At 39.9% G+C, this 44,966-nt stretch carries 40 protein-coding genes, 1 other RNA gene and 2 pseudogenes; 17 read left to right on the top strand and 26 right to left on the bottom strand.

Annotated features, from left to right (window positions below; genetic code table 11):
- Nucleotides 1–221: 221 nt before the first annotated feature.
- Nucleotides 222–483 (bottom strand): annotated as a pseudogene (locus BKL51_RS12355) (hypothetical protein); the annotation flags it as partial.
- Nucleotides 484–565: 82 nt separating this feature from the next.
- On the opposite strand from BKL51_RS12355, the pseudogene BKL51_RS07945 reads away from it, so the two are divergent.
- Nucleotides 566–1,029: pseudogene (locus BKL51_RS07945) on the top strand (hypothetical protein).
- Nucleotides 1,030–1,098: 69 nt separating this feature from the next.
- On the opposite strand, the gene BKL51_RS07940 reads toward BKL51_RS07945, so the two are convergent.
- The 4 genes from BKL51_RS07940 to BKL51_RS07925 are packed head-to-tail and all read right to left on the bottom strand — an operon-like array spanning nt 1,099 to nt 4,212.
- Entirely contained in the window at nt 1,099–1,836 is a 738-nt protein-coding gene (locus BKL51_RS07940; protein ID WP_077466175.1) for an ABC transporter ATP-binding protein, read from the bottom strand.
- Nucleotides 1,829–2,803 (bottom strand): iron ABC transporter permease, encoded by a 975-nt coding sequence (locus BKL51_RS07935; RefSeq protein WP_077466174.1) that lies wholly within the window; start codon nt 2,801–2,803, stop codon nt 1,829–1,831. Before BKL51_RS07935 ends, BKL51_RS07940 begins: the two co-directional genes overlap by 8 nt.
- A gap of 27 nt (nt 2,804–2,830) precedes the next feature.
- Nucleotides 2,831–3,406, bottom strand: a complete 576-nt coding sequence (locus BKL51_RS07930) for a murein L,D-transpeptidase family protein (protein ID WP_077466173.1) — start codon at nt 3,404–3,406, stop codon at nt 2,831–2,833.
- Nucleotides 3,407–3,417: 11 nt separating this feature from the next.
- On the bottom strand, nt 3,418–4,212 hold the full coding sequence (locus BKL51_RS07925; RefSeq protein ID WP_077466177.1) for a helical backbone metal receptor: 795 nt from the start codon (nt 4,210–4,212) through the stop codon (nt 3,418–3,420).
- 186 nt (nt 4,213–4,398) lie between these two features.
- Between BKL51_RS07925 and BKL51_RS07920 the strand changes: the two genes are divergently transcribed.
- The gene (locus BKL51_RS07920) at nt 4,399–4,737 is read left to right on the top strand and encodes a helix-hairpin-helix domain-containing protein (RefSeq protein WP_077466172.1); all 339 of its coding nucleotides are present in this window, start codon (nt 4,399–4,401) and stop codon (nt 4,735–4,737) included.
- 53 nt (nt 4,738–4,790) lie between these two features.
- On the opposite strand, the gene BKL51_RS07915 is transcribed toward BKL51_RS07920, so the two are convergent.
- The 13 genes from BKL51_RS07915 to tatA all read right to left on the bottom strand — a co-directional run bounded on the left by BKL51_RS07915 (nt 4,791) and on the right by tatA (nt 15,982).
- On the bottom strand, nt 4,791–5,258 hold the full coding sequence (locus tag BKL51_RS07915; RefSeq protein ID WP_077466171.1) for a surface-adhesin E family protein: 468 nt from the start codon (nt 5,256–5,258) through the stop codon (nt 4,791–4,793).
- A 35-nt stretch (nt 5,259–5,293) separates the two neighbouring features.
- Nucleotides 5,294–6,034 carry a pyruvate formate lyase 1-activating protein gene (gene pflA / locus BKL51_RS07910; RefSeq protein ID WP_077466170.1) on the bottom strand — a complete coding sequence of 247 codons (741 nt, stop codon included), beginning with the start codon at nt 6,032–6,034 and terminating at the stop codon, nt 5,294–5,296.
- A 126-nt stretch (nt 6,035–6,160) separates the two neighbouring features.
- On the bottom strand, nt 6,161–8,473 hold the full coding sequence (pflB, locus tag BKL51_RS07905) for a formate C-acetyltransferase (protein WP_077466169.1): 2,313 nt from the start codon (nt 8,471–8,473) through the stop codon (nt 6,161–6,163).
- Nucleotides 8,474–8,505: 32 nt separating this feature from the next.
- Complete coding sequence (gene focA / locus BKL51_RS07900) at nt 8,506–9,357, bottom strand: formate transporter FocA (protein ID WP_077466168.1); 852 nt, start codon at nt 9,355–9,357, stop codon at nt 8,506–8,508.
- Between the two features lie 185 nt (nt 9,358–9,542).
- Nucleotides 9,543–9,893 carry a 50S ribosomal protein L19 gene (rplS, locus tag BKL51_RS07895; protein WP_077466167.1) on the bottom strand — a complete coding sequence of 117 codons (351 nt, stop codon included), beginning with the start codon at nt 9,891–9,893 and terminating at the stop codon, nt 9,543–9,545.
- Nucleotides 9,894–9,917: 24 nt separating this feature from the next.
- Entirely contained in the window at nt 9,918–10,667 is a 750-nt protein-coding gene (gene trmD, locus BKL51_RS07890; protein ID WP_077466166.1) for a tRNA (guanosine(37)-N1)-methyltransferase TrmD, read from the bottom strand.
- 57 nt (nt 10,668–10,724) lie between these two features.
- Nucleotides 10,725–11,252: a ribosome maturation factor RimM gene (rimM, locus tag BKL51_RS07885; RefSeq protein WP_077466165.1), complete on the bottom strand. Its 528-nt coding sequence runs from the start codon at nt 11,250–11,252 to the stop codon at nt 10,725–10,727.
- Nucleotides 11,253–11,290: 38 nt separating this feature from the next.
- Complete coding sequence (gene rpsP, locus BKL51_RS07880; RefSeq protein WP_005540791.1) at nt 11,291–11,539, bottom strand: 30S ribosomal protein S16; 249 nt, start codon at nt 11,537–11,539, stop codon at nt 11,291–11,293.
- Nucleotides 11,540–11,770: 231 nt separating this feature from the next.
- Nucleotides 11,771–13,120 (bottom strand): NADP-specific glutamate dehydrogenase, encoded by a 1,350-nt coding sequence (gdhA, locus tag BKL51_RS07875; RefSeq protein ID WP_077466164.1) that lies wholly within the window; start codon nt 13,118–13,120, stop codon nt 11,771–11,773.
- A 224-nt stretch (nt 13,121–13,344) separates the two neighbouring features.
- Nucleotides 13,345–14,367, bottom strand: a complete 1,023-nt coding sequence (gene hemB / locus BKL51_RS07870; protein WP_077466163.1) for a porphobilinogen synthase — start codon at nt 14,365–14,367, stop codon at nt 13,345–13,347.
- Between the two features lie 58 nt (nt 14,368–14,425).
- Nucleotides 14,426–15,187 carry a twin-arginine translocase subunit TatC gene (gene tatC / locus BKL51_RS07865; protein WP_077466162.1) on the bottom strand — a complete coding sequence of 254 codons (762 nt, stop codon included), beginning with the start codon at nt 15,185–15,187 and terminating at the stop codon, nt 14,426–14,428.
- Between the two features lie 9 nt (nt 15,188–15,196).
- Nucleotides 15,197–15,748 carry a Sec-independent protein translocase protein TatB gene (gene tatB, locus BKL51_RS07860; RefSeq protein WP_077466161.1) on the bottom strand — a complete coding sequence of 184 codons (552 nt, stop codon included), beginning with the start codon at nt 15,746–15,748 and terminating at the stop codon, nt 15,197–15,199.
- 3 nt (nt 15,749–15,751) lie between these two features.
- Nucleotides 15,752–15,982, bottom strand: a complete 231-nt coding sequence (gene tatA, locus BKL51_RS07855) for a twin-arginine translocase TatA/TatE family subunit (protein WP_077466160.1) — start codon at nt 15,980–15,982, stop codon at nt 15,752–15,754.
- A 190-nt stretch (nt 15,983–16,172) separates the two neighbouring features.
- On the opposite strand from tatA, the gene asd reads away from it, so the two are divergent.
- Complete coding sequence (gene asd / locus BKL51_RS07850; RefSeq protein ID WP_077466159.1) at nt 16,173–17,042, top strand: archaetidylserine decarboxylase; 870 nt, start codon at nt 16,173–16,175, stop codon at nt 17,040–17,042.
- Nucleotides 17,043–17,062: 20 nt separating this feature from the next.
- A complete protein-coding gene (locus BKL51_RS07845) occupies nt 17,063–17,686 on the top strand; it encodes an FKBP-type peptidyl-prolyl cis-trans isomerase (RefSeq protein ID WP_077466158.1) in 624 nt (207 codons plus the stop codon).
- Nucleotides 17,687–17,751: 65 nt separating this feature from the next.
- On the opposite strand, the gene BKL51_RS07840 is transcribed toward BKL51_RS07845, so the two are convergent.
- The 3 genes from BKL51_RS07840 to proB form a co-directional block, all read right to left on the bottom strand.
- Nucleotides 17,752–18,048: a hypothetical protein gene (locus BKL51_RS07840; protein WP_143530568.1), complete on the bottom strand. Its 297-nt coding sequence runs from the start codon at nt 18,046–18,048 to the stop codon at nt 17,752–17,754.
- 94 nt (nt 18,049–18,142) lie between these two features.
- The gene (locus BKL51_RS07835) at nt 18,143–18,490 is read right to left on the bottom strand and encodes a hypothetical protein (RefSeq protein WP_077466156.1); all 348 of its coding nucleotides are present in this window, start codon (nt 18,488–18,490) and stop codon (nt 18,143–18,145) included.
- An 11-nt stretch (nt 18,491–18,501) separates the two neighbouring features.
- Nucleotides 18,502–19,602 carry a glutamate 5-kinase gene (gene proB / locus BKL51_RS07830; RefSeq protein ID WP_077466155.1) on the bottom strand — a complete coding sequence of 367 codons (1,101 nt, stop codon included), beginning with the start codon at nt 19,600–19,602 and terminating at the stop codon, nt 18,502–18,504.
- Nucleotides 19,603–19,719: 117 nt separating this feature from the next.
- Here proB and folA point away from each other — a divergent pair, with 117 nt between their 5' ends.
- From folA to BKL51_RS07805, 5 genes are all read left to right on the top strand, one after another.
- Entirely contained in the window at nt 19,720–20,202 is a 483-nt protein-coding gene (gene folA, locus BKL51_RS07825) for a type 3 dihydrofolate reductase (RefSeq protein WP_077466154.1), read from the top strand.
- 24 nt (nt 20,203–20,226) lie between these two features.
- Nucleotides 20,227–22,584 (top strand): class I SAM-dependent DNA methyltransferase, encoded by a 2,358-nt coding sequence (locus tag BKL51_RS07820; RefSeq protein ID WP_077466153.1) that lies wholly within the window; start codon nt 20,227–20,229, stop codon nt 22,582–22,584.
- 328 nt (nt 22,585–22,912) lie between these two features.
- Entirely contained in the window at nt 22,913–24,373 is a 1,461-nt protein-coding gene (locus BKL51_RS07815) for an ATP-binding protein (protein ID WP_077466152.1), read from the top strand.
- Between the two features lie 158 nt (nt 24,374–24,531).
- On the top strand, nt 24,532–25,800 hold the full coding sequence (locus BKL51_RS07810; RefSeq protein ID WP_077466151.1) for a restriction endonuclease subunit S: 1,269 nt from the start codon (nt 24,532–24,534) through the stop codon (nt 25,798–25,800).
- Between the two features lie 143 nt (nt 25,801–25,943).
- Nucleotides 25,944–28,961, top strand: coding sequence for a type I restriction endonuclease subunit R (locus tag BKL51_RS07805; protein WP_077466150.1), 3,018 nt, complete (start codon nt 25,944–25,946; stop codon nt 28,959–28,961).
- A 57-nt stretch (nt 28,962–29,018) separates the two neighbouring features.
- On the opposite strand, the gene clpB is transcribed toward BKL51_RS07805, so the two are convergent.
- The 4 genes from clpB to BKL51_RS07785 all read right to left on the bottom strand — a co-directional run bounded on the left by clpB (nt 29,019) and on the right by BKL51_RS07785 (nt 32,887).
- Nucleotides 29,019–31,589: an ATP-dependent chaperone ClpB gene (gene clpB / locus BKL51_RS07800; protein WP_077466149.1), complete on the bottom strand. Its 2,571-nt coding sequence runs from the start codon at nt 31,587–31,589 to the stop codon at nt 29,019–29,021.
- Between the two features lie 139 nt (nt 31,590–31,728).
- Nucleotides 31,729–32,295: a 5-formyltetrahydrofolate cyclo-ligase gene (locus BKL51_RS07795; RefSeq protein WP_077466176.1), complete on the bottom strand. Its 567-nt coding sequence runs from the start codon at nt 32,293–32,295 to the stop codon at nt 31,729–31,731.
- 12 nt (nt 32,296–32,307) lie between these two features.
- Nucleotides 32,308–32,514: non-coding RNA, 6S RNA (gene ssrS, locus BKL51_RS07790), on the bottom strand.
- A gap of 76 nt (nt 32,515–32,590) precedes the next feature.
- Nucleotides 32,591–32,887, bottom strand: coding sequence for a cell division protein ZapA (locus BKL51_RS07785; protein WP_077466148.1), 297 nt, complete (start codon nt 32,885–32,887; stop codon nt 32,591–32,593).
- A 160-nt stretch (nt 32,888–33,047) separates the two neighbouring features.
- On the opposite strand from BKL51_RS07785, the gene polA reads away from it, so the two are divergent.
- From polA to BKL51_RS07745, 8 genes are all read left to right on the top strand, one after another.
- Nucleotides 33,048–35,846 (top strand): DNA polymerase I, encoded by a 2,799-nt coding sequence (polA, locus tag BKL51_RS07780; RefSeq protein WP_077466147.1) that lies wholly within the window; start codon nt 33,048–33,050, stop codon nt 35,844–35,846.
- Nucleotides 35,847–35,862: 16 nt separating this feature from the next.
- Nucleotides 35,863–36,180, top strand: coding sequence for a cupin (locus tag BKL51_RS07775; protein ID WP_077466146.1), 318 nt, complete (start codon nt 35,863–35,865; stop codon nt 36,178–36,180).
- Nucleotides 36,181–36,362: 182 nt separating this feature from the next.
- On the top strand, nt 36,363–37,034 hold the full coding sequence (locus BKL51_RS07770; RefSeq protein WP_077466145.1) for a transcriptional regulator: 672 nt from the start codon (nt 36,363–36,365) through the stop codon (nt 37,032–37,034).
- Nucleotides 37,035–37,106: 72 nt separating this feature from the next.
- Complete coding sequence (locus BKL51_RS07765) at nt 37,107–38,378, top strand: aromatic amino acid transport family protein (protein WP_077466144.1); 1,272 nt, start codon at nt 37,107–37,109, stop codon at nt 38,376–38,378.
- Between the two features lie 9 nt (nt 38,379–38,387).
- On the top strand, nt 38,388–39,704 hold the full coding sequence (locus BKL51_RS07760; protein ID WP_077466143.1) for a serine dehydratase subunit alpha family protein: 1,317 nt from the start codon (nt 38,388–38,390) through the stop codon (nt 39,702–39,704).
- Nucleotides 39,705–39,967: 263 nt separating this feature from the next.
- On the top strand, nt 39,968–40,531 hold the full coding sequence (locus BKL51_RS07755; RefSeq protein WP_158074923.1) for a DUF1868 domain-containing protein: 564 nt from the start codon (nt 39,968–39,970) through the stop codon (nt 40,529–40,531).
- A gap of 541 nt (nt 40,532–41,072) precedes the next feature.
- Nucleotides 41,073–42,113: a YeeE/YedE family protein gene (locus BKL51_RS07750; RefSeq protein ID WP_077466141.1), complete on the top strand. Its 1,041-nt coding sequence runs from the start codon at nt 41,073–41,075 to the stop codon at nt 42,111–42,113.
- A 15-nt stretch (nt 42,114–42,128) separates the two neighbouring features.
- Nucleotides 42,129–42,350 (top strand): sulfurtransferase TusA family protein, encoded by a 222-nt coding sequence (locus BKL51_RS07745; RefSeq protein ID WP_077466140.1) that lies wholly within the window; start codon nt 42,129–42,131, stop codon nt 42,348–42,350.
- A gap of 192 nt (nt 42,351–42,542) precedes the next feature.
- Here the strand turns inward: BKL51_RS07745 and BKL51_RS07740 are convergent, their stop codons facing one another.
- Nucleotides 42,543–44,822 (bottom strand): hypothetical protein, encoded by a 2,280-nt coding sequence (locus tag BKL51_RS07740; RefSeq protein WP_077466139.1) that lies wholly within the window; start codon nt 44,820–44,822, stop codon nt 42,543–42,545.
- Between the last annotated feature and the right edge of the window lie 144 nt (nt 44,823–44,966).

Below are 44,966 nucleotides of genomic sequence, written 5' to 3'. Positions count from 1 at the left end.
GGGTTCATACAATATAGTTCTTTATATCAAACTATGTACTATAGAGTGGGGATCTACATCTATAATTTCAATACTTACATTGAACTATTTTTTCCCAAAAAGAATTATTCATACTTAGCAGCATGTATCTAGCTTCAACAAGATAACCCTATGCCAACACTTTTGATTATTTGGGTACATTAGGAAAAATGTACCAGATAACTGTAGTTTACCATCTGTATCTAGCTGCTTAACCAATCCATCACATAAACCACTTCAATTCCATTCAATATCTGTATGTTCACAGTATTCTCCTGTAATTAAGATCTTTTTATAGTTATCCTTAATATACAAAAGATTATCGATTTCGTGGGTGTTTTCGGGGATTTAAAAGGCAACTTGAATATATAAAATTTCATCAGACTTGCTAGCAATAAAGTCAGTTTCTTTGCTATCAAGTCTACCGACATCAACTGTGTACTCTCATTTTAGCAATTCAATGAAAAAACCGTCTGTTTTCTCAAACTTGCACTCTCTCCGTTTTCCGCTATCATACGCCATCTGATTTCCTATTTATTGTTTGACGATGAATAAACTTAAACAACTTTTCCTTTTTGCTACGCTCTTCGTTCTCTTTGCCTGTACCACACAACCGCTGAAGAAGCCCGTTAAAACCCGTTCCTTAAAAGAAAATATCACCCAAGCGGAGCTAAATAATCCCACCGCTTATAAACGCTATTACTATACTTGTAAAAATGCCGAAACCCAGTCCACTTCTTATTTAACAACCTATTTCCCGCTTTCGAGAGAGAGCCGTTTGAAAGAGAATTTTGGGATTTATTTTCAGTTAGATGGGGGTAAGGCAGTGTCGTTTGATCATATTGAGAGCCACGCGTTAAATACTCGTGGTTCGAGATTTGAGGTGATTTACCGTTTCTATCAGCAATTGAGAGGAGTGTTGTGGATTTAGTCGCACGCTAGCATAGTTCGACCTATTACAAACACTATCAAGGCACACAGGTGCGTTGGCTGAGTTGTAAAGAAGGTTAATCGGTCGTGTGGTTGATTTTTAAATCGGAAATCAACTTCAATTCCCCTAAAAAAACCAAGAAGTTGGCATTAGCTTTCCAACTTCTCTACACAAAATATTTCTTTTCGCACTACATCAAATTTGGCACGCACGCCAAAGGCTTTTGCAAGATTTTCAGCATTTAGCACCGCTTGCGTTTCGCCATAGGCTAATACTTTGCCTTGATCAAGCAAAATCACTTCATCGCAAAATTTATATGCCAGTGATAAATGATGGATTGCTACCACGCACGTTTGTTTAGGTGTGAGGGATTTAAGCTGTTCCATAATGTCGATTTGATAATAAGGATCGAGCGGGGCGATCGGCTCATCGGCAAGCAGTAATGGTGCCTCTTTAATGCAGCAACGTGCCAGTTGTACACGGGCTTTTTCACCGCCTGACAGTTGCTGAAAGGGCTTATCCAATAAGGCAGAAACAGAAAATCGATCTGAAACTGACCGCACTTTTTCTTTCTCTTTAGCTGGGGGAAGCGGGTAAGGTAAGCCGAGGGCGATCACGTCATAAACACAGAGATCCCAGTAAATTGCTGTATTTTGTGCCAAATAGGCAAGAGATTGGCTTTTTTCGATGGGTAGCATTTCGCTTAATTTGCAAGAGTTGAGCCAGATTTGACCGCTTGCAAGGGGTAAGATACCTGCAATGCTTTTCAATAGCGTGGATTTGCCTGCGCCGTTTGCCCCCATTATGCCGACTAATTTGCCTTGTGGGATATGGCAGCTTACATTGGTTAAGCCGTAGGGCTGGCTGACATTTTCAACCTTAATCACGGGCAAGCCTCCGTTGTTGCGTGAGCAAAATCCAAATCAACACGGGGGCGCCAATAATGGCGGTGAGCGTACCGATATAAATATGCGAGAAAAATGGAATATATTGCACACATAAATCCGCAATAAGTAGCGTTAATGCACCAATTAAGCCACTAGTTAAATAAAGCTGAGATGGTCGTTTTTTCAATAAAATACGAGCAAAATGGGGGGCAATTAAGCCGATAAACCCAATTGTGCCTGTTTGCGGAATGGTCGCGCCAACGAGCAATGCAACCCCTAGTGCGGTGAGGAAAAAGCTCCGTTTGGGGTTGATGCCCATTGTGGCGGCGGTTTCTTCGCCAAAGGTGAGAAAATCCACATAGCGGCGTTGCTGAAACAGGCAAAAAATGCCGAGTAATAGGATCGGGAGCGACCATAATAACGTCTCCGTTTTTGCCCAGACTAGCGAGCCTTGCAGCCAGCGATAGAGTTCCGCCAATGCCCAAGGGCTTTGTGCGTTGGAAAGTAGTAGCGCGATGGCTGACCCCAATAGCATATTAACCGCGACACCGCTTAAAATCATCACCGTTGAGCTTTGTTTGTGGGCGATGAAATAGACCAATGTAAAACTGGCTAATGCCCCTATCACACCGCCGAGCAACAGCAAGGTGGTGGGGAGCGAAAAATAATAAAGCAGAAAAACACTGGCGGTGGTTGAGCCGTTGGCGCTACCGAGCAAGCCGGGGCTGGCAAGGGGATTTTGAAACACGCCCTGCATTGCGTTGCCGGCTAATGCCAAACTTGCCCCGGTGATGACCGCCAGTAAAATGCGCGGCAGGCGAATGTCCCATATCACCAAGGGGCGCATATCGTTGATAATGCCTTCGGCATTGCGTAGTGCACTGAAATGATGAAGTTGGTAATTGAGAGCCAACACCACAATCAATATTAAAAGTATAAACAATAATGGGTTGAGATATTTTTTCATTTAAAGTGCGGTTATTTTTATTTACGTTTATGGGCGAATATCAATTTCAGCATTGTGTATCACTGCGTCAAATAATTCATCGATTTCCTCATTAGTTACCGCAATACACCCGTCCGTCCAGTCTTTGCGTAAATGCTGGCGACCAATATCAAAGAATTTATTTGGTAAGCCGTGAATTTTTATCAATCCGCCGGGCGATTTTCCTTGATATTGAGCATAGGCTTTATCGGCGGAATTGGGGTATGAAATACCTAAATTTTTGTGATAATGACTATTTGCATTACGTTCGTTAATACGATAAACACCTTCCGGTGTTTTTTTATCCCCTTCAAATTGTTTATGCCCCACCGGCGATTTACCAAGAGAAATCGGGTAAATTTTCACAAGCTTATCTTGATGATATGCCCACATTTGACGTTCACTTTTCATCACCACCAACCGAGTGATAGGCGTATTTTCAGGTAATGGTTGCGTATTTAAAACCTGTGGATTCGCTTCTTTTTCGCCTTTTAAAATATGCTCGGGCATCGGCTTCAGCATTGAAAAAGCCAAACCACCAATAATCACAACGAACAACAGTACAACGGAGATTATTTTCTTCATTTTCACTATCCTTAATATAAGGTTTTATGTTGGTTATAAATCAGTTCCGCCCCCTGCCACACGCCGTGATCGAAACAATAGGTGTATTTCATTGGAATACGAAAGTGCGGTCGGTTTTGAAAAAGTTTTTGTAAAATCGGATGATTAAGTAACTCTGCTTGTTGGTTATAACTTTGTTTATCTGAGATTTCAATCAGTACATTCGGTTGGGAAAACAACACTTTTTCGAGTGAAAAATTTTGTGCAGTGAACGGCGTTGTCAGTGGAGTTAACCCAAGCAAACTAAGTAAAGTAGAATATTGTGGAAAATCGCTCTCCGCTACGCCTGTATCCGAAAGCATTAAGGTATCAGTAAGAGATTGATTTAACTTAAAATTCTTTAATTGCAATGTTTTTACTAAATGTTCTGCGCGAATTTCGTTACCGGTGATTTTGCCAAGTTTCAATATCAACGCGAAAAGTTCATCAGGTGTTTGCGGGGTATTGTTAAGGGGGATAACATTTGCTCCCAGTTTTTTCAAATCATGTACAAGCTGAGGATAAAATGTTTCGTTGATAAGTATAGTTTTGTCTAAATAAGGTAATAAAGCGGCGAGCTGCGGCTCAAGGGCGGGCTTATCGGTATTAACTTTGTCTAACATCATCAACGGTTTTTTGGAGTAGGCGGACATCGCTGCGATTTGCTCCAGGCGGGCAATTTCGATTAATAAACGGTCGCTACATAGATTCAACGAAACAAATTGTTCCGCCCGTACTGTTGCCATCATCAAAAAAAGTGCGATTGAACAAACAAAAAATTTAAACATAGCATACCAATTTTGATACCAAATCAACTGCAACATTATTCATAAACAGCCGTTTTTATTTCATAAAACGTGAATTTTTCGAGCAGAATCGCAAAAGTGCGGTTGATTTCTTGTTTATTTTCATAGAAATAGAAAAAATATTGGCGTTGATTTTATCAACATTTTCATCATTAACAAGGAAACACTATGAAATTAATTAAAACCTTAATCAGCTCAATCCTTTTAGGAAGTACATTATTTAGTGCAAGCTCATTTGCAGAAGAAAAAGCTGTGGAGCCTATGGCTACACAAACCGAGATTACCGAAAATGCGCCCTCAAAAAATGTAGGTGATAAGCTCAATATCAATACGGCAACAGCAAGTGAAATTCAAAAATCCTTAACCGGTATTGGTGCGAAAAAAGCGGAAGCAATAGTACAATATCGTGAAAAACACGGAAATTTCACCACTGCCGAGCAACTGCTTGAAGTTCAGGGAATTGGCAAAGCAACTCTTGAAAAAAATCGTGATCGCTTAACTTTTTAAATCTTGAAATATTCAAAGGTCGCAGATGAGCGACCTTTTACTATCTAAATAGATTATTTACTGTAATTTACACAAATAATCTGCGCTGCATTATAAAGCGTGGTTTTGGGTGTTAAACGAATACTATATTTCTCTTGTTTTTTCGGTGCGGCACGTAGTCCCTCTCCCCAAAACTCATCATAGAAATCGGTGCGTACTTGTGTTAGGCGATAATTTTTACAATTCAAAATTTTGTATTGGCGAACAGAACGCGCATAGCGTTTCGATTCTTTTGGATAAACATATAAACCTTGGTCTAAATTAATTACTGCATCAAAATGTACTTCTTTAGGTTCTTCGTTATCAACCCAAATAGAATCCGTATCTATATAATAATTCACATCTTTCACCAACCGCACATATCCCTGACGATCTTGCGTAGGCGGCATCAGCTTAACATCCTGAAGCGCTGAGTTTTGTTGCGAGTGAATAGAACAAGCGGCCAATAACAGAATAGGAAAGGTCAAAATCAGTTTTTTCATCATTTACTCCTTAGCTTTAATGAGTTGATCTTTAATTAGAATTTAACAGTATGTCCGTAGCCCTCTAAAATTGATTTAATATGTTCCAAAGATTCACGTGTCGGCGGCATTACATCTTCAAGCTCATAATCAAAGCCGAGTGTTTTCCATTTATGCGCCCCAAGACGGTGATAAGGCAGTAGCTCAACCTTTTCAATATTTTCCATTCCCTCAATAAATTGTCCAAGTAGATGGACATCATGATCACTATCGGTGTAACCCGGAACTACCACATAGCGAATCCATGTTCTTTGCTTACGTTTTTGTAAATATTTAGCAAATTCAAGAGTTCGTTTGTTAGGTACACCGATCAAATTTTGATGAACTTGATCATTTAATTCCTTCAAATCAAGTAAAACAAGATCGGTAACATCCAATAGTTCATCAATAATGAGATTATAATGACGAACAAAACCATTGGTATCAAGACAAGTATTAATCCCCTTTTTTTTACAAGCACGAAACCAATCCCGTACAAATTCCGCCTGAAGAATCGCCTCGCCACCCGATGCCGTCACTCCGCCCCCCGTTGCATTCATAAAATGACGATAACTCACCACTTCTTTCATTAGCTCGTCAACACTGATTTCTCTACCGCCATCCAAATCCCAAGTATCTCGGTTGTGACAATATTTGCAACGCATAAGACAACCTTGCATAAATAAAATAAAACGAATGCCCGGACCGTCTACCGTACCACAAGACTCAAATGAATGAATTCTTCCTAAAACAGACATAATAAACTCACAATTAAAAATGTAGCTAAATTTTATCAGAATATACAATAATAAAAAATGAGCCCGATTTCACTCAGGCTCATTATTTCGATATTTCCGCTAAAGTGCGGTCAATTTTTTTTAATTTTACATTGTTTCCGTAAACGTACGGGTAATCACGTCTTGTTGTTGCTCTTTAGTCAAAGAGTTAAAACGCACTGCATAGCCGGACACACGAATGGTTAATTGTGGGTATTTATCCGGGTTTTCCATTGCATCCAGCAACATTTCACGGTTTAACACGTTGACATTTAAGTGTTGACCGCCTTCAACTGTTGCTTCGTGATGGAAATAACCATCCATTAAGCCCGCAAGGTTACGACGTTGTGCTTCCGCATCTTTACCTAACGCATTTGGTACGATTGAGAAAGTATAAGAAATACCATCTTTCGCATAAGCAAACGGAAGTTTAGCCACGGATGTTAATGATGCTACCGCACCTTTTTGGTCACGACCGTGCATTGGATTTGCGCCAGGTCCGAACGGTGCACCGGCACGACGACCATCAGGCGTATTACCTGTTTTCTTACCATACACCACGTTGGAGGTGATAGTAAGTACAGATTGAGTAGGTACTGCATTGCGATAAGTTTTGAGTTTTTGAATTTTCTTCATAAAACGTTCAACTAAATCACACGCAATATCATCCACACGGTTATCGTTATTACCATATTGTGGATATTCACCTTCGATTTCAAAGTCGACGGCTACGTTAGAAGCAACAACATTGCCTTCTTTATCTTTAATATCGCCACGAATTGGTTTCACTTTAGCATATTTGATTGCAGAAAGTGAGTCTGCTGCAACGGAAAGGCCGGCAATACCACACGCCATAGTGCGGAACACATCACGATCATGTAATGCCATTAATGCCGCTTCGTACGAATATTTATCATGCATATAGTGAATGATATTTAGGGCGGTTACATATTGTTTTGCTAACCAATCCATAAAACTATCCATTCGGGTCATTACAGTGTCAAAATCTAATACCTCATCTGTAATTGGTGCAGTTTTAGGACCTACTTGCATACCTAATTTTTCATCAATACCACCATTGATTGCGTATAACAAGGTTTTCGCTAGGTTAGCACGTGCACCGAAGAATTGCATTTGTTTACCGACAATCATCGGTGATACACAGCATGCAATTGCATAGTCATCGTTATTGAAGTCAGGACGCATTAAATCATCGTTTTCATACTGAACGGACGAAGTATCAATAGAAACTTTTGCACAGAAACGTTTAAAGTTTTCCGGTAATTGCTCTGACCAAAGAATAGTAAGATTCGGTTCCGGAGAAGTGCCCATGTTATAAAGGGTGTGCAAAATACGGAAGGTATTTTTGGTTACTAATGTACGACCGTCCAATCCCATACCTGCAATGGTTTCCGTTGCCCACATCGGGTCACCGGAGAATAATTGATCGTACTCAGGCGTACGTAAGAAACGTACCATACGTAGTTTCATCACTAAGTGATCAACTAATTCTTGAGCTTCCACTTCAGTGATTTTACCTGCTTTTAAGTCACGTTCGATATAAATATCGATAAAAGTAGCAGTACGACCAAATGACATTGCCGCACCATTTTGTGATTTGATCGCCGCTAAATAAGCGAAGTACATCCATTGGATCGCTTCTTGTGCGTTAGTTGCAGGATTAGAAATATCATAACCATAGCTTGCCGCCATTTGTTTCATTTGAGCAAGTGCACGATGTTGTTCTGCGATTTCTTCACGTAAGCGAATAGTTGCTTCAAGATCGACACCATTTTCAAGATTTTCTTGTAAAGATGAAAATTGAGCATATTTATCTTTCATTAAGAAATCAACACCGTAAAGTGCAACACGGCGGTAGTCACCGATAATACGACCGCGACCGTAAGCATCCGGTAAACCGGTCAACACACCCGATTTACGGCAGCGTAAAATATCCGGAGTATAAACATCAAACACACCTTGGTTGTGGGTTTTACGATATTCGGTAAAGATTTTTTTCACTTCCGGATCAAGTTCGCGACCATAAACTTTACATGAACCTTCCACCATTTTGATACCACCAAATGGCATAATTGCACGTTTTAAAGGCGCATCGGTTTGAAGACCAACGATTTTTTCTAAATCTTTGTTGATATACCCCGGTGCATGAGAAATAATCGTTGATGGTGTATGCTCATCAAAGTCTAATGGCGCATGTGTACGGTTTTCAATTTTAATCCCTTCCATAACCGTTTCCCAAAGCTTAGTTGTCGCTTCGGTCGGACCGGCTAAGAAAGAATCATCACCCTCATATGGTGTATAGTTTTTTTGAATAAAATCACGAACATTGACATTCTCTTGCCAATCACCGCCTGTAAAACCAGCCCAAGCAACTTTTTGTGCATCATTAAGTTCTGACATAGTCATTTCCTTTGTTAATTAAAAATACGATTTTAGTGGGCTTTGGTTAAAAAACGTTGAAATAAACCAATACAAAGCCCGCCCCCAATAATATTTCCCAGCGTAACCGGAATTAAATTTTTGAAGATAAATGAAGATAAAGTTAAATCCGCATAAACCACTTGTTCGATCCCTAATTGTTGCCAAAATTCAACGGAACTAAATTGCGCTGTTATAATCCCTAACGGAATCATAAACATATTCGCAACACAGTGCTCAAAACCGGAAGCAACAAATAACCCGATCGGTAAAATCATAATAAAGGCTTTGTCGGTAACGGTTTTGCCGGAATAAGACATCCATACGGCAACGCACACCATAATGTTACAGAGTATTCCCAAGTTAAAAGCTTCAAACCAAGTATGATGAATTTTATGTTGTGCGGTGTTTAAAATGGTTAAACCCCATTGACTATTTGCCGCCATCGTTTGACCGCCAAACCAAATTAATGCAACAATAATCAAACTACCTGCAAAATTACCAAAATACACGGCAACCCAATTTCGCAACATTTGTGCGGTTGAAATTTTTTTGCCTGCACGAGCAATGATCGTCAGTGTTGAAGAAGTAAATAATTCCGAACCGAGAATCACGACCATAATCACACCAATGGAAAAAACAAGGCCGCCGACTAATTTACTTAATCCCCAAGCAACGGAAGATGTGCCGGTTTGAGTCGTGGTATAAAATACAAAAGCGAGGGCAATGCAAGCACCGGCGCTAATACCAGACATAAAAGAAAGAAAAGTTTTTTTTTGCGCTTTATATGCCGCTGCATTTTCTGCAACGATAGTTGCTTCCGCAGAGCTTAACGCAACAGAAGAGGATTGATTTTCTGATGCCACTGAGTATTATCCAAATATATTTTTCGTTATCTTTGTTTGCGGCGCATTTTACTCTCTTGAATAAACTTTGCAACCGCACGACTTTACTATTTCAAAAAAATTTGATTTTTTACAAAATTTGTTAAATTTTTAGTGATTTTTTGTAACAAAAAAGGCTTGGAAATCCAAGCCTTTTCTTTGCGATATTATTCGCCCAAACGCTCTTTAATACGAGCTGATTTACCTGAACGTTCACGTAAGTAGTAAAGTTTCGCTTTACGTACTGCACCTTTACGTTTAACGGTGATTGAATCTACCGCTGGTGAGTGAGTTTGGAATACACGCTCAACACCTACGCCATTAGATACTTTGCGTAAAGTGAACGCAGAGTGCAAGCCACGGTTACGAATTGCAATAACCACGCCTTCGAATGCCTGTAAACGGCGTTTGCTACCTTCAACAACCCATACTTTAACTTCTAAAGTATCACCCGGGCGGAAACTAGGTACGTTTTGTTTTAATTGTTCTTGTTCAAGTTGTTTGATAATGTTAGACATTTTTAATCCTTTGTTATCCTAGAATTAACTGATTTTACTGTTATATTCGGCTTTCACCTGTTTTAACAGCCTACATTGTTCGTCAGTCAGAGCTAGGCTTTCTAAGAGCTCAGGGCGGCGGAGCCATGTTCGTTTTAGTGATTGTTTTAATCGCCACTTACGAATTTCTTCATGATGCCCCGACATCAGCACTGGAGGTACGGTTAGGCCTTCTAACACTTCCGGACGGGTGTAGTGTGGACAATCCAACAATCCTTCGACAAAAGAATCTTCTTCCGCCGAAGCCTGTTTGCCTAATACACCGGGAATAAAACGAGCAATTGCATCAATTAATGTCATTGCCGGTAATTCTCCGCCGGTTAAGACGTAATCCCCGACTGACCATTCCTCATCAATTTCAGACTCAATCAATCGTTCATCAATGCCTTCATAACGACCACAGACCAAAATTAATTTTCGGTTTTGCGCTAATGTCGTTACGCCGCTTTGATCAAGTTTACGTCCTTGCGGTGAAAGATAAATTACCTTCGCTCCTTCTCCCGCAACCGCTTTTGCCGCATGAATGGCATCCCGTAAAGGTTGTACCATCATCAGCATTCCCGGACCGCCACCATAAGGTCTGTCATCAACGGTTTTATGCTTATCATACGTGAAATCACGAGGATTCCAGCATTGCACCTGCAAGAGATTGTGTTTTACAGCTTTGCCGGTTACCCCAAATTCCGTAATTGCCTTAAACATTTCGGGGAATAAACTAATTATGCCAATCCACATGATTTGACCCTACTTTAGTTTAAAAACATACGGCATTACGTTTATGCATACTTGAGATTAGAAACCAGCGTCCCAATCCACTTCAATAGTTTTCGTGGTGAGATCGACTCTTTTAACTACTTGTTCATACAAAAACGGAATTAACCGCTCTTGTTTTCCGAAAGCATCTTTTGTATTTGCTTTAACCACCAAAACATCATTAGAACCGGTTTCCATCATCTCCGTTACCGTTCCCATAGTATAACCTTGAAGATTTACGACGGAACAGCCGATTAAATCATGCCAGTAATAATCGCCTTCTTCAAGCTCGGGGAAAACGGATAAATCCACACCGATTTCAATATTTGCTAAAGTCTGTGCGGACTCACGATCATCCACATCCTTCAATTTAACAATAAGTTCGTGGTTATGATGACGCCAATTTTCAAGTTTTGTTGGTTGCCACTCACCCTTAATTTTTAAAAACCAAGGCTGATAGTCAAAAATGCTTTCAGCATATTCGGTTGATGAATAAATACGCAACCACCCACGAATACCGTAAGTTGAGCCTAATTTGCCCACAACTTCAATACGTTGTTGTTCCATATTTTTCACCTATCTTTCGTTTAAAAGCGAATTACGAATTAAGCCGCTTTTTGAACTTCTTTTACCAAGCTCGCAACACGATCAGATAATGATGCGCCTTGACCTACCCAGTGGTTTACACGGTCTAAATCAATGCGAACACGTTCTGCTTTACCTTGTGCGATAGGGTTAAAGAAACCTACACGCTCAATAAAACGACCGTCACGCGGTGAACGGCTGTCAGCTACTACGATTTGATAAAATGGGCGTTTTTTAGCTCCGCCACGAGATAAACGAATGGTTACCATAACCTTCCTCTAAATGTTTGATTACTAAAAGAATATTTTCAAGTTCGAAAGCCACTTAAAAATATAACTTACTTTTTTCTCTGTATATATAGACAAAAAGCCCGAAGATTTTACACTTTTTGAGCAAAAAGGCAAGTTAAAACAACGATGGGAAAACGTAAATTCTATAAACAAAATGACCGCACTTTTAAGCGTCAAAGTGTGGTCATTTTTGTTAAACATTTTTAGAAGTTAATAAACCCCTTGTGCCAACATAGCGTCAGCCACTTTTACAAAGCCGGCAACATTTGCGCCGACAACATAATTGATGTTTTCTTGATCTTTTACCATGCCGTATTTTTTACAGTTCGCATGAATATCCAACATAATGCGGTGCAACTTGGCGTCCACTTCTTCTGCTGTCCAATATAAACGTTGAGAACTTTGTGCCATTTCCAAACCGGAGGTTGCTACTCCCCCTGCATTCGCCGCCTTACCCGGGCCGAATAATACACCTGCTTCTAAAAATGCATCTGTTGCTTCGATAGAAGTCGGCATATTCGCACCTTCCGCCACCAATTTCACGCCGTTTGCAATTAATGTTTTTGCATCGGCAATTTCAAGTTCATTTTGTGTTGCACAAGGAAGCGCAATATCCGCTTTAATTTCCCAAGGACGTTTGCCTTCCACATATTGTAAGCCGAATTGTTCCGCATAATCTTTCACTCGACCACGTTTAACATTTTTGATGTCTAAAAGTGCGGCTAATTTTTCAGCTGTAAAGCCTTCCGGATCATAGACATAACCGGATGAATCCGAGCAAGTGACAACTTTTGCACCTAACGACAAAGCTTTTTCAATAGCATATTGCGCCACATTTCCCGAGCCTGAAACGGATACCACTTTCCCTGCAAAACTATCTCCTTTTTCCGCTAACATCGCTTGAGCAAAATAAACCAAGCCGTAGCCGGTTGCTTCAGGACGAATTAAGCTGCCTCCGAACGATAAACCTCGACCGGTAAATACGCAAGCAGCCTGATTAGATAATTTTTTCATATAACCTGCAAGGTATCCCACTTCGCGAGCACCCACACCAATATCCCCGGCAGGAACATCCGTATCCGCACCGATATGGCGATACAATTCCGATATCAACGCTTGACAAAAACGCATCACTTCCGCATCAGATTTACCTTTGGGATCAAAATCCGAACCGCCTTTAGCGCCCCCCATTGGTAATGTTGTCAAAGCGTTTTTGAAAATTTGTTCAAACCCTAAAAATTTTAAGATTGAGAGATTAACGGAAGGATGGAAACGCATACCGCCTTTGTAAGGGCCGATTGCGCTATTAAATTGTACACGGAATGCACGATTTACTTGAACTTGACCTTTATCATCCGTCCATGCCACACGAAACTGAAAAGCTCGTTCCGGTTCAACCAAACGCTCTAATAATGCCTCGGAACAATACTTTGGATTGGCTTCCAAAAACGGCCAAATGGACGTAAAAACTTCATGAACCGCTTGCAAAAACTCCGGTTGGTGACCATCACGCTGTGCAACCTTCGCTAAAAACTCGTCTAAAGATGTGATTGTTGACATACTCGTTTCCCTCTTAACGTATTAATGTTGTGTTTGTTTTTTATTATTTACCACCGTTCGATGACGGAGCGAGAAATAATATGCAATGACTTATTTAATATTGCAATTATTTTTTTAAGCAAAAAATGATAAAAAAAGAAAAAATGAGAAAATATTCAATATTTTCTCATTTTTATTAAATTTCATCTAATTTCAGCAATAAAAATCACATTTTACCTAAAAGGTTATTTATCCTTTCTTTCCAAATACAACCATTCAGCTACTTGTTTGGCGAAATAAGTCAAAATGCCATCCGCCCCGGCGCGTTTAAAACAAAGTAGAGATTCCATAATGCATTCTTTTTCTTTTAACCAGCCATTTTGAATTGCCGCCATATGCATTGCATATTCACCGGACACCTGATAAGCAAAAGTCGGCACACCGAAATATTCTTTTACGCGATAAACCATATCCAAATACGGCATACCCGGTTTCACCATCACCATATCCGCGCCTTCCTGTAAATCAAAGGCGACCTCTTGCAAACCTTCATCACCGTTTGCCGGATCCAGTTGATAAGTTTTCTTATCACCGCCTTTCAGATTACCCGATGATCCGACCGCATCACGGAAAGGTCCGTAATAATTAGAGGCATATTTTGCGGAATACGCCATAATTTGCGTATTAACAAAACCGTTTTCTTCCAATGCTTGACGAATTCGCCCAATACGTCCGTCCATCATATCGCTTGGTGCAACAATATCCGCCCCGGCTTCGGCATGAGAGAGGGCTTGTTTAACTAAAACATCCGTTGTAGTATCGTTTAGCACATAGCCTTCTTCATCAATAATACCGTCTTGCCCGTGAATCGTGTAAGGATCAAGCGCCACATCCGTCAGCACACCTAATTCGGGATAAGTCGATTTTAATGCTCTTACCGCACGTTGAACCAAACCATTCGGATTGTAGGCTTCTTCTGTCATGAGGGATTTTTTGCCCGCCTCAATGACCGGAAAAAGGGAAATAACCGGCACGCCATACTTCACCAAAAGTCCGGCTTCAACTAATAATTGATCAATGGTTAAACGTTCCACACCCGGCATAGAAGGCACAGGTTCGCGGTAATTTTCGCCTTCTAAAATAAACACAGGGTAAATTAAATCATCCGCCGTCAATTTGTTTTCGGCCACTAAACGACGGCTAAAATCCTGTTTACGCAAACGGCGTAGGCGACGGGCAGGGAATCCGGTAAAAATTTGTTGGGTCATATTTCATCCTTAATTATCTGGCTGCTTAATTACAATAAGGGGGCCATGCCCCTATTCATTATTCCGATTTTTCAACCGCACTTTTTTCTTCATCATTGTCTTTCGGTTGATAAAAACGCGCCACTAATAAGCCGAGTTCAAACAATAAACACATCGGCACGGCAAGTAAGGTTTGTGAAAATATATCGGGCGGTGTCAAAATCATCCCAATAAAAAATGCCCCAACGATAACATAAGGGCGCTTTTCAGAAAGGGATTTCACCGAAGTAACGCCTGTCCAGCAAAGCAAAATAATGGCAACCGGCACTTCAAAACATATACCGAAAGCAAGGAATAATGCTAAGGCAAAATCAAGATAGCTACTAATATCCGTAGCGATAGCAACCCCTTCCGGTGCAGTTTGGGTAAAAAAACCAAATACGAACGGAAACACCACGTAGTAGGCAAATGCCACCCCACAATAGAATAGAATAGTGCTGGAAAACAGTAATGGGTAAATCATCCGTTTTTCATGCTGATATAACGCAGGGGCAACAAACGCCCAAATTTGATAAAGCAAATAAGGAACGGAAATAAACACCGCCACAATTGCAGTTAATTTAATCGGTGTGAAAAACGGTGTTTGAATATTTGTCGCAATCATTGTTGCACCTTTCGGCATAACGGCTGTTAGAGGAGCAGCGACAAAATGATAAATATCGTTTGAAAAATACACCAAAGAAAGAAATACCAAAACAACGCAAATTACACTACGTAGCAAGCGGTTTCTTAATTCGACAAGGTGGGTAATGAGGGGTTGGGATTCATCCACGTGACTCATAAAAACTCTCTATGATTGGGATTTTAACTTTGTTGGCGGCGCAACATCCATATCATCCGGCGGATAATAATCGGATAAGCGTTCGGTTAATTCCGCTTGCTCGTGCGGCTCAAGTGCGGTCAAATTCGACGCCGTTTTTTCATCCTCTTGGCTTTCCACAGGCACTTCCTCAGGGGTAGGCGACTCCGTAAATTTATCCCTATTTTCAGCCGCACTTTTAATTTCTTTAATTTGCTCTTCTACCGTTGTACCGGCCTCTGCCGCTTTACTTTCCAGTTCGGCACGCATTTTATCCGCTTGCGCTTTTAACTCTTCAACGGTTTTACTTAGCTCGGGAGAAAGCGTTTGCAAATTCAAAGCCTCCGCCTTCTTAATACTATCCTGCAATTCTTGTAATTTCAGTTCTTGTTTTAATTCATTTTGAACATTGGCGGCTAATCCGCGAATGGTTTTTACCCAGCCCATAACGGTTCTGATCGCCACAGGCAAACGCTTAGGCCCCAGCACGACCAGCCCCACGATCATTAATAAAACAAGTTCGGAAAAACCAACATCAAACACGGCTTATACCTGTTCTTTTTCTTTTACTGTCTCAGTTTTTGCTGCTGCAGTATTGTTATCAATAGACTTAAACTCTGCATCCTTGTTTTTTGGCTCATCATCTTGCATCGCTTTTTTAAAACCTTTTACCGCAGCACCAAGATCAGAACCTGCATTTCTTAATTTTTTCGTACCGAAAACCAACAAAATCACCACTAATAAAATGATCATTTGTGCAGGGGATAAACCAAACATAATAAAACTCCGTTCTAAAAATGAAAATTTGGGGCTGAATATACTCTTTTTGATTTCGTTGAACAATAGCTAAGGGGGATTATTTTCTGATCTAACGCAAAGTGCGGTAGTTTTTTTCTATAAATTTAAAAGTTGGAAGAACGGCAAAAGTTGCTATAATCACCCCTCATTTTTTATGAGGAAAACAAGTATGAACTCAATTTCTTACTGGCAACGCCTGAAAATCGCTTTTCAATATGTAATGCCTCAACTTTATTTAACTCAATTTGCCGGTTGGTTTGCAAAGCAAAAATGGGGAGCCGTGACACATCTTGCCGTTAAAGCTTTTGCCAAAAAATACAACATTGATATGAGTATTGCGCAAAAGGAGCAATTTAATGAGTACAACAGTTTCAACGAATTTTTTACTCGTCCCTTAAAAGATAACGCTCGCCCAATTAACCAAAATCCGACCGCACTTTGCCTACCGGCAGACGGCCGTATTAGCGAATGCGGTCGTATTGACGACAACCGTTTATTACAGGCAAAAGGTCATTTTTTCAGTTTAGAAGATCTCTTAGCAGAGGATAAAGAATTGGTCGAAACCTTTAAAAACGGGGAGTTTGCCACCACTTACCTCTCACCTCGTGATTATCACCGTGTACACATGCCCTGTGATGCGACGCTTCGTAAAATGATTTACGTGCCGGGCGATTTATTTTCGGTGAATCCGTTTTTAGCCCGACACGTACCAAATTTATTCGCCCGTAACGAGCGTCTTATTTGTGTCTTTGATACGGCATTCGGCACGATGGTACAAATTCTTGTGGGCGCAACCATTACCGCCAGTATCGGCACAACTTGGGCGGGAATAATTAATCCGCCGCGCCATAATGACGTGAAAACTTGGACTTATGAGGGTGAAAGTGCGGTTAAATTTACCAAAGGTCAAGAAATGGGCTGGTTTCAACTCGGCTCGACCGTCATCAATTTATTTCAAGAAAATCAAGTGCGTTTAGCCTCTCACCTCAGTGAAGGTGAACCGGTGCGCATGGGTGAAATTTTGGCATATAAAAATTAATTTTTAACTAAGGAAAACACATGAATTTTGAACAAATTAAATTAGAAAACCTTTCTGAAAAAGGAAGCTACGGTATTGGTTTACAGATCGGCCAGCAATTACTTGAAAGCCAAATGGAGATTACCGTAGGGGCTCTTGCAAAGGGCATTTTCGATGCGTTAAATCACAATCAACCTGCCTTAGACATTAATGATTTAATGCTTTCCGTGCAACAACTTCAGCAACAAGCAGCAGAAGCACAACAAGCTCAATTCAAAGCTATTGAAGAAGAAGGGAAAGCCTTTTTAGCGGAAAATGCAAAAAAATCCAGTGTAACCGTCACCGACAGCGGACTTCAATATGAAATCATCACCGAAGGTACGGGTGCAAAACCATCGGCAACCGATAAAGTTCGCGTTCACTATACCGGTACGTTACCAAACGGAACCGTGTTTGATAGTTCGGTATCACGCGGTCAACCGGCGGAATTTCCGGTAAACGGTGTGATTCGCGGCTGGGTCGAAGCATTACAAATGATGCCGGTAGGATCTAAATGGAAACTTACGATTCCACACGAATTAGCCTACGGTGAACGGGGCGCAGGTGCTTCTATCCCACCATTCTCTACCCTTGTATTTGAAGTGGAATTATTGGATATTCTTTAATTCTCAATAACAAAAAGATAAAAAGTGCGGTTGAAATTCAGCGCACTTTTTTATTCTTCGTCTTTTTAACGATATCTGTTGCGTCCCCCATTACCCGAACTAAATCCGTCAAACCATGCGCTACGTTGCGTACTTGTCATCCCGTCACAATATTGAATACGTTGATTTAATTGACTTTGACTGTACTTGGCATAATCCTTTCCCACACGATAGCCATCCAAATACCAATCATCCACATCATGACAAACAATGGTGTTAAGGCGCTTTTCATATTGATTGACTGAAATAAGCGAACGTGTGGAATGTTGCACACAAGCGAATAAAGCTAAAATCATCGACGCAAGCATTAATTTTTTCATCATTTACTTCCTTAAATAAAAACACAAATTGAGGACAACATTTTTAAACAAAAAGTGCGGTCAAAAATTTATGTGATTTTCTGACCGCACTTGAATACTAAACTCGAGCTTGTTTTTTTCGTTTTTTCTTCCCTTGTTTTTTCTGAACCGGTGCACCTTTTTTGTAGCCCTGCATCCATGCTGATTTCAACCCATTAGAAACGCCACCGTACTGTTGGCAGTAACTAATACGCTGCCGCAATAAACTTTGTTGATAGGCGCTGAACGTTTTTCCCACTCTAAAACCGTCTAAATACCAATCATCGGCATCATTACAATCGACTGTATTTAGGCGTTTTGTTGATGCATTCACACTAAAGGGAGAACGTCCCGTCTGACCGCTATCTGCCAACACATTTAACGTAAAAAAACCGCATAATAAACTAAAAATAAAAACTTTTTTCACAACTACATCCTTTATAAAATAATCATATCATCACGGTGAAGCGCAACTGCGCCATATTCATAGCCCAAAATCGCTTCAATATCTTGCGATTTTTTTCCCATAATGAGTAACAAAGCATCATTGTTATAACGTGGCATTCCGAGCGCAATTGCCTTGCCCGCCCGATTGCGAATTTTCACGACTTCGCCACGGGAAAAACGCCCCTCCACAGCAATAATACCCGCCGGTAAAAGTGATTTATTTTGAGCAAGCATCGCTTGTTCCGCACCTTCATCAATGGTGATCGCACCGGCTGAAGGTGCGGCAAACAGCCATTGCTTGCGACTTTCTAAACGATCTGTATGATGGGCGGTAAACTTCGTACCAATATCCTGCTCATGTGCCAAATCCACAATCACATTTGAACGGTTACCCGGTGCAATAATCGTTTCAATGCCGGAGCGTGTTGCTACATCTGCTGCGATGATTTTCGTACTCATCCCCCCGGTGCCAAGATTCGTACCGCTGCCACCGGCAATCGAACGAATATGATCGGTGATTTTATCCACCACCGGAATAAGTTTTGCATTGGGATTTTTGCGCGGATCACTATCAAATAAACCTTGTTGATCCGTTAATAAATAAAGCTGTTCCGCTTGCACCAAAATTGCCACCAATGCAGACAAATTATCATTATCCCCCACTTTAATTTCAGCTGTCGCCACCGCATCGTTTTCGTTAATCACAGGAATGATTCGATTATTCAGTAATGCGTGCAAGGTATCGCGCGCATTAAGAAAACGCTCGCGATCTTCAATATCCGCACGAGTCAGTAAAATTTGACCGATATGAATGTCATAAATCGCAAACAATTTTTCCCATGCTTGAATGAGCTGGCTTTGTCCCACGGCGGCAAGTAATTGTTTCGATGCAATGGTTGGCGGTAATTGCGGGTGGTTCAAATAATGACGACCCGCAGCAATGGCGCCGGAGGTAACAATCACAATACGAAAGCCTTCATGGTGAAGTTGTGCAATTTGTCGCACAATTTCCATCATATGCGGAGAGTTTAATTTGGGTGAACCTTGAGTTAAAGTGCTGGTACCGAACTTCACAACAATGGTTTTATTCATTTTATTAACCCTTTTTAATATCAAAAATGCCGCATACGTTAGCACTAAACTCATCAAAAAGCATTAAATTTATATTGTGCTGTGATATATTGTTCAGCAATTCAACAAGGAGCTTTTATGACATTCAGTTTAATTGTCGCAACAACTCTTAACCATGTAATCGGTAAAGACAACCAAATGCCTTGGCACTTACCAGCCGATTTAGCATGGTTTCGCAGAAATACCACGGGAAAACCTGTCATTATGGGGCGTAAAACCTTCGAGAGCATTGGTCGCCCTCTCCCCAAACGAGTAAATATTGTGCTTTCGCGCAAACCTTTTGAACAGGAGGGCGTCATCTGGAAAAACAGCCTTGAAAGTGCGGTTGATTTTGTCAGAGATTCTGAGGAAATTATGCTAATTGGCGGCGGTGAACTGTTTAAGCAATATTTATCCCAAGCGGATAAACTCTATTTAACCCAAATTCAAGCAGAAATTGAGGGCGATACCTTTTTCCCTGAATTAAATTGGGATGAATGGAACATTGAATTTGAAGAATATCGAGAAAAAGACGAGAACAATCCTTATAATTGTCGGTTTTTAGTTTTAAACAGAAAATAACAAATAAAATTTAGGATAAATATTATGGATCATTCAGTTCACAACAAACTCGTTTCTTTTATCTGGAGTATTGCCGACGACTGCCTACGTGATGTGTATGTACGCGGAAAATATCGCGATGTGATTTTACCGATGTTTATATTGCGTCGCTTAGATACGCTACTTGAACCAAACAAAGACGCAGTACTAGAAGAAGTACGCTATCAGAAAAAAGAGCTAGGTTTTACCGAACTTGATCATCTACAGCTTGAAAAAACGAGCGGTTATGTGTTTTACAATACCTCAAAATGGACACTCAAAACCCTTTATCAAACCGCAAGCAATACTCCGCAATATATGCTGGCAAATTTTGAAGAATATTTAGATGGTTTCAGTGCCAACGTACAGGAAATCATCAATTGCTTCAAATTACGTGAACAAATCCGCCATATGTCAAACAAAAACGTCTTGTTAGGCGTGCTAGAAAAATTTGTTTCGCCTTATATCAACCTTACGCCAAATCCTCAACAAGATCCCGACGGCAACACACTGCCTGCATTAACCAATCTTGGGATGGGTTATGTGTTTGAAGAATTGATTCGCAAATTTAATGAAGAAAACAATGAAGAAGCGGGCGAACACTTTACTCCACGTGAAGTGATCGAACTTATGACACACCTTGTGTTTGATCCGCTTAAAGGGCAAATTCCAGCAATTATTACCATTTACGATCCGGCATGTGGCAGCGGTGGAATGCTCACTGAATCGCAAAATTTTATTGAAGAGAAATATCCTTTGTCGTCATCACAAGGCGATCGTTCCATCTTGCTGTTTGGCAAAGAAATCAATGATGAAACCTATGCTATTTGCAAATCCGATATGCTCATTAAAGGCGACAACCCTGAAAATATCAAAGTGGGTTCTACGCTTGCCACCGATACTTTCCACGGACATTATTTTGATTTTATGCTTTCCAACCCGCCTTATGGCAAAAGCTGGAGCGGCGATCAAGCCTTTATTAAAGATGGCAACGGTGTAATTGACAGCCGCTTTAAAGTGTCCTTGCCGGATTATTGGGGCAAAGAGGAATCTCTTGATGCTACACCACGTTCAAGCGATGGCCAGTTGCTCTTCCTGATGGAAATGGTGAGCAAAATGAAATCACCGAAAGACAATAAAATTGGTAGTCGCATTGCTTCTGTTCATAATGGCTCAAGCCTTTTTACGGGTGATGCAGGATCAGGAGAAAGTAATATCCGCCGCTTTATTATTGAAAATGACTTGCTTGATGCCATCGTGCAACTCCCGAATAACCTTTTCTACAACACCGGGATCACCACCTATATTTGGTTACTTTCCAACAATAAACCGACACCTCGACAAGGCAAAGTACAACTCATTGATGCCAGTTCGCTGTTTAGGAAGCTGCGCAAAAATCTAGGTGATAAAAACTGTGAGTTTGCGCTGGAACACATCACTGAAATCACAAAAACTTACTTAAATTTCACCGCACTTTCCCGTGGAAATAATGAAGAAGGTTTGGCTTCACAAATTTTTGATAACCAAGATTTCGGTTATTACAAAGTCACTATTGAACGCCCGGAGCGCCGTAGCGCAAAATTCACTGCGGAAAATATTGCCACATTAAGATTTGACAAAGCCTTGTTTGAGCCTATGCAATATCTTTATCAACAATATGGCGAAAATATTTACAATCAAACAACCTTGACAAGTGCAGAACAAGACATCACAGCATGGTGTGAAGCGCAAAGCATTGCATTAAATAACAAGGTAAAAAACAAATTGCTTGATGTAAAAACTTGGGAAAAATCTACCGCACTTTTCAACACGGCGAACAAATTATTCGCTCATTTTGGCGAGCAACAATTTGATGATTTCAACTTGTTTAAACAAACCGTGGAAAAATATCTAAAAGCAGAAAAAATCAGCCTATCCGCCACAGAGAAAAAAGCGATTTTCAATGCTGTCAGTTGGTATAACGAAAATGCTGAAAAAGTGATCGCTAAAACCCTAAAACTTAAACCTCAAGAACTCGAAGCCTTATGTAAACACCTTGACTGCAAGATTGAAGAACTTGCCGATTTCGGCTACTACGCCACAGAAAAAACAGGCGAATTTATCCAATACGAAAGCTCAAGCGAACTACGCGATAATGAATCAATCCCGTTGAAACAATCCATTCATGATTACTTCAAAACCGAAGTACAGCCCCATGCTGCGGAGGCTTGGGTCAATTTAGACAGCGTAAAAATCGGCTACGAAATCAGCTTCAATAAATATTTCTACCGCCACAAACCGCTCCGTGCACTTTCTGACGTCGCGCAAGATATTTTGGCATTAGAAAAACAAACAGAAGGGTTGATTAGTGAAATTTTGGGCTAAAAATTTTTTAACACCTATGTTTAAAAAATACTCATAGAAATTAAATAACCAATAAAAACAAACAGTTAGATAACTTACAGTTATTAAGGATTACTTAATGACTGCTCCAAATGACAAAATATGCTTTTAAGAAAGATTAAGCAAGTTTTCGGCCTTATTAAGCAAGGATAAAAAAGGAAAACCATGTTATTGAAAAACAATAACTTATCTACTTTAAGCAAGTTTTAGAGCAAAATAAGCAAGGATAAAAAAGGAAAACCATGTTATTGAAAAACAATAACTTATCTACTTTAAGCAAGTTTTAGAGCAAAATAAGCAAGGATAAAAAATGACAGAAACCCTCTCCAAGATTAATGGTATTATCACAAGAAAGTATTTAGAAACCCAACCTGAAAATCAATACTTTGAACGAAAAGGATTAGGTGAAAAAGAAATCAAACCAACGAAAATTGCAGAAGAACTTATCGGTATGTTGAATGCTGATGGTGGCGTTCTTGCATTTGGTGTTAGTGATAGTGGTGAAATTCAAGATCTGAATATTATTGCAGATAAACTCGATGATTACAGAAAATTATCTTTCGATTTAATTGCGCCACCTTGCCGTATAGAATTAGAAGAAATCTTTATTGATGAAAAACTCATTTTCTTATTCCATGCAGAACAAGATTTAGAACGAATCTATTGTCGCAAGGATAACGAAAAGGTTTTCTTGCGTGTTGCAGATAGCAACCGAGAACTCAGTAGAGAACAAATCAAAAAACTAGAATATGACAAAAATATCCGTCTATTTGAAGATGAAATAGTGCCCGATTTTGACGAAGAAGATCTAGATCAAGAGTTATTAGAATCCTATAAGAAGAAAGTTAATTTTTTGTCCGGAAACGTATTGGATCTACTTTATAAAAAGAATCTAGTTGCCAAAAAAGAAGGCAAATATCAATTTAAGAAATCAGCAATACTTTTATTTTCTACAATACCTGAACGCTATATCCCTTCTGCGTCCGTTCGCTACATACGCTATAACGGAACAGAAGCGAAATCCGGGAGCGAATACAACGTTATCAAAGATCAACGGTTTGAAGATAATATTCCAAACTTAATCAAGAAATTATCCGATTTCTTAAGAGCTTCACTAAGAGATTATTATTTTTTAGATATGAAAGAAGGTAAATTCAAAAATTTACCGGAATATCCAGAGGATGCTTGGTTAGAAGGAATTGTAAATGCACTTTGCCACCGCTCTTATAATGTTCAAGGAAATGCGATTTATATTAAACATTTTGATGACCGAATTGAAATAAGCAATAGCGGACCTCTACCTGCACAAGTAACCATAGAAAACATAAAAACAGAACGATTTGCCCGCAATCCCCGTATAGCTCGAACTCTAGAAGATTTAGGATATGTACGCCAACTTAACGAAGGCGTTTCCCGCATCTATGAATCAATGGAAAAATCTCTGCTGGCAAAACCGGAATACAAAGAGCAAAACAACAATGTTTACCTCATATTGCGTAATCGTGTTAGCTGCCACGAAAAAACGGTTTCGCTTGCATTAATGGGATACATTGAAAACAATTGGGCTAACTATAATGAAACTCAGCACCTTATCCTAACCTATTTGTTTATGCATGGCGCTACAACATTGCCTGAATTGACAGAATATACAGGAATAAACAAGAACTCTATTCGCTCTTATTTAAATCAATTTATACAACAAGAAATTATCGAGAGACATAGCCAAAAACAAAGAGATACTAATGCAAAATATGCTTTTAAGAAAGATTAAGCAAGTTTTCAACCTTGTTAAGCAAGGATAAAAAAGAAAAACCATATTATTGAAAAACAATAACTTATCTACTTTAAGCAAGTTTTAAAGCCAAATAAGCAAGTTTTTAGACGGGATAAAGACAAAAAGTGCGGTCAGATTTTAAGGAATTTTTACAAATGAAGCGATATGAAAGTTATAAAGATTCGGGTGTGGAATGGTTGGGGGAAGTGCCGGCATCTTGGAACTTAACTATAGGAATGAATGTATTTAAGGAAAATAAGCGTGATAACAAAGGTATGAAAGAGAAAACTGTTCTTTCATTGAGTTATGGGCAAATTATCATAAAACCTGAAGAAAAATTAGTTGGTCTTGTACCTGAGTCATTTGAAACCTATCAAATTGTAGAACCAAACGATATTATTATTCGTTGTACTGACTTACAAAATGATAAAACCAGTTTAAGAACAGGATTGGCAAAAGATAAGGGAATTATCACCAGTGCTTACCTAAATTTAAATGTTATAAATGGTTATTCTGCAAAATTTATGCACTACTACCTTTATGCTTTAGATATTACTAAGATACTTTACAAATTTGGTTCTGGCCTTCGCCAGAATTTAAGTTTTTTAGATTTTAAAAGATTACCTATTATCGATATTTCATTTTCAGAACAACAAAAAATCGCCCACTACCTAGACGCTAAGACCACCAAAATCGAACAAGCGATTTCATTGACTAAAAAACAAATTGAACTATTAAAAGAACACAAACAAATCCTAATTCAAAGTGCGGTCACAAAAGGGCTAGATTCTGATGTAGCAATGAAAGATTCGGGTGTGGAATGGATTGAAGAAGTGCCAAGTCATTGGGAGGTTAGTTCATTGGGAAAAATACTTTTGCCTGTATCAAAAAAAAATCGTCCTGATTTGCCCTTATTATCTATAACAAGAGAATTAGGTGTAATTAAACGTAATGTAGAAGATCTAGAAAGTAATCATAATTTTATTCCTGATGATTTAAGCAATTATAAGGTCTTAAAAAAAGGTCAATTTGGAATGAATAAAATGAAGGCTTGGCAAGGTTCTTATGGCGTATCAAATTTTACTGGTATTGTTAGCCCTGCTTATTATATTTTTGATTTTATTAAATCAGTTAATCCAGTATTTTTTCACTGGGCAATAAGAAGCAAAATTTATGTTTCTTTTTTCGGAATGGCATCGGACGGCGTGAGAATTGGTCAATGGGATTTATCTAAAAGCCGAATGAAATTTATTCCATTTGTAATTCCATCTGATGAAGAACAACAAAAAATCTCCCAATACCTCGACGATAAAACCACAAAAATCGATCAAGCTATTTCATTAAAACAGCAACATATCGAAAAACTCAAAGAATACAAAAGTGTGTTGATTAATGATGTAGTAACGGGGAAAGCAAAAGTGTAAATTGTGGGGAAATTTGGCAGTCGTAAAAACGAAGAGCATAATTGATTCTGAGCAAAAACAGCCAAAAATAATTAATTCTGAATATTCAAAATCAATTTTAAACAAAAACATTATCTTTAAATTGTTTTTAAAAGAGTAAAAACATGGTTTCAGGAACAAAAGAAAAAGATTTAGAAATCGCTATTGAAAAGGCTTTGACCGGTACTTGGCGGGAAAGTGAAGAAAGTCAGATCACTGAACCCGGTGCGTTTTATTCACCAAAACACCATGGCTTCTTATTGGCGTTTTCGCAAGATTTCGATGCACAATTTGCTATCGATCGCCGCTTATTTTGGCAATTTCTGCAAAACAGCCAAAGAAAAGAATTGGCGCGTTTTCGTGAGTTGAATCCTAACGATTGGCAGCGCAAAATTTTAGAGCGCTTAGATCGTCAAATTAAAAAATTGGGCGTGTTGCATGTGTTGAAAAAAGGCTTGGATATTGATAATGCGCATTTTGATTTGCTTTATCCTGTTCCTCTTGCCAGCAGTGGCGAAAAAGTGCGGTCGAATTTTGCACTAAATTTATTTAGCTGTATGCGCCAAGTACCTTATTCAAGCACCACCGGTGAAACGGTTGATATGGTATTATTTATCAATGGGTTACCGATCATTACGATTGAATTGAAAAATCACTGGACAGGGCAAACAGCACGTTTTGATGCGCAAGCACAATATAAAAAACGCGACACAAATCAACCGCTCTTTCAATTTGGGCGTTGTTTAGCGCATTTTGCGCTGGATACCGAAGAAGCCTATATGACAACGAAACTTGCCGGTGCGGATACCTTTTTTCTGCCGTTCAATTTGGGTAATCATTTCGGCAAAGGCAATCCACCCAATCCAAATGGATTTCGCACGGCTTATGTGTGGGAGCAAGTTTTTACCAAACAAAGCCTTGCCAATATTATTCAACATCTTATGCGTCTGGACGGCTCAGCAAAAGATCCATTGGAAAAACGTACGCTCTTTTTCCCACGTTATCATCAATTAGATGTGGTGCGCCGTTTAATCACTGATGTGGGGGAAAATGGTGTGGGCAAGCGTTATTTGATTCAACATTCTGCGGGTTCTGGAAAATCAAATTCCATTACGTGGCTGGCATATCAATTAATTGAAGCTTATCCGCAAAATGATACTGCAGCCAATGCTCGCCCCCTTGATTGCCCGATGTTTGATTCGGTGATTGTGGTGACGGATCGCCGTTTGTTAGATAAACAACTGCGTGACAATATCAAAGATTTTTCCGAGGTAAAAAATATTATTGCGCCGGCATTGAGTTCTACCGAGTTACGCCAATCCCTTGAACAAGGCAAGAAAATCATTATTACCACCATTCAAAAATTCCCTTTTATTGTGGACGGTATTGCCGATTTAAGTGACAAGCAATTTGCCGTAATTATTGATGAAGCACACAGCTCTCAATCAGGCTCAGCTCACGACAATATGAATAAAGCGATGGGGAAAATGACGGATCTTGATGCGGAAGACGTTCAAGATTTAATTTTGCAAACAATGCAATCCCGTAAAATGCGCGGCAATGCTTCATATTTTGCTTTCACAGCAACACCGAAAAATAGCACATTAGAAAAATTTGGCGAAAAGCAACCTGATGGAAAATTCAAACCCTTCCATTTGTATTCAATGAAGCAGGCAATTGAAGAGGGGTTTATTTTAGATGTGATCGCCAACTACACCACTTATCAGAGTTTCTATGAAATCCAAAAATCTATTGAAGACAACCCGGAATTTGACAGTAAAAAAGCACAACGCCGTTTACGTGCCTTTGTAGAACGTTCGAAACAGACCATTGAGACCAAAGCGGAAGTGATATTAGATCACTTTATTGGGCAAGTATTCAACCGTAAGAAATTAAAAGGCAAGGCAAAAGGGATGGTTGTTACGCAAAATATTGAAACAGCAATTCGCTATTTTCAAGCCTTAAACCATTTGCTAACAATGCGTGGTAATCCGCTCAAAATTGCCATTGCTTTTTCTGGTAGTAAAATAGTGGACGGAGTGGAATATACCGAGGCTGAAATGAATGGATTTGCTGAAGGTGAAACCAAAGATTATTTTGATAAAGATGAATACCGTTTGTTGGTCGTAGCGAATAAATATTTGACAGGCTTTGACCAGCCCAAATTGTGTGCGATGTATGTGGATAAAAAGTTATCCGGCGTACTTTGTGTACAAGCCTTGTCACGCCTGAATCGAAGTGCCAATAAACTTGGCAAACGCTCGGAAGATTTGTTTGTACTAGATTTTTTCAATTCCGTTGATGATATTAAAAAGGCCTTCGACCCATTTTATACTTCAACAACCTTATCTGAAGAAACCGACGTCAATGTATTGCACGATTTAAAAACTCAACTTGATGAAACGGGCGTGTATGAACAAGCGGAAGTGAATGCATTTACCGAAGGTTATTTTGCCAATCTCACAACGGAAAAATTAAGTGTGATAATTGATATAGCGGAGCAACGTTTTGATGAAAATCTGGAACAAGCCGATAAAATAGATTTTAAAATTAAAGCGAAGCAGTTCTTAAAGATTTATGGACAAATGGCATCGATCATTAATTTTGAAAATATTGGTTGGGAAAAACTGTACTGGTTCCTCAAATTTCTCGTACCGAAATTAAAAGTGCAAGATCCAAAAGATGAATTTGACGAAATCTTGAATGCGGTAGATTTAAGTACTTATGGTTTGGCTCGCAATCGACTCAATTACACGATTAAATTAGATGATACCGAATCTGAACTTGCGCCACAAAATCCAAATCCGCGAGGAGGATATACCGAAGGTGAAGAAAAAGATCAAATTGATGAGATCATTAAAACCTTTAATGAGCGCTGGTTCCAAGGCTGGAGTGCAACACCGGAAGAACAACGGGTGAAATTCATAAACATCACCGAACGAATCCGTAAGCATAAAGACTTTGAGCAAAAATATAAAAACAACCCCGATATTCACACGCGTGGACTTGCTTTTGAGCAAATTTTGCGTGATGTGATGAGTGAGCGACATCGTGATGAATTAGAACTTTATAAACTCTTCGCCAAAGATCCTGCTTTCAAAATGGCGTGGACGCAAAGTTTACAACGGGCGTTAGGGGGCTAATCAATTTAGAACAAAAAAAGTACGGTCAAAAATGACCGCACTTTTTGCATTTTGAGTTTATTGTTTTGCTACAACCTTACCATCGGCATAATCCACAGTAACAACACTACTTGGCAGCAATTTACCTGAGAGGATTTGTTGTGCCAACGGATTTTCGATCTCCTGCTGAATCGCACGTTTTAACGGACGTGCGCCATAGGTAGGGTCGTAGCCTACTTCACCGATGAAATCAATCAGTGCTTCGCTGAATACAATTTCATAACCACGGCTTTCCATACGTTTTGCCAAGCGTTCTAATTGAATACGGGCAATCGCACGAATATTTTCTTTAGCCAACGGATGGAACACCACTGTTTCATCAATACGGTTGATAAACTCCGGACGGAAATGCTGACTCACTACCGACATTACCCTATTTTTCATTTCGTCATAGCTCTCGCCTTGATGCTCTTGGATTAAATGGGAGCCCAAATTGGATGTCATAATCACTACGGTATTACGGAAATCTACCGTTCTACCTTGCCCATCTGTTAAACGCCCGTCATCCAATACTTGTAACAAGATATTGAATACATCGGCATGCGCTTTCTCGACCTCGTCAAGTAAAATTACAGAATACGGACGACGACGCACAGCCTCAGTTAAATAACCGCCTTCTTCATAGCCTACATAGCCCGGAGGCGCACCGACTAAACGGGAAACACTATGTTTTTCCATAAATTCCGACATATCAATGCGCACCATGGCATCATCACTGTCGAAGAGGAATTTTGCCAAGGTTTTACACAATTCCGTTTTCCCTACACCGGTCGGCCCTAAGAATAAGAAAGAACCAATTGGACGATTCGGATCCGACAACCCTGCTCGGCTACGGCGAATAGCATTGGCTACGGCGTCCACCGCTTCGTTCTGACCAATCACACGTTTGTGCAATTCTTTTTCCATTCGCAACAGTTTTTCTTTTTCACCTTCCATCATTTTGGACACCGGAATACCTGTGGCTTTGGAAAGCACTTCTGCAATTTCTTCATCGGTCACACGATAACGCAATAAACTCATTTCTTTGCCTTCGCTGGTTTCAGCTTGAGCAAGTTGTTTTTCCAATTCAGGAATGCGACCGTATTGTAGTTCCGACATTTTGTTTAAATCAGCGGCACGGCGGGCTTGCTCCATCTCGGTTTTTGCCGCATCAAGTGCTTGCTTAATGTGTTGCGAACCGAAAAGCGTGGCTTTTTCAGATTTCCATACTTCTTCCAATTCCGCATACTCACGTTCTTTATCAGCAAGTTCTTTTTCTAAAGTTTCCAAACGTTTACGGCTCGCCTCGTCCTCTTCTTTTTTCAGTGCTTGTTGCTCCAATTTTAATTGGATAATGCGGCGTTCAAGACGATCGAGAGGTTCCGGTTTTGAATCAATTTCCATACGGATACTGGATGCAGCCTCATCAATTAAATCAATGGCTTTATCCGGCAATTGACGATCGGAAATATAACGATGCGAAAGAGTTGCCGCCGCCACAATCGCCGGATCGGTAATATCTACGTGATGGTGAATTTCATAGCGTTCTTTTAAACCACGCAAAATAGCGATAGTATCTTCCACGCTTGGTTCGTCCACAAACACTTTTTGGAAACGACGTTCCAATGCCGCATCTTTTTCAATATATTGACGATATTCATCTAACGTGGTTGCACCCACACAATGCAATTCACCGCGTGCCAAACTCGGTTTTAACAAGTTCCCCGCATCCATTGCACCATCGGTTTTCCCTGCCCCCACCATGGTGTGAATTTCATCAATAAAGAGAATGACTCTGCCTTCTTCTTTTGCTAATTCATTCAATACCGCTTTCAAGCGTTCTTCAAATTCACCACGATATTTTGCCCCGGCAATCAACGCCCCCATATCTAAAGAAAGGACACGTTTATTTTTCAACCCTTCCGGTACTTCACCGTTTACAATACGCTGTGCCAAACCCTCTACAATCGCGGTTTTCCCCACGCCCGGTTCACCAATTAAGACCGGGTTATTTTTAGTCCGGCGTTGTAAAACTTGAATGGTTCGACGGATTTCTTCATCACGTCCAATCACCGGATCAAGTTTGCCGCTTTCTGCCCGTTTAGTTAAATCAATCGTATATTTTTCAAGAGCTTGTCTGCTTTCTTCTGCATTCTGATCGTTCACACCTTGTCCTCCGCGAATTTGTTGAATCGCTTGCGCAATTTGTTCTTTTTTCGCCCCACATTTGATTAAAATGTCTTTTAACGTACCGCGTTCTTCTAATGCGGCAAGCAAAAACAATTCGCTTGAAATAAATTTATCTTGTCTTTGTTGGGCGAGTTTATCGCATAAATTCAATAAGTTAAGTAATTGACGGGAAATCTGTACACCCCCTCCATTGCCGGAAACTTGCGGCAATTTATTCAGTTCACTATTTAACTCATTACGCAATAAAGCAACATTTACCCCGCTTGAGATTAGAATCGGTGCAACCGAACCGTCTTGTTGGTTTAAAAGTGCGGTCAATAAATGCACCGGTTCGATAAATTGATTATCTTTGCCAAGCGCGATAGATTGTGCCTCGCTCAAGGCTTGTTGGAATTTTGTGGTAAATTTTTCTATATTCATTTTATCTTTTCCCCATTAATTGACATCTAATTCGGCTTTCGCCGTTCACAAAAGGTAAGTAAGATCATTTAAGGGGATTTCAAGGGGAAAAATGAAATATTTTTGGTTTTACCTATCAATTAAATTAAAACGATAGAGTTCACCCAATCAAAATATCAAAAAGCAGTATATCCCAATGTTCAATCGGCAATGCTTCAACTTGCTGACAAGCATGGGCTAAACCAACAGGAATAAAGGCTTTTTGTTGCCAATCTTGCAGAGTACGATCATAAAATCCCCCCCCCATTCCCAATCGGTTTCCTTGTTTATCAAATGCGACCAATGGAGTAAAAAGGATATCCAACTCATTGATTGGTAACACATTCTGAACATTCAATTGCGGCTCCCAAATGCCAAAACGGTTTTGCACCATCGGAGTGTCCGGCAAATAATGTAAAAAAAGTAAATGACTTTTCGCAAAAGGGTGCAAGACGGGTAAAAACACGTTTTTATTTTTTTTCCAAAGGATTTTTATTAGGGCTTGGGTTGAAATTTCACCATCAAAAGAGAGATATAACGCGATATTTTTCGCCTGACGACGTTCTATCAAATTAAGGGCTTGCTGCGTAACGGTTTGTTCTGCCTGCTGTTGTTGAAGTGCGGTTAAATTCGAGCGAATTTTTCGAATCTGACGACGAATTTGTTGGCGTTGTTGCTGAATGTTCATAAAGGTAGAAGGAAAGAACCCGGAATGCCGTTATGGGTGGTAGTCCTTGAACCCGACGGTTCAAGGAAATCGATAAGGTCATTTTCAGGTTTCTTACTTCCTTTATTTTTCATGAGAAGAATAAAGGCAAAGCCTACACACCAATGACGGGAAACCGATTTATAAGATTTTAAGTATCGGCTCAGGGACATAACCCATTGTCGAACATTCCAGGAAATCTCTATATCGTTATACTAGCGAAAAGTAGGTGTTTTTACCAGTCTTTATTTTTAAAATCTGCGATCTTGCTCACAAATTATTCTCTTGCAGAACGAATACTTTCCAAAGAATGATCTAACTGGCGAATCCGTGTTTTCAACACTTCTTCGATTTGTGCATTTTTGTGCTTCTCTTGAGTTAGTTCAAAACTTAAATTTAATGCCACAATAGAAAGCACACGATCAAGCTGAATTAACCCTGTTTTTTCTTTCATCTCAGAAACCAACGCATCTAAATTACGCGCCGCTTGGCGTAAAGCCTCTTCCTGCTCATAAGGCACGTTTAAACGTAATACTTGCCCTAATACGACAATTTCCACCGACTTTAATGACATTGTATTTCCTTTAATTTTCATTTTTGAATGAGACGGCATTATGCCATAAGCAAACTTTTTCGTCATATTTTTTACATCTCGTCAGCCGGCTTTAGCTCTTCGCACCCACTCTGAATTTACGCTATAATGTCGCCATGTTTAGCTTTCAAATGAGATTTTTATGGCACAGATCGCAGCAAATCCATTGGTATTAGTGGATGGTTCTTCTTACTTATATCGAGCATTTCATGCATTTCCCCCCTTAACTAATTCCGCCGGTGAACCGACCGGTGCAATGTATGGCGTATTAAATATGCTTAAAAGCCTGATTTCACAGGTACAGCCAAGTCATATTGCCGTGGTATTTGATGCCAAAGGAAAAACCTTCCGAGACGAACTGTTCGAGCAATACAAATCTCATCGTCCGCCTATGCCGGATGATCTCAGAAAGCAAATTCAACCTTTACACGATATGATTAGCGCCCTCGGCATTCCCCTTTTGGCGGTAGAGGGCGTAGAGGCGGATGATGTTATCGGTACACTAGCCACACAGGCTTCCCACAACGGTAAAAAAGTGCTTATCAGCACCGGCGATAAAGATATGGCGCAACTGGTGGATGACAATATTATGCTTATTAATACAATGAACAATAGTTTATTGGATCGCCAGGGTGTTATTGAAAAATACGGTATTCCGCCGGAACTCATTATTGATTACCTTGCATTGATGGGCGATAGCTCGGATAACATTCCGGGAGTTGCCGGTGTGGGAGAAAAAACCGCACTGGGGCTTTTACAAGGTCTTGGCAATATGGCTGAAATTTATGCCAACCTTGACAAGGTGGCAGAATTACCGATTCGGGGAGCAAAAAAGCTCGGTGAAAAATTAATTGCCGAAAAACAAAATGCGGATTTGTCTTACACCCTTGCGACGATTAAAACCGATGTTGCATTAAACATAACGCCTGACGAATTATTGCTCGGTGAAAGTGATAATGACCGATTGATTGAATATTTTGCCCGCTATGAATTTAAACGTTGGTTAAGCGAAGTAATGAACGGTTCGGATTCCATCACACAGGCTAACGATCAATCGGTTAAAATAAATCCGTATCAAGCCACACAAAGCATTCCATTAGGAAGTGCGGTTGAAAAATTACCGGAAATTCAAATTGATCGTAGTCGCTATGAAACCTTGCTCACCTTAGCAGATCTCGAACGTTGGGTTGACAAGCTGTCAAAAGCCTCCCTATTTGCCTTAGATACAGAAACCGACAGTCTGAATTACATGGCTGCGAATCTTGTCGGGCTTTCTTTTGCTCTTGAAAACGGCGAGGCGGCTTACCTTCCGTTACAACTGGATTATCTCGATGCGCCTCAAACACTCGAAAAAACAACCGCACTTGCCGCACTCAAACCGATTCTCGAAAATGCCGACATCAAAAAAGTGGGACAAAATATCAAATATGATCTGACTATTTTGGCGCGTAACAACATCAATGTGCAAGGCGTTGCTTTTGATACTATGCTAGAATCCTATGTACTGGACAGCACCGGTCGCCACAATATGGATGATCTCGCTAAACGCTATTTAGGACATCAAACCATCAGTTTTGAAGACATTGCCGGTAAAGGTAAAAATCAGCTGACATTCAATCAAATTCCGTTGGAACAAGCTGCTGAATATGCCGCCGAAGATGCGGATGTCACGATGAAACTCCAACAAGTGCTATGGCAGAAATTACAGCAAACGCCAAGTTTGGTCACACTTTTTGAAGAAATAGAATTGCCGTTGTTAAGCATACTTTCCCGTATGGAACGTACCGGCGTATTGATTGACAGTGACGCACTTTTCATGCAATCCAATGAAATTGCAACAAGATTGACCGCACTTGAAGCACGCGCCTACGAACTCGCAGGGCAAATCTTCAATCTTGCCTCCACCAAGCAATTACAAGAAATTTTATTTGATAAACTCGGTTTGCCTGTGTTACAAAAAACCCCGAAAGGCGCACCATCTACGAATGAAGAAGTATTGGAAGAATTGGCATACAGTCACGAATTGCCAAAAGTATTAGTCGAGCATCGGGGCTTGAGTAAATTAAAATCCACCTATACGGATAAATTGCCACAAATGGTAGATCCGAGTACAGGACGTGTTCATACCTCTTACCATCAAGCGGTAACCGCAACAGGGCGTTTGTCCTCTAGTGATCCGAATTTACAAAACATTCCGATCCGTAATGAAGAAGGTCGCCGAATTCGTCAGGCTTTTATAGCTCGTGAAGGTTATTCCGTGGTGGCAGCCGACTATTCCCAAATCGAATTACGTATTATGGCGCATTTGTCTCAGGATCAAGGTTTGATTAATGCCTTTGCGCAAGGTAAAGACATTCACCGCTCCACCGCTGCAGAAATTTTCGGCGTGCCATTGGATGAAGTAACAAGTGAGCAACGTCGCAATGCAAAAGCTATCAATTTTGGTCTGATTTATGGTATGTCTGCCTTTGGGCTTTCCCGCCAACTTAGCATTCCACGTGCCGATGCACAAAAATATATGGATTTATATTTCCAACGTTATCCGGGGGTACAAACCTTTATGCAGGATATTCGCGACAAAGCCAAAGCACAAGGCTATGTGGAAACGCTATTCGGCCGCCGTTTATACTTGCCGGATATTAATGCCGGTAACGCAATGCGCCGAAAAGGAGCGGAACGGGTTGCCATCAACGCACCAATGCAAGGTACGGCAGCAGATATTATTAAACGTGCTATGATTAAACTTGACGAATTCGTTCGCCATGAACCCGATATTGATATGATCATGCAAGTACATGATGAATTAGTGTTTGAAGTGCGGTCGGAAAAAGTCGAATTTTTTAGCAAGCTAATTAAACAAAATATGGAAACCGCGGCTGAACTTGTGGTACCGTTAATTGTGGATATTGGCGTGGGGAAAAATTGGGATGAGGCCCACTAAATTTTAAGGAAACAATATGACATATCAAATTATTTGTAGCAAAGATTTTACAGCAAAACGTTCTTGGGAAGCCCTAGGTATCACTGAAATAAACGGTATCAGTGTACGTTTACATTGGACGAATCAACCTTATAAGTGGCATATCAATGATGGTGAAGAAGTTTTTGCCGTAATGGACGGTACAGTGGAAATGCACTACAAAGAACAGGGCGAAGAAAAAATCGTTTTGCTCAACACTGGTGATATTTTTTATGCCGGTCTCGGCACCGAACACGTCGCACATCCACAAGGGGAAGTGCGGGTTTTGGTGATCGAAAAAGCAAGTTCAGTTTAATTAATCCATAAAATCAATAAAATAGTAGCTAAGATTAAAATCCATTGTGTTTTCACAATGGATTTTTTCTTCTCAACAGTATAAAAAAATTAACCAAAATCACAATTTTAGTTAAATTAATTTGACTATTTTAAATAACTTCATCATACTTTGCGTCAACCATAAAATGGTGAGGAGAAGAAATGAACAATGAGCAACCAACTTTAATTGCACAAGATGTCGATCAACATATACTGCAATCTTATTTTCATTTAGCCGATTCCATCGCCCATTTATTAGGGGAATATTGCGAGGTAGTGGTTCACGAATTAGGCGAACTCAGTTCTTCTGTAGTAAAAATTGTGAATGGCTTTCACACAGGACGTTCCGTGGGTGCGCCGATTACGGATAAAGCCTTAAAAATCCTCAAAAATTATCAAAAAGATCCCAAGCAGTTAGAACAAAGTTATTTTTCCACTACCAATTACGGACATTTAGTCAAATCCACCACGCATATTATTTTAGGCGGAAACGGTAAACCCATTGGGTTATTTTGCATTAATCTGAATTTGTCTTACCCGTTAGATAAAATTATATCAAATTTAATGCCACAACAAAATTTAGCGATTCCACCGAAAGACGAAGCTTTCGTGGCAAACCGTCAGGACATGATGGAATATTCGCTTTCCAAAGCCATTTCCACTGTAGAGCAACATATTACCCCCCATCAAAAAAACTACAAAAAAGCCATTATTGCCTATTTATACGACAACGGTTTTTTTGAATTAAAAGATGCCGTAATGTTTGTGGCAGATAACCTTAGTTTAACGAAATATGCCATTTATAAGCACCTTCGTGAACTCAAAGGTGAATAATTTTTAATTGACGTTTTATTTTCACTCAAGGAAAGCAAATAAAGAAACTTATTTTCTTATTTGGAGAAAACTATGAAAAATGAACTTTCAAAAGCAGAGCTTAAAGCGGTAATGAAATTTGATGCCACCGATTTCGGTTGGGTCATTATGAGTATTGGTATGGCAATTGGTGCGGGCATTGTATTTTTGCCGGTACAGGTGGGCTTAATGGGTATGTGGGTATTTTTGTTGTCTTCCGTTATTGGCTACCCGGCCATGTATTTGTTTCAACGATTATTTATTAACACTCTTGCCGAATCACCAAAATGCCAAGATTATCCGAGTGTAATTTCAGGTTATCTTGGCAAAAACTGGGGGATTTTATTAGGCGCACTTTATTTTGTGATGTTGATTATTTGGATGTTTGTGTATTCCACCGCTATTACAAATGACAGTGCCTCATATTTATACACCTTTGGCATAACCAAGACCTTACTTTCTAAAAATCCATTTTATGGTTTAGTTCTTATCTGCATTTTAGTGGCAATTTCATCTAGAGGTGAAAAACTATTATTTAAACTTTCCAGCTTTATGGTGCTTACTAAATTCTTTGTCGTCGCCGCACTTGGCTTTGCCATGATAGGTATGTGGCATTTATATAACATTGATGCATTTCCTCCAGCCGGATTGTTGATTAAAAACGCAATCATCACCTTACCATTCACCCTAACCTCAATTTTATTTATTCAAACCTTGAGTCCAATGGTAATATCCTACCGCCAAAAAGAAGTGAATCGAGAAATAGCGCGCCGTAAAGCGTTACGCGCCATGAATATCGCATTCCTTATTTTGTTTACTGCGGTATTTTTCTATGCGGTGTCTTTCACCCTTGCCATGGGGCGCGAAGAAGCGGTAAAAGCCTATGAACAAAATATTTCAGCCCTTGCTATCGTCGCACAGTTCTTCCCGGGATCTTGGGCAACCTATGTTGGCATGATTTTAAATATCTTTGCCGTAATGACAGCATTCTTTGGCGTATATCTTGGCTTTCGTGAAGCCACCCAAGGGATTGTAATAAACTTACTTGCGCGCATTATGCCTGAAGATAAAATCAATCAAAATTATGTACAAAAAGGCATTATGATTGCCGCAATTTTACTGGCTTGGGGTGCTATTGTATTAAATGCGCCGGTATTGAGCTTCACTTCAATTTGTAGTCCAATTTTTGGTTTGGTCGGTTGCTTAATTCCTGCGTACTTAGTATATAAAGTGCCAATGTTACATAAATACAAAGGTGTCGCACTTTACATCATTATCATCACTGGTATTTTATTGTGCGTATCTCCTTTCCTTACGTTTTTATAGGAACTCATTATGAATAACAAACTACAACAAATTGGCGATAAACTCATCGCCATCGTTCAAAAAGATGTTGTCCCCGCCCTCGGTTGTACCGAGCCGGTATCCCTTGCCCTTGCATCTGCAACAGCGGCTAAATATTTAGGCAAAAAGCCGGAACGCATTGAAGCCAAAGTTTCACCAAACCTAATGAAAAACGGTTTGGGCGTCGCCGTACCGGGAACAGGCATGGTAGGCTTGCCGATTGCAGCTGCGATTGGGGCATTAGGGGGCGATCCTAAAGGTGGTTTAGAGGTATTAAAACACATCACGTTGGAACAAGTGGCGCAAGCAAAAGCCATGTTGGAACATAAGCAAGTTCATGTGGATATTCAACCGACCGATCATATATTGTATTCCGAGGCATCGTTATTTGCGTCCAATGAGCAAGGCGGAGAGGATTGGGTGAAAGTGGCGATTCAAGATCAACATACCAATATTATTCGTATTGAAAAAAATGGTGAAGTGCTGTTTGAAAAATTGGAGGATGAATGCACCGACTGCGATCCCTATGAGATATTCAAACAAGTCACGGCTCGTGAAATTTTTGAATTTTCCGACGAAATGGAATTAGACAAAATTCGTTTTATCGCCCAAGCTGCGGAATTAAATCGTGCCTTATCTAATGAAGGATTACGCGAAAATTATGGGTTACATATCGGGCGAACTTTACGTAAACAAATGGGGAGGGGTTTAATTTCAGACGATTTACTCAGCAAAATAATGATCGAAACTACCGCCGCCTCCGATGCCCGAATGGGTGGTGCAACCTTGCCTGCGATGAGTAATTCCGGTTCGGGAAATCAAGGAATTGCCGCTACTATGCCTGTCGTAGTGGTGGCTGATTATTTGAAAATCGAGGAAAAAAAACGCCTACGCGCGTTATTTTTATCACACTTAATGGCGATTTATATTCACAGTAAACTGCCGAAATTATCCGCACTTTGTGCGGTAACCACCGCATCCATGGGAAGCTGTGCCGGCATTGCTTATTTATTAACGGGGAAATTTGAAACCGCCAGCATGGGCATTTGCAGTATGATCGGCGATATCAGCGGCATTATTTGCGACGGTGCGGCAAATAGTTGTGCAATGAAAGTCTCCACCAGTGTGGCATCAGGCTACAAATCCGTATTGATGGCAATGGATGGAACTCGTGTTACCGGCAACGAAGGTATTGTTGAACACGATCTCGATCGCACTATCGAAAACCTCTGCGCCATCGCCTCAAAAAGTATGCAGTACATTGATCGTCAAGTGATTGAAATTATGGTGAGTAAGCCTTGTCCTTAATTTTTTGTAAAAAATTCCCCCCAAAGGCTATACAGCCAATTAAGGGGATTTCCCCTATGACGTTTGCAAAACGGTTCAATTTATCTATTAATCCAATTTACAGAGCAACTCTCAAGGATTTATAGCAATTTTTATAATTAAAATAGTTATTTTCTCTTGTAAAAAATTATTTTTTCAAAATGAAATTCACAAATTTGAAATAATTATTTTATATAAAACAAATGCTTTATTGACTTTATCTTTATTAATTAATGGGAGTTTCTATGAATAGAAGATCTTTTTTAAGTAGCACAGCTTTATTAGGTAGCTCAAGTATATTTGTTTCCCCAACGTTCGTCAATGAACAACAAAAAAGTATTTCTCAAAATGAATTTTTACCAACCGTAGGCACCGGCTATAAATTTGACTATAATGGACAGGCACTACGTTATCCAGGAAATTCAGTCGTCAGCCATGTTCCACAGAATACTCAGTTTTACAAAAATTTAGTCGAACTTCAAAATGAGATTAAGCAAAGTGAATTTGGTGCACTACATACTTTCCTCCCTAAAAACAGCTTCCATATTACCCTATTTAACGGTACAAATGAAAATCCGGCACAACGAGAAAAACCTGGTTTTTGGCCACGAGATCTAGAGAAAACTGCCCCAATCGAAGAAGTACATCTACACTATGTACGAAAACTCCAACAATTTAAGCCTGATTTGCCTAAAGTCTTAAAATTTGCATTAACTGAATTATGGGGACCTTTTGATAAAGAAATGATTATTTTGGGAGTGAAATTAGTTGAAGATCGAGAAAAATTATCCAATTTCGTCAGCAGTTAAGCGAATTATTATAAACTACACGTAATCAGCTGGATAGACTCCATTTTCATATCACCCTAGCATATAACTGGAAAAAATATACACCGAAACAATTAGCTCGAGCTGAAACCCAAAGAAAAATTTGGTCCGACACGTTTAAACAACAAAATCCGCTGCTTGAAATAGATACGGTTGAATTTACTATTTTCGACGATATGTTAGCCTATTCTCCATTATTAAAATACCACTTAATACATTAGCCTAAGCGTATTAAGCGATAAAACCCGCCAATAAACAATGGAATAGCGGCACATCATTTCTCTGTACAGTTCAAATAGCTGTCGAATACAGTAAAATCCCGATTGAGTTAAAATTTAATCGGGATTTAATCGTTTTCAGTCGATTAAGTTTTTGTGTAGCTAGCATATACTGCTTTTTCAACCGCACTTTTTATTCCAAAAGCACATATTAATTAACCAAAAATTCTTGGCGCATATAACTTAATTTTATTAAAAATAAAACCGGTCTTACTTACGGGCTATTTTTAATCTAAGGAGGTTTTATGCTTTTGACGGGATTATTTTGCGGTATTTTGCTCGGTTTTGTCATGCAACGCGGACGTTTTTGCATTACCGGTGCATTTCGTGACTTATATGTAACCAAAAACAATAAAATGTTTGTCGCCTTGCTCATTGCCATCACTGTGCAATCTATCGGTTTTTTCATTTTTAAAGAAATCAGCTGGTTGAATATTGACCCTGCTAAAAATTTTGAATTTGTTGCCGTGATCTTAGGGTCCTTTTTGTTTGGCATCGGCATTATTTATGCCGGCGGTTGTGCAACGGGAACCTGGTATCGCGTGGCAGAAGGTTTAATCGGTAGCTGGGTGGCGTTAATAATGTACATGCTATTTAGTGCCATGATGCGAACCGACCCGCTTGGCGAGTTCAATCAAACACTACGTAGCATCAAAATAGACGAACGCAATATTTATGAAAGTATCGGTATATCCGCATGGTGGCTCGTGGCAGTATTAACCATCATCACTGGCTATTACGTGTACAAACATCTTGCGAACACACAGCCAAAAGTTGCCACACTAAAACCTAAAAAAACCGGCATTGCCCACATTTTATTTGAAAAACGCTGGCATCCTTTTGTTTCCGCAGTACTAATCGGCTTGATTGCTCTTGCGGCTTGGCCGTTAAGTGTGGCAACCGGACGAATTGGCGGTTTGGGTATCACCACGCCATCAGCAAATATTATGCAATATCTCATCACCAATGAGACAAAATTCATCAATTGGGGCGTATTCTTAGTATTAGGAATTTTTATCGGTTCATTCATTGCTGCCAAAGGTAGTAACGAATTTCGTCTCCGCCTACCGGATACGCAAATCATGGTACGTAGTGCGTTCGGCGGTTCACTAATGGGCATTGGCGCGAGTTTAGCAGGCGGATGTTCAATCGGTAATACGCTTGTCGCCACGGCTTATTTTTCATGGCAAGGTTGGGTATCCCTTCCGTTAATGGTGCTTGGCACTTGGTTTGCGGCTTATTTCACCATTATTCGCCCACAACAATTAAAAACAGCAATAGCTTAATTTTAGGAGGAAAAAATGATTGTTAAATTACCGACACTTGGCTTAGTTTGCCCTTTTCCATTAGTGGAAGCGAAAGCAGAAATGGCGAAACTCAATAAAGGCGATAGTCTTGAAATTGAATTCGACTGTACTCAAGCCACAGAATCAATCCCAGCTTGGGCAGCCGAAGAAGGTTACGAAGTAAGCAATTTTGAACAAATTGGCGATGCAAAGTGGACAATTACTGTCCTGAAATAACGCTCTGAAGTGCAGTCAAAAACAAGGAAGTTTTTAACCGCACTTTTATTTTTCCTTTCCATAGCAAAAGTAAATATTTCGCAAGGATAAAAAACGGTACGAGCAGCAAGTAAAATTGCCAATCGTACCGTTTTAACTTGGCTTAAAAGTTTACCCTCCTTTCGAGCGGTAAACCTTTCACTCTATCATTGATTAGATAATATTGGTGACTGAGTCATCGATATATACTTTAGCTGCACCATTTGTATAGGCAGTGTAAGTATGTTCCGAACCATCTAATGCCGTTCTTGTCGTTGTTTCAGTCGTTTTACTGAATCCACCTAAACTGCTATTTCCGTCAGATCCGAGATCAATGGTATCAGAGCTATCCCCTGCAATATAAAGTGTACCAGAATTTGCCAATACATCGGCTAATTTCACTTTTACAGTTTGAGCACCACTTGCGGTCATATCAACAGCTTCAAAATCTCTCAGTCCTTCCGGTCTATTTGAACCGCTAGTACCTGAACTCATATCCACTGTTGTACCACTACCGATAATTGATATGGTATCAAAACCTTCACCGCCTTGAATATCAACTTGATTACGATTAGTGTTTATTTCAGCTCCACGATTATTATACTCATGAATACTGTAATCTTGAGTAAATTCAACAACATCATCGCCAGCACCGCCAGTGATCTTATAGTAATGCGTATCTGTAGTATAACCAACATCACCTAAAATAATCTTATCGTTGCCGTTTCCACCATCAATACGTGTATCGCCTACATGAGTATGATAAGTGGTTGTGAATTGAGCTTGGCTTAAATCAATCGTATCATTACCTTCTCCTCCATTGATATACGTCATGCGTAAATCACTAGCCTTAACGATAAGTTCATCATTTCCATCGCCCAAATCAACATTGACCCAGAAAAGATCGCCTTTACCTCTATTTGGCGATAACGTAATCACATCATCTCCGGTACCTGCTTGAATATCTGTATATTGGATATTACCTGCACCTTTTTCACCCATTGATAATTTGTCATTGCCTGCACCTAAATCAATCTTATTCCAGTTTGTCTTAGTTTGATGATCACTCGCAGCAGCATTGTTAAATACAGCCCCACCTGCAACAATCATTGTGTCATCACCATCACCAAGATTCACTTGATTATTTAAGCCGGCCAGCTTACCGCGAATGGTGAGTACATCATCTCCGGTTCCCATTGATAGTGTAGAAGTACGAGAATTACCTCGAATATCCAACTTATCATTATCGGCCCCAGTATCAATTGTGGAACGAATAACATTATTAGTAATTACCACCGTATCATCGCCACCATTAGTTTTGATACTACCAGCAGTGATTGATTGTCTTCCCGAAATATTAGTACTATCCGTACCTCGACCAACGACAACAAGATTCGCAGCCTCATTTCCGTTAATCTGAGCCTTATCATTAATTTGATCAAGTGAATTAGGGTTTTTCTCTTTGATCTTATTAACAACAAATTTACTAGGGTTAGCCGATGGAATTGGACGACCTGTTATAATAACATTCGGATCAAGTTGCGGTGTATCATCGACTTCATTATCATCAGCAGAATCTTTATCTGTCGGATTATCCGAATCCTCACCATCATCTTCCCAAGTGCTTGTATCCGTTTGATCCGGCAATGGATATGGTTCTGCCGTCACATCCGGTACCTGATTGTCAATCGCGTCAACTTTAGCATCTAAACCTGCTTTATCCGCATTGTCCGCCGGTAATGCATCTACCGCCGCTTTCGCGTCGTCTTTCAGTTTATCCGCTTCCGCTTTCTTCGCGTCTAATTCCGCTTTTTCTTCCGGCGTAATTGAACCGTCAGCTTCTTTCGCTTTCACTAAGTCCGCTAACTCTTTCGCTGCTTTCTCCGCCGCGTCCACTGCCGCTTTTGCATCCGCTGCCGGGTCTGTATTATTTGGTTCTTCATTATTAGAACCATTGTTGTTACTTGAACCACTTCCGCTGTTGCTTGCTGCAATAGCGATACCTGCAGCCAATGGAACTAACGCTGCTAACCACCATGGGTTAAATGTCCAAAATGCGCTAGCTAATTCGTCTCCGCCCAGAATCTGTGGTGCTGTGACTTGATCAGCAAGCAAACTTACCGCATCAGCTTTTACACCTGATTCTGGGATATACGCATAGATCTTACCATTATCAGCTTGACCAATTAATAAATTGCTTGTTTCTTTTCCTGTTTCTTCATCATAATAATCTTTGATGACAATATCTTCTTTCATGTCACCGTCTTTTAAAAAGATTTTTAAATCATTACCTTCCCGTTTAGTAATAATATTCTCTGGACCAACGCCCGTTTTATCATCAATAAGTTGATAATTGGCCTCTCCTTTTGCCAATAACGTTAATGTTTCTCCTTGCTTAATTTTGTGCTCAGCAATAACAGTCTTAGCATTTAGCACTTTTAATGTAGTAGACATACATCCCCCCTAAACTTATCAAAATAGAATAAATGTTTCCAAACTTCCGCTAGTGCTAAAATTATTCCGATAAATTTACTTTATTAATGGATTAAAATTAACATTCGCAGTATTCCGTCCCTAAAAATAAAGGACAGAACACAC

Origin of the sequence: Rodentibacter sp. Ppn85 (assembly GCF_001999335.1) — a bacterium.
GTDB lineage: Bacteria > Pseudomonadota > Gammaproteobacteria > Enterobacterales > Pasteurellaceae > Rodentibacter.
This window is presented reverse-complemented; position numbering and strand designations above follow the sequence as displayed.

Bases quoted from the DNA above. Each gene is read 5' to 3' on its own strand.
- BKL51_RS07935 (WP_077466174.1), bottom strand. From the start codon at position 2,803: ATGAAAAAATATCTCAACCCATTATTGTTTATACTTTTAATATTGATT.
- BKL51_RS07930 (WP_077466173.1), bottom strand. From the start codon at position 3,406: ATGAAGAAAATAATCTCCGTTGTACTGTTGTTCGTTGTGATTATTGGT.
- BKL51_RS07925 (WP_077466177.1), bottom strand. From the start codon at position 4,212: ATGTTTAAATTTTTTGTTTGTTCAATCGCACTTTTTTTGATGATGGCA.
- BKL51_RS07920 (WP_077466172.1), top strand. From the start codon at position 4,399: ATGAAATTAATTAAAACCTTAATCAGCTCAATCCTTTTAGGAAGTACA.
- BKL51_RS07915 (WP_077466171.1), bottom strand. From the start codon at position 5,258: ATGAAAAAACTGATTTTGACCTTTCCTATTCTGTTATTGGCCGCTTGT.
- pflA (WP_077466170.1), bottom strand. From the start codon at position 6,034: ATGTCTGTTTTAGGAAGAATTCATTCATTTGAGTCTTGTGGTACGGTA.
- pflB (WP_077466169.1), bottom strand. From the start codon at position 8,473: ATGTCAGAACTTAATGATGCACAAAAAGTTGCTTGGGCTGGTTTTACA.
- rplS (WP_077466167.1), bottom strand. From the start codon at position 9,893: ATGTCTAACATTATCAAACAACTTGAACAAGAACAATTAAAACAAAAC.
- trmD (WP_077466166.1), bottom strand. From the start codon at position 10,667: ATGTGGATTGGCATAATTAGTTTATTCCCCGAAATGTTTAAGGCAATT.
- rimM (WP_077466165.1), bottom strand. From the start codon at position 11,252: ATGGAACAACAACGTATTGAAGTTGTGGGCAAATTAGGCTCAACTTAC.
- rpsP (WP_005540791.1), bottom strand. From the start codon at position 11,539: ATGGTAACCATTCGTTTATCTCGTGGCGGAGCTAAAAAACGCCCATTT.
- gdhA (WP_077466164.1), bottom strand. From the start codon at position 13,120: ATGTCAACAATCACATCTTTAGACGAGTTTTTAGCGAAGGTTGCACAG.
- hemB (WP_077466163.1), bottom strand. From the start codon at position 14,367: ATGACCCAACAAATTTTTACCGGATTCCCTGCCCGTCGCCTACGCCGT.
- tatC (WP_077466162.1), bottom strand. From the start codon at position 15,187: ATGAGTCACGTGGATGAATCCCAACCCCTCATTACCCACCTTGTCGAA.
- tatA (WP_077466160.1), bottom strand. From the start codon at position 15,982: ATGTTTGGTTTATCCCCTGCACAAATGATCATTTTATTAGTGGTGATT.
- asd (WP_077466159.1), top strand. From the start codon at position 16,173: ATGAACTCAATTTCTTACTGGCAACGCCTGAAAATCGCTTTTCAATAT.
- BKL51_RS07845 (WP_077466158.1), top strand. From the start codon at position 17,063: ATGAATTTTGAACAAATTAAATTAGAAAACCTTTCTGAAAAAGGAAGC.
- BKL51_RS07840 (WP_143530568.1), bottom strand. From the start codon at position 18,048: ATGATGAAAAAATTAATGCTTGCGTCGATGATTTTAGCTTTATTCGCT.
- proB (WP_077466155.1), bottom strand. From the start codon at position 19,602: ATGAATAAAACCATTGTTGTGAAGTTCGGTACCAGCACTTTAACTCAA.
- folA (WP_077466154.1), top strand. From the start codon at position 19,720: ATGACATTCAGTTTAATTGTCGCAACAACTCTTAACCATGTAATCGGT.
- BKL51_RS07820 (WP_077466153.1), top strand. From the start codon at position 20,227: ATGGATCATTCAGTTCACAACAAACTCGTTTCTTTTATCTGGAGTATT.
- BKL51_RS07815 (WP_077466152.1), top strand. From the start codon at position 22,913: ATGACAGAAACCCTCTCCAAGATTAATGGTATTATCACAAGAAAGTAT.
- BKL51_RS07810 (WP_077466151.1), top strand. From the start codon at position 24,532: ATGAAGCGATATGAAAGTTATAAAGATTCGGGTGTGGAATGGTTGGGG.
- BKL51_RS07805 (WP_077466150.1), top strand. From the start codon at position 25,944: ATGGTTTCAGGAACAAAAGAAAAAGATTTAGAAATCGCTATTGAAAAG.
- clpB (WP_077466149.1), bottom strand. From the start codon at position 31,589: ATGAATATAGAAAAATTTACCACAAAATTCCAACAAGCCTTGAGCGAG.
- BKL51_RS07795 (WP_077466176.1), bottom strand. From the start codon at position 32,295: ATGAACATTCAGCAACAACGCCAACAAATTCGTCGTCAGATTCGAAAA.
- BKL51_RS07785 (WP_077466148.1), bottom strand. From the start codon at position 32,887: ATGTCATTAAAGTCGGTGGAAATTGTCGTATTAGGGCAAGTATTACGT.
- polA (WP_077466147.1), top strand. From the start codon at position 33,048: ATGGCACAGATCGCAGCAAATCCATTGGTATTAGTGGATGGTTCTTCT.
- BKL51_RS07775 (WP_077466146.1), top strand. From the start codon at position 35,863: ATGACATATCAAATTATTTGTAGCAAAGATTTTACAGCAAAACGTTCT.
- BKL51_RS07770 (WP_077466145.1), top strand. From the start codon at position 36,363: ATGAACAATGAGCAACCAACTTTAATTGCACAAGATGTCGATCAACAT.
- BKL51_RS07765 (WP_077466144.1), top strand. From the start codon at position 37,107: ATGAAAAATGAACTTTCAAAAGCAGAGCTTAAAGCGGTAATGAAATTT.
- BKL51_RS07760 (WP_077466143.1), top strand. From the start codon at position 38,388: ATGAATAACAAACTACAACAAATTGGCGATAAACTCATCGCCATCGTT.
- BKL51_RS07755 (WP_158074923.1), top strand. From the start codon at position 39,968: ATGAATAGAAGATCTTTTTTAAGTAGCACAGCTTTATTAGGTAGCTCA.
- BKL51_RS07750 (WP_077466141.1), top strand. From the start codon at position 41,073: ATGCTTTTGACGGGATTATTTTGCGGTATTTTGCTCGGTTTTGTCATG.
- BKL51_RS07745 (WP_077466140.1), top strand. From the start codon at position 42,129: ATGATTGTTAAATTACCGACACTTGGCTTAGTTTGCCCTTTTCCATTA.
- BKL51_RS07740 (WP_077466139.1), bottom strand. From the start codon at position 44,822: ATGTCTACTACATTAAAAGTGCTAAATGCTAAGACTGTTATTGCTGAG.